We start from the raw sequence: 56367 nt of genomic DNA on the forward strand, positions 1-56367 counted from the left end.
TTGATGGTGGGGGTATTGACACCGTAGGTCAGGTCGGGGAAGGTGGTCTTTTCGGAAGTGGTGTTACCGCCATCCAGATTATACGTCACCGTATACTTGCTTTTCTCCCACTGCGCCGTCAGGGTCACATTTGCGGCGGGCATGGTGAACTTGCCCTCGCTAATTGCAGGAGCATCGACAGCGTCGTTGTTCATGGAAGGTGTCCAGCCGATGAACTTATAGCCTTCGCGCGTAGGCACACTGTTCGTCACAACAACGTCAGCGCCCTGCGGATAGTACAACTTCTCAGGGCCATTACCATTGTTGGGCCAAGAGGCATTGTCACCAATTGCATATTCAACAGAGTAGCCGTTAACGGTAGCCGTCTTGTGCGACGTCACGACCTTGGTCTCGGTTCCGATTCCATCTTCCGACTTCACCTCTACCTCTACTCTGGCAGCATGGGTTTCAGGCGTGTCGGCGTTGGTCGGGATGTTCGCACTGGTGTAACCATCGCCGCTGGGCTTCACCTTGATCTCGATGACCAGAGTTTCTTCGGCATCGCCGATGCCCTTATAGTGCGCAGAGAAATCATAATTCGTGACCGTCACGGTCTTGCCGTTGGGGGTAGCCACCGCTTTGACTGCATCCGCGATCTCCTTCTCACGGCCGTTCGCATCGATCGCGTAGATCTTCACGTCGTCCGCAGTACCGGCAAAGGTGAAGTAGTCGGACAGCGTGTCGGTGATCACGGTATCGCCGTTCAGTTTATCATTGTCCGGCTCGGGGACCGTGGTGGAGATATCCTTGAAGATTTTTTTCAGCGACGAAGCGTTAGACGCTGTCAGGTAGTAGTTAGAAGAAGTCCCAGTGAAATTCTCGGTGATCTTATACGTAATTTTGTAGTGGAGAATGCCGAGACCTCTTGTATCACGATCTAAACCAATCGAATCTGCATTCGGATAATTACTGGAAACCAGATTCAAGAAACGATTACCGGCAGGTCGATCGGTTTCCGAAAATCCGTACCCGGGAACAGACCCCATGTGTCCTTCATCCACTTTGAATCTATCGTACCATCGCTATTTACATCGAAGTCTCTTGCGCCATACATTTCATCCGGATCTGCACCATTGAAGATACCAACGGTATAAATGGTGACGCCGCTGTCCTTCATGCTCTTCGCCGCCGAAATAGCGGTATTGGCAACATCTGTATCGAAAAAGTCGGACGTTGTCGGCACACCGTCGGTAAAGACGATCACGGTTTTCAGGCGGCCTGCACCAGCTTCGGAGTTGTTCATCAGCGTCCGTGCCGTCTCCATACCTTCCCCGACGTTTGTTGCGCCGGAGGGATTTTTCGGCAAATTGCTAATCTTTCTGGTGAGTGCATCTGCACCATCACTGTTCACGGGAGTCCAGTTTACCAGCGTTTTCGCATTATCGTCAAAGGTCACGATCGCCATGTGGTGGTTAGCATCGTCGCTGTACTTGGCTGCCACCTCGCCGATAAAGCTGTTGACCGCTTCCTTCATCGCATACTGGCGGCGAGCTTTATTGTTATTTGTGGAATTGCCATTAAAATCATCTGCCATCGAGCCGGACTGGTCCAGCACCAGCACGATATCCATCGGCACGGCCTCGGTCGTGGTCGTCGTTTTGCCCGTTGCCTGCGCGGTCATCCGAATGGTGTAGTTGCCATTCGCATCCGGCCCGTCTGCGGTCTTGGTAAAGTTCATGCCGGAGCCGCTGTCCGTCGTCGGATCGCCCTCTGCCGCCAGTACGTTCAGCGGCAATAGCGACAGCGTCATCACGAGGACCAGGACCCAGGTGAGAAGGCGCTTGCCAACTTTCTTCTCAGACATAAAAAATCCTCCTTCTTCTGCCTGTACGGCGCGAAGAAGGGGGAGGTAATCTGCATTTGGCAACCGGCTGCCGTGCGGCGCGAGCGCCGTTTAGGTCCGGGGCTTTGCGACACAGGCTTTCGCCTGCTGTGCCTTTTTCTGTACAGTTGCTCTTCTGCGAGCCGCACAGATATTTGTGTTTGCCAATATTTTATGTTCACAGTATACCAGATTTGCCCAAAAATGCAAGGAAATTCTCAAAAAATACATAAGATATTAACAGAACTAATACTGCACAGAAAAAAACGGCGGCAGGAAATACCTGCCGCCGTACTTCGACGAATTGTGATATTTTACGCCACCGTGGACACGGCGAGCGTATCGCTCTGCTGGGAGTAGGTCAGGGGGGAGACGCAGCCGGCGAAGGTGGTCTCGTTGATGACGCGCTTGGTGACGGCATAGGTCATGTCGATCTGGTACCAGTTGCCGCTGACGCTGACCTTGTTCCAGGCGTGGTAGCTGCTGCCGGCGTAGCCCTTGGTGAGGGTGCAGGGGATGTTCTGGCTGCGGCACATGGCGGCGAAGAGGGACGCGAGGTCGTAGCAGATGCCCTTGTTGCTGTTCAGGGTGGCGGCGGTGTCGGGGATGTACTTGCTGACCTTGCCGGAGGTGATGTCGCTCGCGAGCTTGGTGTCGTAGGTGTAGTGACCGGCGATGTAGTTGTAGATCGCGGTGACCTTGTCCATATCGGTCTTGGCGTCCTTGCAGAGCGCGGCGGCCTTCTTGCACACATCGTCACCGGAGGTGAACTGCACGTCGGTCGTGGCGATGAGGTAAGGGGCGTAGGCGTTTTCAATCTTGGCGTTGACGCGCTTGCTGGTCACGACGCGGTAGGTCGTGCCGGAGATGTTCTCGCAGAGGGAGATGGTGTAGGTGCCGTCGCCCTGCTCGGGGGAGAAGACGGCGTCCTTGCCGCTCGGGCAGTTTTTGTAAGACGTCTTTTCGTTACCGTACTGGATGCCGACCTTCAATTTGGCATTGGAGGTGTAGTTGACGGTGACGAAACCATACTTGGCATTCGTGGTGTCAATGGTGGTGCCATTGGCAGCGCTGGCGTTCACAACCGTGAACATGGACATGACAATAAGCACTGCGAGCATAGCGCAGGCATGACGAAACAGCCGTTTCATACGTCGATCTCCTTTCGGTAACTGGCTGCCAGCCCTGTTACTAGGGGTAAGGCCCTATAGCTTTGCGTCGCCGGTTTTCACCGGGTTTGCTATTATCGTTTGAGATGCGGTCGAAGCGGCTGCACCTACTCTTTTTTACGGCTCACACTATATACGCGTTCTTAACGTTTGTTAACAGATAATTTGCGCTTTTTCGACAAAAAACAGGCAAAAAAGAGCGCGAAAATCGCGCTCCTTTTGATGTTTTTGCAATTTTCGGGCAAAATCACACGCTGAGCCAGTCGTCGAGGATAAGACCCTCGTTGTGCTTGGTGAGAAAGCCCACGCTCCACTCGCCGCCGAAGGCGATGAGCTTGCGCCCCTTGAAGTCCTCGAGCACGCGGGAGCCCGAGCAGAGCATCAGGTCCTTCACGTCGCATGGGCACTCGCGGATCAGGCGCAGGTGCTCGTAGGGGAGGCCGCTCATGCGCAGGTCCACGCCGTACTCGTTTTTCATGCGGTACTCGAACACGTCGAACTGCAGCGTGCCGACCACGCCGACGACCACGTCCTCAAAGCCGCTGTCGGGGATTTTGAAGATCTGGATGGCGCCCTCCTGCGCGATCTGCTCCACGCCCTTGACGAACTGCTTGCGCTTCATCGTGTCCTTGGGTGAGACGAGCATGAAGTGCTCGGGCTCGAACGTCGGGATGCCGGAGAAGCGGAACTTTTTGCCGGGCATCGTGATCGTGTCGCCGATCGAGAAGATACCGGGATCAAACACGCCGATGATGTCGCCCGCGTAGGCCTCGTCGACGATCTCGCGCTCGGCGGCCATCATCGTCTGCGGCTGGGAAAGGCGCATCTTGCGGCCGGACTGGACGTGGAAATACTCGGTGTCACGCTCAAACTTGCCCGAGCAGATGCGCATGAAGGCAAGGCGGTCACGGTGGGCCTTGTTCATATTGGCCTGGATCTTGAAGACGAAAGCCGAGAATTCGGGGGAGTAGACGTCCACCTCGCCCGCGTCGCTCACACGCGGCAGCGGCGGCGTGGTCATCTCTAAAAACGCGTTCAAAAACGGCTCGACGCCGAAGTTCGTCAGCGCGCTGCCGAAGAACACGGGGGAGAGCTTACCGTGGCGCACGGCGTCGAGGTCAAAGTCACGGCCTGCGCCGAGCAGCTCGACCTCTTCGGCGAGTGTGTCGCGGCGGGCCTGACCGATCAGGTCGACGAGCGCGGGATCATCGAGCTCGATTTCCGTGATGCCCGCCTTTTTGGCGTGGCCCGCGTCGGTGAAGTGCAGGATGCAGCGCTTATCGCGGTCGTACACACCGGCAAACTCCTTGCCGCAGCCAATCGGCCAGTTGACGGGATAGGTGTCGATGCCCAGCTCGCGCTCGACCTCCTCGCAGAGCTCGAGCGGGTCGCGCGTCTCGCGGTCCATTTTATTGATAAAGGTAAAGATGGGGATATTGCGCAGGGCACAGACCTTGAAGAGCTTGCGCGTCTGCGGCTCGACGCCCTTTGCGCCGTCAATGACCATGACGGCGCTGTCCGCGGCCATCAGCGTGCGGTACGTGTCCTCAGAGAAGTCCTGATGTCCCGGCGTGTCGAGAATGTTGATGCAGTAGCCGCCGTGCTGGAACTGCATGACCGACGACGTGACCGAAATGCCGCGCTGCTTTTCGATTTCCATCCAGTCGGATTTTGCCGCGCGCTCGCGCTTGCCCTTGACCTCGCCCGCCTGGGCGATTGCTCCGCCGTAGAGCAGAAACTTTTCCGTCAGCGTGGTTTTACCGGCGTCCGGGTGCGAAATGATCGCAAACGTCCGGCGGCGGGAGATCTCTTCCTGTAAAGTGGCCATGACTGCCTCCTGAAAAATACGATTTACCGGGCAAGTGTATCACAGCCCCCCGCATTTTGCAACAGAATCCTAAAATCTATGCTTGACAAAGCGAAAAATGTCTGGTATAGTAAATCTTGTTCCGCGGGCGTAGCTCATCTGGTAGAGCGCCACCTTGCCAAGGTGGAGGTAGCGAGTTCGAGCCTCGTCGCCCGCTCCAAAAAATAAAGGCATGATGTAAGTCATGCCTTTATTTTTTGGAAATGAAGCGGGCAGAGGGTCGAACAGGGCGCGAGCGAAGCGAGAAAACGCCCCGGTGGGGCGTTTGTCGCCCGCTGTGCGTGTCGCGGCACGGCAGTGCTGCGAGCGAGCCTCGTCGCCCGCTCTCAAAAAAGAGGTCACAACGTAAGTTGTGACCTCTTTTTTGGGATTCCTGTGAGAAATTAAAATGCTCGGGCGAAGTGAATTCGCCTTCCGCCAAGGTTTTGCTGCGCAAAACGCTTGTACGGCGCAAAAGCGTTGTTTTTTGCTTCGGTAGGCCAAATAGATACGGGACATCCGAACTGGGTGTCCTGTTTTTTATAAGAACGTTCCCTGTCAATGATTGAAAACAGGTTTTTAATTTGCTATGATACCTTCACACTTTCCATAGGGGATAATTTGTGAAAAAAAGATTTGCTATATGCAGCACAATAGTTTTGCTGCTGCTTTTGTCAGCCTGCGGCGCACCGCAGGCGTTGGACTTTTCCTACGCTCCGGAAGGAGAAGAACTTTCTTCTTTGATGGTGGAGACTTCACAAACTCACCGTGCAGAACTGGAGCACGTTCCCTCTGCGGCTGATTTTGCCGATGCGATTTCGGATGACCCCGCCTCGGCAGGGCTGCTGAGCGAGAGCGAGGTGGAGAGCCTTTTACGAGGTCATGCCGCGATGGAGACGGTGTCGAAGGAACAGGCGCAGTCTGATGTTTCCCTGCTGTTCCGCACGCTGCAAAGCGCTTACGGCGCTTACGAATACTTTGGGCAGGAAAAGTTTGACGCAGCGGAGGACGCTGTGACACAATGGCTTTCCTCACAGGATGATGAGATTAAAGTTTCTGCGCTGGGAGAAAAACTGCAGGAATCTCTCGCATTCATGCTTGCGCACGACGCGCATGCCATGATTTATGAACCGGCGACGGAAGAGATCGAAGCGCAGGTGCGATATGAATACTTCTTTGCCGACAACTTCTATTTTTCAAAGGATGTCAACGGCAGCTATTATATGATGAATGACGGGGAGAGGTGGACATTGAGTAGCTTCTCCGATGAACATGTCAGCGTGCAGCCGACGCTTCTGCAAGACGGACGCATTGTTTATCAGCCGACGCTTTTTGCGCTGCGGAAGGACGCCGTGCAGAGCAGTGTCACACTGAAAAATTCTTCTGGAAAAGCGAAAATCTATCGCCTTGACTGGACGGAGAGTCAGCCGCTTGATGTTGACCTCGGCACGCTGGATTACCGCCTGATACAGGAAGACGGTCTTACCTATGTTTCCCTCCGCAGCTTTGTTTCCAGCACATATGATAATATGCTTGCACGCTATGCTCGGGAAGGGGCAAAAGCACGCGGGAGCAAAGCGGTGATCTATGACCTGCGCGGCAATGTTGGCGGCTCGGACAGTTGGCCGAGAAAGTGGATACAGAGTTTCCTTGGAACGCAGAACAGTATTGAGACCTCCATGCTGTATGCGCAGAAAAACAGCGCCCTTTTTGCTGCGGAAAACAGCGAGAGCCTGCTGCCGGAAGATGAGGGAACTTGCTTTGCCCGTGAAGTCCACGGGACCTGGTATGAAAATGATATTCCGATCATCGTGTTGGTTGACGATCATTGCGGCTCGTCCGGCGAGGGCGCGGTACAGCTTTTGAAAACGCTTGACAATGTGCTCGTTGTCGGCAGCAACACGGCGGGATACCAGCTCTGCGGAAATATCAGCACCTTTACATTGCCATATACCGGCATCGGTGTGCGCTTTGGGTCAACGCTTTTCCTCTATGGGGACGGAGAAAATGTCGATCACAGGGGCTATGCTCCGGATGTCTGGTGTGATCCGCAGGATGCGCTTGCTTCAGTGCTGGCACTGCTGAAAGAACAGGGGGTCGTCAGTGCAGATGCTTGCGAAACCGTGAGAGAAAAAATAGTGAAATGATGAATTTTTCGCTCATACAGGCAGAGCGGCAGCGGGTAATAGAAGCAACTCAAATCGTATAGCACCCACACTTGGCAGGTATTCGATTCCGCAGGCTGCGCAGATCTTCAAACTGCAAACTGCCAATGTCGGGGGTCGAGGGGAACTCCCCTCGCGTTCGCTTTGGGGGGTACAAGGGGGCATTCTCTCACGCGAGAGAATGCCCCCTCTTCTGCGCGGCCACAGGGGGAGAACCTCAGCGTCCCCCTTGCGCAGCAAGCCCCTTTCATGCTATGATATTTTCACAGAAAAAGAGAAAGTGAGGAGATCATCATGACTCTCGATGAAGCAATCAAGTCCTTGATGGCTTTGCAGGCTAAGCTCGCGGCCTACGGCCACGCCATGGGCCTGCTCTTTTACGACGGCGCGACCACCGCGCCCAAGGGCACGGCGGCGAACCGCGGCCAGACCATGAGTATTTTGAGCGAGGAGCACTACAAGCTCACGACCGGCGGGGAGACCGTCGCGCTGCTCGAATTCCTCGACGCGCGCAAATCTGAGCTCGACGAAAAGCAGCAGCGCATGGTGTTTTTGCTCATCAAGGACATCCGCAATATGCAGAAGATCCCGATGGACGAGTACGTCGCCTACCAGCAGCTGCTTGTCGAGGCGGACGACGTCTGGCACCGCGCGAAGGAGACGAGCGACTTTGCTCTCTTTGAGCCCGTGCTTGAGAAAATTTTCGAGACCAACATCCGCTTCGCACACTACTGCGCGCCGGAAAAGGATTCCTACGACTACTGGCTCAGCGAGTATGAGGACGGGCTGACGATGGCGCAGTGCGACGAATTTTTCGCGACGCTGCGCGAGCACATCGTGCCGCTTCTCAAGAAGATCAAGGAAAAGCCGCAGGTCGACGACGCGATGCTGCACGGCCATTTTTCCGAGGAGAAGCAGGCGCAGCTTTCCGACTACCTGATGCGCACGATGGGCCTCGATTTGGACCATGTCGGCCTGTCCACGACCGAGCATCCGTTTACGACGTCGCTCGGCTCGCACTTTGACGAGCGTATCACGACGCACTATTTGGAGGAGAATTTTGCCTCCTCGATGTTCTCCGTTATCCACGAGGGCGGCCACGCGCTCTATGACACCGGCAGCGCGGATGATCTCGCCTATACGGTGCTCGACGGCGGTGTCTCCATGGGCATCCACGAGAGCCAGAGCCGCTTCTATGAGAACCTGCTCGGCCGCTCCCGCGCCTTTACGGGTTTTGTTTTCCCGAAGCTCTGCGAGCTCTTCCCCTCGCTCGCGGGCCACACGGCGGAGGAATTCTACCGCGCCATCAATAAGGCGGAGCCGTCCCTCATCCGCACCGAGGCCGACGAGGTCACCTACAGCCTGCACGTCATGGTGCGCTACGAGCTCGAAAAGCGCGTGATGCACGGCGAGCTCAAGGTACACGACCTGCCGGGCGAGTGGAACCGCCTTTATAAGGAATACCTCGGCGTCGACGTGCCGGACGACAAACACGGCGTTTTGCAGGACAGCCATTGGTCGGGCGGCAGCATCGGCTACTTCCCGTCCTACGCGCTCGGCAGCGCCTACGGCGCACAGCTGCTTCGCAAGATGAAAGAGACGGTCGATGTGGACGAGTGCCTCAAGACCGGCAATTTCGCGCCCATCAACGCGTGGAACCGCGAGCACATCTGGCAGTACGGCTGCCTCAAAAAGCCCGGCGCGCTCTTGGAACAGGCGCTTGGCGAAAAGTTCGACCCGACGGTCTACACGCAGTACCTTGAGGAAAAGTACGGCGAAATTTACGGTTTGTAAGAGCGGAATAGCATCAAAAAGGCGGTATCCGACCGGATATCGCCTTTTTGTGCGTGAAACGTGGAAAGTCCATTGCATTGTAACCGCATTTCCGATACAATGGGCGGAGAGAGAAGCGGGTAACGAGCGGAGGAGAGACCGCACGCCCGCAATGAGAGATGGGAGAGCAAAAATGAATACTGCGCTGTATGAGACCTACGTTCAGATTTTGCATGAGGAGCTTGTACCCGCGATGGGCTGCACTGAGCCCATCGCCGTCGCCTACGCGGGTGCGCTTGCGCGCCAAACGCTCGGGACACTTCCCGAGCGCATCGAGCTGACCGTGAGCGGCAATATCATCAAAAACGTCAAGAGCGTTATCGTGCCGCACACCGGCGGGCGAAAGGGCCTTCCCGTCGCGGTCGCGGCGGGCGTACGCGTCGGCGATGCCGGCGCGCAGTTAGAGGTGCTGGCGAATGTGACGGAGGACCAGCTGCCGCTGCTGGACGAGTACCTTTCCGCGGCGGAGATCACGGTGAGCAAATCGCCGCTGCGCTGCCCGTTCGACATTCAGGTGTGCGTGCTTGCGGGCGGGGACACGGCCTTTGTCCAGATCGTCGGCAGCCACACAAACGTCGTGCGCATCGAGAAAAACGGCGAAGTGCTGCTCAGCAAGCCCTTTTCCGAGGAGGCGGCCCAGCCGCCCGAGAGCCGCAGGAGCCTGACGGTCAAGGACATCATCGTCTTTGCCGACGAAGTCGACTTAAACGATGTCCGCGTGCCCATCGCGCGCCAGATCGAATATAACACGGCCATCGCTGAGGCAGGATTGACAGGGCAGTACGGCGCGGCCATCGGGAAAATCCTGCTTGATTCCTATGGCGACAGCGTGCAGAACCGCGCCAAGGCCTGGGCTGCCGCGGGCTCGGACGCGCGCATGAACGGCTGCGAAAAGCCTGTCGTCATCAACTCTGGCAGCGGCAATCAGGGCATGACGGCTTCGCTGCCCGTCATTGTCTACGCGCGCGAGCTGAAAGCGAGCGAGGAGCAGCTCTACCGCGCGCTCGTCGTGTCGAATCTTGTCACCATCCATCTGAAAACGGGCATCGGCAGCCTTTCCGCCTACTGCGGCGCGACCAGCGCGGGCGCAGGAGCCGGGGCCGGCATCTGCTATCTGTACGGCGGGCGCTATGATGAGATTGCCCACACGATCGTCAACGCGCTCGCCATCAACTCCGGCATGCTCTGCGACGGGGCGAAGGCGAGCTGCGCGGCGAAGATCGCTTCAGCGGTCGAGGCGGGGCTGCTCGGCATGCAGATGTACCGGCACGACAGCCAGTTCTACGGCGGCGATGGCATCGTCGTCAAGGGTGTGGAGAACACCATCCGCGCCGTCAGCAGCATCGCGCGCGACGGCATGCGCGAGACCGACAACGAGATCATCCGCCTGATGATCGGGGAGGAAACTGTCAAATGAAGATACTTGTCACAGGCTTCACGCCGTTCGGCGGGGAGCAGATCAACCCCTCGTGGGAGGCGGCACGCCGGCTTCCCAACCGCATCGGGGGAGCAGAGCTCATCAAGCATGAAATTCCGACGGAGTTTGACGCCTCCGGTGCTGCGCTGCACAAACTTTTGACGGAGTTGCGTCCCGACGCGGTGCTCTCCGTCGGCCAGTACGGCGGCGCAAATTGCATACGCGTCGAGCGCGTGGCCATCAACCTGCGCGACGCGCGTATCGCCGACAACGCGGGTAAACAGCCGACGGACGAGCCGGTTGTGGCCGGAGGTCCGGACGCCTATTTTGCGACGATCCCGACGCGCGAGATCGTCGACGCTCTGCGTGAGCAGAATATCCCTGCCCAGCTCTCGTACTCCGCGGGCACATTCGTGTGCAACAATCTCCTTTACTGCGCCCTGCACGAGAGCGCGCAGAGCTATCCCGCCCTGCGCTGCGGCTTTGTCCACGTCCCCTACCTGCCCGAGCAGGCAAAGGACGGCAATGCGCCGAGCATGGGTTTGGAAATGATGGTCAAAGCGCTGCATATTGCGGTGGAAGCGATCGCAGAGGAAGAGAAGCAGTGAACTGAAAATAAGAAAGCCCGCGGCAAATCGCCGCGGGCTTTTGCTATTTATACTGTTGCAGGCTTGGGGAAATCATTCCTACTTGCTCTCTGAAACCGGGACCTAAACGATTTTGTATCCGGCTATCGGGATTACTTAGATTATCCAAGAATTACGGTGTATCATAATTCCTATTGCCATTATATTGTCACGAATGACAGATTGGCGCAAAACCAATCTGTATGGATATTATAGGCGCAGTGCTCTTTGAATTGCGATACTGCTTTTTCAAAATTCACACGCAGTATTTTTAAAAAGCGTCCAAAACATCTTGGATGCAAGGGAGCTGAACCACGGGCATATTGGACACTTGACGAGTTTATACAGTTTAGAAATGTGGTTGCAGATAAACCAGAATACTATTACGCATTTGAGGTCTTGTATTGGACAGGTATGCGGATGGGTGAAATGCTGGCTTTGCGATTGGGCGATATTGATTTCGATAATCTGACTATCAAAGTGGACGAAACCTATACCCGTCTTAAAAAGAAACAGGTGGCGCAGTGTTACGGTTGCTTTCAGAGTTTCACCAGAAGAAGCGTACCGCCTTAACATGGTAGCAAAAACTTCTGGACTCACGAAGCAGGATTACATTTTGAAGCAACTGTTCAAAGAAGAAGTCATTGTTCGCCCCAACTGCCGCATTCAAAAAATCCTCAGTCAGTACCTTATAGAGCTGACTGAGGAAATGAAACGAATGCAGCGAATCGAGCAGGATGATGACATTTTAGAGAATATAACTTACCTTGTCGAGTTGATAGCTCACATGGGAATATCTTGATTGGAGGTCAATAAATGATGTACAGATTTGAAGACGAAAAATATTGTGTGTGGAAGTTACCGCAAGATGAGCGTTACTGCTATAACTGCTCTCTTTGCAACTTTGGTTTGGACTGCTGCAACAATCCGATTCATTACTCAGACACCGAGGGTGATGAAGAATAAAGGAAATGCTCTGACGATTGGTTTCGTCAGAGCATTTCTTGTTTTCTCTGAAAATAAGTTGCGTCAAATTCGCGTCAAAAGGCGATTTTGATAGCATCGAAATCCGCAAAAGCCTTGTATTTCAAGGCTTTTCTGGCTTCTGCAATCATTCCCACTCCACCGTTGCGGGGGGCTTGCTGGTGATGTCGTAGACAATTCTGTTGATGCCCTTGACCTCGTTGACGATGCGGCCGCTGATCTTGTCGAGCAGCTCGTAGGGGATGCGGGCCCAGTCGGCGGTCATGAAGTCCTCGGTCGTCACAGCGCGCAGCGCAAGCACGCGGTCGTAGCTGCGGCCATCGCCCATGACGCCGACGGTGCGCGTGTCGGTCAGGACGGCGAAGTACTGGTTCATCTTCTTGTTTTCGCCGGCCTTTTCCAGCTCCTCGCGGTAGATCGCGTCGGCAAGGCGCAGCGTGTCGGCCTTTTCCTTCGTGATCTCGCCCATGATGCGGATGGCAAGGCCCGGGCCGGGGAACGGCTGGCGGGAGACGAGGTATTCGGGAAGCCCCAGCTCGCGGCCAAGTTGACGCACTTCGTCCTTAAAGAGCAGGCGCAGCGGCTCGATGATCTCCTTGAAGTCGACATAGTCGGGAAGACCGCCGACGTTGTGGTGGCTCTTGATGACTGCGGCATTGCCAAGGCCGGATTCGATGACGTCGGGGTAGATCGTGCCCTGAGCGAGAAAGTCGACCGCGCCGATCTTCTTCGACTCTTCCTCGAACACGCGGATGAACTCTTCGCCGATGATCTTGCGCTTGCGCTCGGGATCGGAGATGCCAGCGAGCTTCGAGAGGAAGCGGCCCTCGGCGTTCACGCGGACAAAGTTGATGTCCCACTTCTTGAACGCCGCCTCGACCTCGTCGCCCTCGTTGAGGCGCATGAGGCCGTGGTCGACAAAAACGCAGGTGAGCTGGGGGCCGACGGCCTCGGCCAGCAGCGCCGCCACGACGGACGAGTCCACGCCGCCGGAGAGCGCCAGCAGCACGCGGCCAGAGCCGACCTTTTCGCGCACGGCGGCGATGGCAGTATTTTTATAGTCGCCCATCGTCCAGTCGCCTGTCGCGCCGCAGACCTCGTAGAGGAAGTTGCGGATCATCGCGGTGCCGAACTCCGTGTGGTTGACCTCAGGATGGTACTGCACGCCGTAGAACCCGCGCGTTTCGTCGCAGATGGCGACGTTCGGGCAGGCGTCGGAGTGCGCGACGAGAGAGAAGCCCTCGGGGACCTTTTCCATGTAGTCGCCGTGACTCATCCACGTCACGCTCTTTTCGGGAAGACCCTTGAAGAGTTTGCAGTTCGTGTCAAAAAACGTCTCGGTCTTGCCGTATTCGCGCGCGGTGGCGTCGTTTGCGGCGACGACCTTGCCGCCGAGGTGGTGCGCGATGAGCTGGCAGCCGTAGCAGATGCCGAGCACGGGCACGCCCGCGTCAAAGAGCGCGGGATCGACGTGCGGCGCGTCCTCGAGATACACGCTGTTCGGGCCGCCGGTGAAGATGAAGCCGATGGGCTTCATTGCGAGAAGGTCCGCAAGCGGCGTCGTGTAGGGCTTGACCTCGCAGTAAACGCCGCATTCGCGCACGCGGCGCGCGATGAGCTGGTTGTACTGGCCGCCAAAGTCCAGTACGATGATGGTCTGATGGTTCATATTGAAATTCTCCTGCCGTATCCAATAATATGGTAAAAGCATCATATCATAGCTTTTCCCATTTTTCCAGCGGTATTGTAAAAATAAAAAGGTCGCGCGGTCAATGGACCGCGCGATCGAGGGAGGCCGCGACAAAGCCGCGGAACAGGGGATGCGGCTTGTTGGGGCGGCTCTTGAATTCGGGGTGGAACTGCGCGCCGACGAACCAGGGATGGCTCTTCGATTCGACGATCTCGACGAGCGTGCCGTCGGGGGAGAGACCGGCGAGGCGCATGCCGGCGTCCGTGAAGTCGTCGCGGAAGTCGTTGTTGAACTCGTAGCGGTGGCGGTGGCGCTCCCAGATCTCCGGCGCGTCGTAGAGCGCGCGGGAGAGCGAGCCCTCTTCGAGCACGCAGGGATACTTGCCAAGGCGCATCGTGCCGCCCTTGGCCGTCACGCCGACCTGCTCGGGCATGAGCGCGATGACGGGATGCGCCGTCGTGGAGGAGAACTCCGCGCTCGTCGCGTCGTCCCATGAGAGCACATGGCGCGCAAATTCGATGACTGCGATCTGCATGCCGAGGCAGATGCCGAGGTACGGGATGCCGCGCTCGCGCGCGTACTGCGCGGCTAAGATCATGCCCTCGATGCCGCGGTCGCCAAAGCCGCCGGGGACTAAGATGCCGCTGCACCCGCAGAGCTTCTGCGCGATGTTGTCACTCGTCAGCGTTTCGGAGTCGACCCATTGAATTTCGACGCTCGCGTCGCAGGCCGTGCCCGCGTGGAAGAGCGACTCAACGACGCTCAAATAGGCGTCGTGCAGGCCGACGTATTTGCCGACGAGCGCGATGCGCACATGACGGTGCACGCCGTGGATCTTGTCGACCAGCGCGCGCCACTCGGTCATGTCAGGTTCACCGCAGTCAAGGTGCAGCTTGCGGCACACCACGCGGCAAAGGCCCTCGTGCTCAAGCAGCAACGGCACCTCGTAGAGCGTGGACGCCGTTGCGTTCTGGATGACGCAGTCGGGCTCCACGTTGCAGAAGAGCGCAATCTTGCGGCGGATGTCGTCTGTGATGGGCTCATCCGTGCGCACGACGAGAACGTCCGGCTGGATGCCCTCGCTCAGGAGTTCCTTGACCGAGTGCTGCGTGGGCTTGCTCTTGAGCTCGCCGCTGCCGGGGATGGTCACGATGAGCGGCACGTGGATGAAGAGCACATTTTCACGCCCGCGCTCGGCTGCGACTTGACGGATGGCCTCCAAAAACGGCTGGCTCTCGATATCGCCGACCGTGCCGCCGATCTCGGAGATGGCAACGTCGGTCTCGCCGTCGTCCATGTCGTAAATGCGGCGCTTGATCTCATCGGTCACATGCGGGATGATCTGCACCGTGCCGCCAAGATAACCGCCCTGGCGCTCGCGGTTGAGAACGCTCCAGAAGATTTTGCCCGAGGACACGGAGGACTTCTCGTCCAGCGCCTCGTCGACAAAGCGCTCGTAGTGGCCGAGGTCAAGGTCGGTCTCCGCGCCGTCGTCCGTGACGAAGACCTCGCCGTGCTGATACGGGCTCATCGTGCCGGGGTCGACGTTGAGATACGGGTCGAACTTCTGGTTTTTGACCTTCAGCCCGCACTGCTTTAAGAGCCGCCCGAGCGACGCCGCGCAGATGCCCTTGCCCAGCCCCGACACCACGCCGCCGGTGACAAAAATGTACTTCATAGATTTTCTTCCTCCCCTGTCAAAGAAAAATGAAACTGCTGCGATAAAGCAAAACTCCACTTCAAAAAGGACGCTCGAAAGAGCGTCCTTTTTGACTTACACGGAGAAGAGTAATTCGCAGAACGTCGGATACGGCCAATACTTGGACGCGGTCAGCACTTCCAGCTTGTCGACGGTCTTGCGCACGTCGTTCGTGCGCTTTTCGACCTCGTCGTGGTAGTAGCGCAGGAGCTTTTCGGGCTCGGCGTCGTCGGAGACGGTCTCAAGCGCTGTCTTGAGGCCGATGGTCTCTTCGAGCAGCTGCTCGTTGAGCGAGCCGATGGCGTTGGCGAGCGAGGATTCGACGTGGCAGGTCAGCTCCGGCGCGGCGGCGCGCTTGGCGGCGATGGTGTTGCACAGCGCGGCTTCGTATTCGGAAGCGGCGTTGAGAATGCCGTGCTGGACCATGTCAACAAGCGTCGCGGCCTCGATGCGGATGACCTTGCAGTACTTCTCGATATGAACTTCGTGGCGGGAGAAAATTTCTTCCTTGCTGTAAACGCCCTGGCGCGTCAGCAGCTCAATGTTCTTGGGCAGGATGTAGGTCGGCAGCGCCTCGGCGGTGTTGTGCAGGTTGGCAAGGCCGCGCTTTTCGGCTTCCTTGATCCAGGCCTCTTCATAGCCGTTGCCGTTGAAGATGATGCGGCGGTGGGCGGAGAACGTGTCGCGGATCAGCTTGTGGAGCGCGGCGGTGAAGTCCGGCGCGTCCTTGAGCTGCGCGTAGAATTCGTCGAGCTCTTCGGCCATGATGGTGTTGAGAATCGTGACCGGGCCCGCGATGGACTGCGAGGAGCCGGGCATGCGGAACTCAAACTTATTGCCGGTGAAGGCGACGGGCGAGGTTCGGTTGCGGTCGGTCGTATCCTGCGGGATGGCGGGGAGCACGTCCACGCCGATGCGCAGGGACTTGTGCTCGGGCGCGGTGTAGTCGTTTTCGTCGACGATGGCATCGATGATGCCCTCAAGCTCGGTGCCGAGGAAGACGGAGATGACAGCCGGGGGCGCTTCCTGCGCGCCGAGACGGTGATCGTTGCCCGCGAAGGCAACGGAGCAGCGCAGAAGCTCCTGATACTCATCCACGCCCTTGATGAACGCGGCGAGCACCAGCAGGAACACGGCGTTCTGGCTCGGCGTCTTGCCGGGGGAGAAGAGGTTTTTGCCAGTGTCGGTCGAGAGCGACCAGTTAACGTGTTTGCCCGAGCCGTTGACGCCCGCGAAGGGCTTTTCGTGCAGCAGGCACACAAGGTTGTGGCGCTCGGCAACCTTTTTCATCGTCTCCATGACGAGCTGGTTCTGGTCGCTCGCGGTGTTGGCGTCGGTGTAGATGGGGGCCATCTCGTGCTGGCCGGGGGCGACCTCGTTGTGCTTGGTCTTGGAGAGCACGCCGAGCTTCCACAGCTCTTCATCGAGCTCTTTCATGTAGGCGGCCACGCGGGGACGGAACGCGCCGAAGTAGTGGTCGTCCAACTCCTGACCTTTCGGGGGCTTTGCGCCGAACAGGGCGCGGCCGCACAGGCGCAGGTCCATGCGCTTTAAGTACAGCTCGCGGTCGATGAGGAAATACTCCTGCTCCGCGCCGATCTGCGGCGTGACCTTTTCCGCGTCGTCGCCAAATAACTTGAGCACGCGCACCGCCGCGCGGTCGACCGCGGCCATGGAGCGCAGCAGCGGCGTCTTCTTGTCGAGCGCGTCGCCGCTGTAGGAGCAGAACACCGTCGGGATGCAAAGGCTGCCATCTTTGATGAAGGCAAACGCCGTGGGGTCCCAAGCGCTGTAGCCGCGGGCTTCAAACGTGGCGCGCAGGCCGCCGTTGGGGAAGGAGGACGCGTCGGGCTCGCCACGCACCAGCTCCTTGCCGGAAAAGTCCATCATCACGCGGCCGCCGCCGGCGTTGTTGATAAAGCTGTCGTGCTTTTCCGCCGTCACGCCGCTCAAGGGCTGGAACCAGTGCGTGAAATGCGTTGCGCCATGCTCCAGCGCCCAGGTCTTCATCGCGTCGGCAATCTCATTTGCCGCGGAAAGGGGAAGAGGCTGCCCGCTCTTTAAGCAGCCGCGCCAAACGTCCATGGCGCTCTGCGGCACATACTGCTCCATTGTGCGTTCATTGAACACCAGAGAGCCAAAAAGCTCGGGAATGCGAGTCGCTTCACTCATGATCCAGACCTCCTGTTTCGAAATAAAAAATTTGATAAGTAATGATACTTCATCGGGGCAAGCAGCGTCAATACTTTGTTTTTCCAACTTTCCCCTCACTTTAGTGAGACGGGATGTGCGGTGTGAACGAAATTATGAAAGTGCGGCAACTTTTTCTTGCATGAAGAAAACGGCTGTGCTATATTTAGCCTGAACCCTCCCTTGCCGGAAACGGCAGGGGAGGGCGTTTTGTTTTTCTGATCTGCTGTGAAAAAATTTTGCGGACAAAAAAGAAAACGGGACGTGAACGCCGGTCACGGCGTTTGCGTCCCGTTTTGCATCACTTGATCGTGGCGCTGTCGTTCAGCACGCTCGTGCTGTAAAGAAACAGCACGTCCTGCGCGGTAAAGTCGATGAATTTTCCGAGCATTGAGGGGGAGAGGTAGCGGATGTCGGCAAGCGTAATCTCGCTGTACCCCTCCGCAAGCAGCGGAAGCAAACTCGCGGCAAACGAATCGCGGAAGACAAGGAGCTTTCGCTCCGCCTGCGCGTTCGGGTTCTCAATGCGCAGCAGCGACTTGGGTCCCGAGAGGAAAATTTCATACGGGTCGCTGCCGTCTGCCTTTTCGAGCGTGTAGACAGGGAGATAGGCACCGCTTTCATAGTCGTACACGCGGCAGCTACCAATGATATCGTTTGTGAGGTAGGCGAGCCTGTCGGGCTCCATCGGCAGTGCCGACTGCCCGCGGTACACACCGTAAAACGGCGTATCGAGCGTGACCTCGGTAAAGTCCACGGTGAGTGAGACGCCCATCGCATCTGCCAGCGCCTTGGCCGTGGGGGCAAGCATTTCCTGCCGCCAGTGGAGGTCGGTGCGGTAATAGGATGAGAGCGACAGCGTGCCCGTCAGGTCGATATAGTCCGCAAAATCGACCTTTTCCCGCATGAGCGCCAAGAACTTCTCGTAATCCATCGCGGGATAGCCGTTTTCGGCGGCCAAAAAGTAATTCTTGTCGGGGATGACGGAGAGGTAGACGTTTACGCCCGTATCTTTGAGATACGTTTCGTACACGTAGCGGAAGCGGTCGGCCGCGTGGTCGAGCGAATCCTCGTGGATCGTGTCGTCGAGCTTCGCGGCGTAGCCGTCCTCAACGTAGATGCCGTTGTTGTCCTTCTCGCCAAATAAATCGCGGACGGACAGCGCCTTGAGCGTGCGGAGCTCGTCGCGCAGCGGGAACTGGTCGAGCGTGTAGCTCTCAAAGTTCGACTGGAAGCGCCCGGAGAGCACTTCTTTCACGCTGAGCGTCGGGAACTGCTTGAGCGGGCGGCGCTCGCTTTCCGACACGGCGTCGTCGCTCTTGCAAATGCTCCACAGCGTGAACATAAGCACGAACGCTGCCGCGATGCCGAGGGTGAGGGTGTCTTTGATTTTTCGATTCATGCGATGCCCTCCTTAAAAGCGGAAGTAGAGGAACGGGTTGAACGACCCATCCACTAAAAATGCCGTGCCGAGCAGCAGAGGAATCAGTACAAACAGCGGTTCGAGCACATCGAGCGCCGTCGCTGCGCCTTTGGATTTGCGCAGCTTTGCGACGATCATCTTCGGCAGCGGTGTTGCGCAGAGGATACCGAGCACGAGCAGCGGGCCATAGCTTTTAAGATAGTAGACCGCCTGTGCGCTCGATAGCGGCAGACCGCCTGCACCAAACATCGCGCCGATGCGCGAGACTGCCTGCGCGGCGCTGTCTGCGTCGAAAAGCACGAAGCCGAGCGTGACGAAAAAGAGCGTGTACACATGGCCGAGCACGCGGTGCTTCTGCAGGACCGGTAGCAGAAGGAGCTTCTCAAGAAGCAACAAAATTGCGAACCACAGTCCCCAGAGAACAAATGTCCACGCGGCGCCATGCCACAGGCCCGTTGCAAGCCAGACAATCAGAATGTTCAACAGCTGACGCGCCTTGCCCTTCCGGCTGCCGCCGAGAGGGATATAGAGGTAGTCGCGGAACCACGAGCCAAGCGACATGTGCCACCTGCGCCAGAACTCCGTGATGCTCGCTGAAATATAGGGGTAGTTGAAGTTTTCAGGGAATTGGAAGCCCAGCATCCGCCCGAGGCCGATGGCCATGTCACTGTAACCCGAAAAGTCGAAGTACACCTGGAGCAGAAACGCGAGCGCGTAGAGCCAGACGAAGAGGACGCTCGCGTCCTGCGTCGACTTGTAGGCGCTCGCGAGCGCGCCGAACTGGTTGGCGAGCAGAATTTTCTTGGCAAAGCCGACCGTGAAGCGGCGCACGCCCTCCGCCGCGGCGGAGACACTGTGCGTGCGGCTTTTGAGCTCCGCGGCGACGTCGGAATAGCGCACGATCGGCCCCGCGATGAGCTGGGGGAAGAGCGAAACATAAGTGGCCAGGTCGATAAAATTTCGCTGCGCCGCCGTCTCGCTGCGGTAGACGTCGATGACGTAGCTCAATACCTGAAAGGTGTAGAAGCTGATGCCGATGGGCAGGCTCAGCTTCAAAAGCGGCAGGGAGAGCCCTGTGACGGCGTTGACGCTGGAGAGAAAAAAGTCCGCGTACTTAAAATAGCCGAGAAGCCCAAGGCTCACAAGGATCGAGAGCGTCAGAAAGACCTTCGACGCCTTTTGCCCGCGGTGCTTTTCAATCAGCAGGCCGAAACCATAGCCCTGCACGATGGAGACGAGCATAAGCAGCATATATTTCGGCTCGCCCCAGGCATAGAAAAAGAGGCTTGCGAGCAGCAGCACCGCGTTTTTCAGCTGCCGCGGCGCTGCAAAGTAGATCAGCAGCGCCGCAGGCAGAAAGTAAAAGAGAAAGGGAACGCTGGAAAAGAGCATAAACTTCTCCGCCTTTCAGAAGATCAAATCAGGCGATGGCCTCGTCGCAGGCGACGGCAGCATCGGCAAAGGCCTCGGTGACCTTTTCGCTGAACTGGTCGACAAGGTCCTCCGCGCCGTAGCAGGAGATGACATAGTCGCCGAGCGTCAGGATGACGAGTTTGTCGGGGAAGCCGCACATCCACTGGCGGGACATGACGTTGTCCTTGAGGTCGGAGACGACACTGTCAACGTCGGAAGAGCTCGCAACATGGAACGCGCCCGCGGTGAAGGTGTTGGCGTTCATCATGTGAGTGAGGGACGCGGCGTCGGAGAGCTTGCCTGCGTCCGCGGCGGGGAAGGAGAGAGAGTAGTCAAGTGCGTCGCCGTCTTCGACGGAGAAGTTGCCGGGCGCGTCCTCGGTCATATTCGCCTCATCATAGTCGCCGCCGGCAGCAGGGAACTTGTCGTCGTCGCTGTAGTTGGCCCATACGGCGTTCAGCAGCTCGAGAGCGCTCGCGGGCTGGCTGTTATTGCCACTATTGTCGTCCGTCTTGCTGCCGCAGGCGGCGAGGGAGAGAGTCATCGCTGCGGCCAGCAGCAGGGTGAGAAACTTTTTCATGGGAATTTACCTCCAAAATGTTGTGTGTTGTCAATAGTAATGTGGAATGGGATGCTTACGCCCGCGCGGCGGCCCAATAGCCGTTGGCCTCGTCGTAGCGCAGCGTGACGGCGGGCGCGCCGTCGAGAGAGAGCGTGTAAACCATACCCGTGTCCGGCTCTTCGATGGTCCAGCAAAGCTGCACCTTGCCGGAGACGGTGTAGGAGGTGAACTCCTCCTGCAGCGAGTAAAGAGGCTGGGTCAGCACGCCATCCGACACCGTAACGGTCACGGCCTCGCCCGATTTGCTCTCGATGGTGAGCATCGGACTGAGCGGGCCGCTCAGACTGCCGCGCGCGTCGAGCGCCATCGCTGCGGGCTGACTGATGGGAATGGGGATTGAGGAGAGCGCTGCGCCTTCGACCTTGATCTCAGCCGGTAAGGTGTCGCGCGTCATCGCCAGGGCGGCGGCCAGCACGAGCGCAAGGCACGCCGCAGCGGCAAGAAAACGCGGGAGGGCGTACCGTTTGCGCGGCTTGTAGGCGTAGGCGTCCGCGATGAGCTCATCGTCGAGCTCGCCTATGGCGCGGGTCAGAACTTCATGCTTCACAGTATCCCTCCTTGATGAGATGCTCCTTGAGCTTTCTGCGCGTGCGCAGGAGCGTGGTTTTGATGCGGCTCTCGCCGCAGTGAAAGCGCGCGGCCAGCGCTTCGACCGGTTCGCAGTAGAAATAGCGCAGGATGAACATGCTGCGCACCTCTTCGCTCTGCGTGCGCAGAAACGCGCTGATGCTGCGGCCGAGCTCTGCTGCCATGGCCCCGTCGTCGGGCGAGGACAGGGCGGGTGCGCAGTCGTCCAGCTCGTCGAGCGAGAGCGCGAAGACGTCGCCCTGCCGCTTCTGCGCCGACCTCGCCTTATAGCGGTTCAGCGCCAGATTGCGCGCGATCTTGCCGAGAAAGGCAGACAGGATCGCAGGCCTTTGCGGCGGCATGGCCTGCCAGGCGTGTAAGTACGTGTCGTTGACGTTTTCTTCACTGTCGGCGCGGTCGGATAAAATGTTTTGCGAAATTTTCATGCAATAGCTTTCGTATTTGGCGGCGGTGGCTTCGATGGCGTGCTCGTCCCGCTGCCAGTAGAGGTCGACGATCTCATGGTCGTCCATAGGCTCGCTCCTTTCTGTTGTCTGCCATCATGGGGAAAAGACAACTTTTTTGCCGTTTGCGTTACACAAAAGAGAAAATATTTTTGAAAGTATACCACATTCGCCCGTTTCGTAAAAGGGCGGCATGCTATTTTTGACAAAACGGGAACTTTTTTCCATCCGCGCCGTCTAATATAACAAATCCCGAAACGGAGGTACATCCGACATGAAACGATTCTTAACGCTGCTGCTCGCCGCGGCGATGGTCCTGTCCTTCGCCGCCTGCGGAGACAACGGAACGACGATCCGAAATGAAAAAGAGGAGGACAATGTGAAAAAAGACCCCATTGCCGCGCAGTATTTGCAGGACCTCGCCGTGAAGACGGCGGACTATCCCGTGCTGCCCGCCATGCCGAACGAGAGTGAGCTTGACGAGGCATTCAGCACCATCGACTATGACAAGATGGGCGCGGACGCCTATGAAAAGGCGCAGGAGAAGATCTGGGAGGACTGGGACGCGCGCAGCAATGCCTATTACGATGCGCTCAAGGCGCTGCGCAGCAAGGGCACGAGCTACCCCGCGGCATTCCTGCACTTCACACAGGAGACGGGCACGCTGCTTTCGGCGGAGGAGAACACCGTTCTCTCGTCCGCAAACCTGTATCTCGCCTTTGCGATGCTCAGCGAGACGACGGACGGCGACAGCCGCGCGCAGCTTTTATCGCTCTTAGGCCTTGAAAATACCGACGCGTCGCGCGCTGCGGGCAACTATGTCTGGCGCAATCTCTACGGCGAGACCTCGACGGGAAAGACGCTGCTCGGCAGCTCCGTGTGGCTGAATGAGAACGTCCCTTATAATGAAGAGACGCTGCAGGTGCTCGCCGAGCAGTACCTTGCTTCGACGTTCTCCGCCCCGATGGGAGATGAGAAGACGGACAAGGCCATCGGCGAATGGATCAATGAGAACACGGGCAATCTCTTGCAGGACGCGGCGGGTGAGATCCAGACGAAGCCCGAGACCGTGATGCTCCTTTTGACGACGCTCTATTTTAAGGACCAGTGGCGCGACGAATTCTGGAAGGATGCGACGAAGAAGGACACGTTCACCGCGGCAGGCGGCGAAAAGCAGAACGCCCAGTTCATGCATCGCACGGACGACCGCGCCGCGTACTATCGCGGCGAGAACTACACCGTGGCGGAGCTCGGCTTCCGCGGCGGGCAGTCGATGCGCTTTTTGCTGCCGGATGAGGGGACGACGCTCGAGAGCCTGCTTGCCAATGGTGAGGTCGTGGGCGGACTGATGGCCTACGACATGGACGCTGCGCTGCCGAGTGCGGAGATCCACTGGAGCGTGCCGAAGTTCGACGTGGATTCCAACCTGGAGCTGACCGACGCGCTCAAGGCGATGGGCGTCACGGATGTGTTCGACTTCAACAAGGCGGACTTCTCGCCCCTCGTCGACAAAGAGAAGTTTGACGAGAGCGTCGCTGTGACGCAGGTGCAGCACGCCGCGCGCGTCAAGGTGGACGAAAAGGGCTGCGAGGCCGCGGCGTTCACGACTATCACGGCGGACGCCGCATCTGCCATGCCCGAGGAACTTCCGGTGGTGGAGATGAATTTGAACCGGCCGTTTGCTTTCATGATCACCGGCGTGGACGGTCTGCCGCTCTTCCTCGGCACGGTGAATACATTGAAGTGATTTCCCACGCCGCGGGGAAATGTCCCATTGTCATGGGACTGCGCGGGGCAAAGGGGGCCTTCTCTCACGTGAGAGAAGGCCCCCTTTTGATCCCCCAAGAGAACGGCAGGGGCGTTTCGATCTCGCCCCTGCACCCCTAACGACCAAAAAGGAGGGGCAAGGCCCCTCCTTTTTGGATTATCCACCCTATGGCACTTCTGGTAAGCATTGCGCCTACTTCGGATGATTCTGTTTCGATGGTGCCTGCCGAGGCGGCATTGCTGCGCTCGCCGCATTTCTAATAGGAAAAAAACGACCGCATCAGCGGTCGTTTTCGTTCTTTTTATCAGTTCGTTCCAGAAGATAGTCGACGCTGACGCCATAAAAATCAGCGAGCGCGCACAAAACGTGCGGCGGCAGCATTCTTTCGCCACTCTCGTAATATGCGTATGTGCGCTGCGGAACATTGATTGCTTCGCCGACCTGACGCTGTGTCAAATCGGCGTCTTCCCGCAAATCGCGGATGCGCCGGTATCTTTTCACGTTTATCACCAAATACAGTATATGTAGAACAAAGTGTTCTATTACATTTTTGAATATTCTGTTCTAAATGAGAGATGAGCAAAACGGACGGAAAAAACTGCCCGCAAACAAGGCAACTGGGAATCAAAAGAGCTTGGGGCATCTCAAGGGCGCAAAAACCATAGCGCAGTAACTCCCGCGCCTAAAAAAGGTATGGAAAAGACAGATCAGGCGGAACGCCGAAGCTGTTTGGCAGAACGGTAGGAGTGAGAGCCGTGCAGAACGGCGGCCAGCGCAACCGCTAAAGCGGAGATATGAGCCAGCGTATTGAGGTTTGCCACATTGTTTCCGTTACGCACCCATAATCGTTCCTGCCCAGACGCCTTAAAGCGGGAGTTGTATCTTTCACACTCTGTACGCAAGGCATAGATACGCTTAAAACGCAGGCATTCCCTGTCAATGGAAAGTCTGTAGTCTGTTGGAATGGTCTTATACTTGGTACAACCCTGGTTTTTCTTCCCATTGTTCCAGTTTTTGTGGTTGCAGGGGCAAACGCTGGTTTTGGACTGGCGGAAGGGGCAGCAGTATTTCTGCCGAATCCCCCCTCTGCCATCGGTGGTCTTGCCATCTTTGTGCATGGCCAGTCCGGCCTCGCAGATTGGATTACCGGCAGAAATTGCTTCAGAGGTTTTCGTACTGCGTGGATTGAGGGGGATAAAAGTTTCCCCATCATAGACCGTTTTCACGGTGTTGTAGATGCTTTTCACATCGTAGCCCTTGTCGGCAAGGAAGGTGTATTCTTTCAAAGAAACCGTCTGATTCGCAGCTGCGAGGATATCAGCGGCGACGGAGGAATCGGCGACATTGCCCGGTGTGGTCAGCTCGTAGAGCGGCAGGCCGGAGATGCAGTCCACCAGCACATGACTTTTGTAGCCCCAGTAGAACTCATACCGGCGCTCATTGTGCTGGTTGGAGGCCGAGTGGACGCCGAGGGCGCAGTCCGGATCGCTTTTCGGGTGGTTTTCCTTGGAGAACTTGTTCTTTGCAAAGGATTTTGGATTGTTCTGCTTCGTGTTTGCCATGACGGGCGTGGAATCCAGGCCAATAAATGAGGCGTCCACGATCCCCATCTCATAGAGTTTCTTCACCTGTGCCGCCATGATTTCTTTCAATGCAGCGTTATCCATTTTTTGAGGAAACGGTCATACGTCCAGTAGGACGGCAGCGGCTCCATGATATTGAACCCGCAGTAGTGGGCAATGAGCCGGTTGTTGTCTAGATAATCCGCCAAATCTGTGATTTGTGAGAAGCCCTCGCATTTCATAACGATAAAAGCACAGACCATGGCTTCTTTGGGGAAGCCCCGCCGCCCGGTTGCCGCCCTGGGCAGCGTGAAGTAAAGACTGCTGAAAAGCTTGTCGTAGAACGCAGCGGCGCTTTGGGATGTAAACAATGTCACATCCTGAATGATTTCCTGTCGGTAGATAGCGGCCAGCCCCTTTCTGGTTGGTTTTCTCTCAAGTCAATTTTACCAAAAAGGGGCTCCGCTTTCTATACCATTTGAGTGATTTTCGGCTTCAGCCATGGCCGGGAAGCATTGCAATTACTGCGTTTCTTGCGTTTTGCTCATGGCTGGTTCTAAATTGTAAACGAGGTGATGAAAATGACGACGTATAAGGCTCTATATCATTTGATGGTCCAAAATATGAGTGAGGCCATCGACCTTTACGATGCGGGCAAAGGTATCCTTGCCCGTGAAGTCCTAAAAAAAGCCCTGTTAGATGCAGAAGAGCAAGTCATTTCGCAAGACATCATCCCCGATGAGCCTATTGGCAGTACCGATCCAGCAGAAAGCTAAAAAAGCAGCACCCCAAAGCGGCGAGCGAAGCAATGCCACACCGTCAGAAGCACGGGGTGGATAATCCAAAAAGGAGGGGCTACGCCCCTCCCTTTTGGTCGTTAGGGGGTGCAGGGGGCGAAATCGAAACGCCCCCTGCTTTTCTCTTGGGGGTCCAAGGGGGATATTCTCTCACGCGAGAGAATATCCCCCTTATTTCGTAGCAGCGCCATCGGCGCTGCCACCCCTCCCGCGCAGAGCACGGGATATTTTTCCTCAATTTTTCTAAAAAAGTGAAAGAAAACAAAAAATGACTGACCCTTGATCGCGATTACTGAACTACGATCAAGGGTCAGCCATGATGAATATTTGGATCTCTCATATTCTGTTTTCTTTCCTTCCTTTCTTCAATGATCTGGTGCCGAATATCGCTTACTCCGGTTTCCACTCCTGCTATCTCAAACACCGCGGTTGCGGCGGTTTTACCTGAATGACGGTACACATCAGAGAGTGCTGCGCGATGGATATGATCGGAACCATTTGGAATCGGGTTTGTGAAGATCACTTATACATTGGTCTCACCCTTTCTGTGTTTAAAGAATAGCAAGAATGAGCACAAAAATCAAGCGGCGGAATGGATAAAGATGCGATCGATATTTTGTGCGCAGGGCTGATTATTCGAAAATCGGCAGAAAATGCTTGCGGTTTATCCTGCGCTTTAGTATAATAAAGCTGTTAGGCCGCCTGAAAAGGGCGGCTTTTTTCATTTTCGGAAGTACACGGCGTCCCACTCCTCGCCGTTGGGGACGAGCGGCGGCTCGATGACAAGGCCGCTTTTGCCGCCGCGCTTTCCCTCGACGAAGAGGAGCGAGGGCGCGGCGTCCGGCGATTTTGCGAGAAAGCGCAGACGCTTGGGCTCGATGCCGTGACTCCGCATGGCGCAGAGCACGTCGGCGAGGCGCTTGGCGCGGTGAACGAGGGTGAAGCGCCCGCCATAGCGCAGCACACGCTGCGCCGCGGCGCAGACGTCGTCCAGCGAGCAGGAGGTTTCCTCGCGCGCGATTTGGCGCGCTTCGCCTTTGGCGCTCTCGCCGCTGCCGGCGGGAAAGTACGGCGGGTTCGAGATCACATAGTCGACGCTGCCGGCCTTTGGCAGGACGGAGACATCGCGAAGGTCGCCTTCGTGGAAAGCGGCTCTGTCCGCCCAGGCGTTTTCGGCGAACGTCTTTCGCGCAAGCGCTGCCGCGGGCGCGGAGAGCTCAACATTTTCGATAAAAAGCGATTCCTGGCGCGCGAGCAGGAGCGTTCCGAGAAGACCAATCCCGCTGCCGAGGTCGCAGACCGTGTCGCCGCGGGACGGGCGGGCAAAGTAGGCGAGGCAAAAGCTGTCCGTCCCCGGCGGGAAGAGGGCGGTGTCGTAATAAAAGCAGGGGCCGTGCGGCCAGAGCTCGTCGCGTTTTTCCATGTGATGACCCTTTCTGATGATAAAAATAAGGACGCGCTTTTGCGCGTCCTTATTTTTTAAGTACCCTTAGACCTTAGGCCTGGGAGATGGCGCCGTTGGGGCAGGTATCAGCGCAGGAGCCGCAATCCAAGCAGGCATTTGCGTCGATCTGATACTGGGAATCGCCCTGGGAAATAGCACCGACGGGGCAGGCGTCTGCGCAAGCACCGCAGCTGACGCAGGCAGAGCTAATCTGATAAGCCATAATTAGTACCTCCATAAGTTGATGTCGCTATTATAGCATGTCAAAGCGAAAATGCAAGAGTCAGAATGCAGGAAAATATTGAATTTTCTGTGTCATTTACGGTGTTTATTTTTGAATAAACCGGTCAAAAATGAAAGGACGAAAAGGAAGCGGAGGGTAGAGCGATGAATGACCGGAAATTCAGCCTGAAGGCAGAACATGTGCTGCGCTGTGCGCAGGCAGCGGCGGGCGAGTTGGGGCACGGCTATGTGGGCTGCGAGCACCTGCTGCTCGCGATGCTGCGCGAGGAGGACGACGCGGCCTGCCGCGCGCTGAGTGCCTCGGGCATCTACGAGTCGGCAGTGCGCGAGAGGATGATCGAAAAGCTGGGGCGCGGCACGGCGGAGAGATCGACCGTGCAGGGGCTCACCCCGCACGCGCGCTGCGCGGTCGAGCTGGCTGTGGGCGAGGCGCTGCGCGCGGGCAGCGGAGAGATCGAGGCGGGACACCTGCTGCTTGGCATCCTGCGCGACAGCGGCAATATGGCCGTGCGGCTGCTGCGATCGCTGGGTGTGGATACCAAAAAGCTGTACAGCGACACGCTGCGCGCGATGAGCCTGTCACCGCGCAAGCTCCCGCTGCCCGAGGTGCGTGCAAGCCGCGCGGAGGCGAAAAACGGCAAGACGCTCTTGGAATTCTCGCGCGATCTGACGGCGATGGCACGCGAGGGGCGGCTCGACCCAGTGATCGGGCGGGAAAAGGAGATCGCCCGCGCGCTGCGCATCCTGACGCGGCGGACGAAAAATAACCCCGTGCTCATCGGCGAGCCGGGTGTTGGCAAGACGGCCATCGCCGAGGGCCTCGCCGAAAAGATCGCCGCGGGCGACGTGCCGGAGGAGCTTATCGACAAGCGCATCCTGCTGCTCGACCTCTCCGGCATGGTGGCGGGGACAAAGTACCGCGGCGAGTTTGAAGAGCGCATCCGCGCCGTGCTCGACGAGGTGCGGCGCGACGGCAATGTCATTTTGTTCATCGACGAAGTGCACACCATCGTCGGCGCGGGCAGCGCCGAGGGGGCGGTGGACGCGGCGAATATCTTAAAGCCCGCGCTCGGGCGCGGGGAGATCCGCGTCATCGGCGCGACGACGCTCGAGGAGTACCGAAAATTCATCGAAAAGGACGCCGCGCTCGAGCGGCGGTTCCAGAGCGTGCAGGTCGGCGAGCCGGACGAGAAGCAGGCGCTGCAGATCTTACAAGGCCTGCGGCCAAAGTACGAGGCGTATCACGGCCTTTCCATCGAGGACGAGGCCCTGCGCACGGCGGTGACGCTCTCAAAGCGGTATCTGCCCGACCGTTTTTTGCCGGATAAGGCTATCGACCTTATTGACGAGGCGGCGGCAAGCGTGAAACTGTCCGCGCGCAGCGCCTCGCCCGAACTGAAAGCACTCGAAGAGAAGGCGAGCGCCGCCGCGCGGGACAAGGAGACTGCCATCCGCGCGCAGGACTATGAAAAAGCGGCGCGGCTGCGCGACGCGGAGGAGAGCTTCCGCACGCAGGCGGCAGCTGAGCGGAAAAAACAGGCGCGCGAGGCGAAAAAGACCGCTGTGCGTGTGACGGCGGAGGACATCGCCGCCGTGGTGTCGAACTGGACGGGCATTCCGGTGACAAGGCTCAACGAGAGCGAAAGCGCGCGGCTTTTGACGCTTGAAGAAACGCTGCACGCGCGCGTCGTCGGGCAGGAGGACGCGGTGCGCGCCGTGGCGCGCGCCATCCGCCGCGGGCGCGTCGGCGTCAAGGATCCGAAACGGCCTGTCGGGTCGTTCCTCTTCCTCGGTCCCACGGGCGTGGGCAAGACGGAGCTCAGTAAAGCGCTCGCCGAGGCGGTATTTGGCAGCGAGGACGCGATGATCCGCATCGACATGAGCGAGTATATGGAAAAACACACCGTCTCGCGCCTGATCGGCTCGCCGCCGGGCTACGTTGGCTACGACGAGGGCGGGCAGCTGACGGAAAAGGTGCGGCGCAAGCCATACTCCGTCGTGCTTTTCGATGAGATCGAAAAAGCGCATGAGGACGTGTGGAACATCCTGCTGCAAATTTTAGAGGACGGCGTCGTGACGGATGCGCAGGGCCACAAGGTGGACTTTCGCAACACGGCGGTCATCATGACGTCGAACATCGGGGCGAAGAGCATCACGGCGGCGGGCGCGCCGCTCGGCTTTGCGCCGGAGGAGCAGAAAAGCGCCGACGCGCAGTTCGCTGCCGTGAAGGCGGCGGTAATCGCGGAGCTGCGGCGGACGTTCCGGCCGGAATTTTTGAACCGCGTGGACGAGACGATCGTCTTCCGCCGCTTATCGCGCGAGGACTGCGCCGAGATCGCGCGGCGGCTGCTTGCGCAGACCGTTTCCCGCGCCGCGGCGCTCGGCATCACGCTTGAGGCGGACGAGGAGTGCGCGGTCTCCCTCGCCGAGCGGGGCTACGATGTTTCCTACGGCGCGCGTCCCCTGCGGCGGCTCATCCGCGGCGAGGTGGAGGACGCGCTCGCGACCTGCCTTTTGGACGGCACGCTCGCAAGCGGCGACACGGCGGTGTTGGCGGCGGAAAACGGCACGCTCTGCGTGCGCCGGCGGGAGAAAGCGGCGGCCGCCGCCCTCGGCGACGTCGGCGCGCAGAAGGCGTGAAAAAAGGGACGCATCAGACAGAAGACCCGACCGATGGATGCTCATCGGTCGGGTCTTCATGCTTGTGTACGGATTTTTTGCGGTCCGAATGATGCAGGGGAACTTCGTTCTTGAAGGGATGAAACCGGTTCGGCAAACCACAATTAGTTGCTGCTGTCCCCTGCGATTAGAGTTGTTTCTAATTGCACTTGATAAGTATTTTCTTCTCCGCTTAGATTGGTCGTTTTTAATTCAAACCACAGATTATCAGCCAGCTTATCGGCATCGCCGTCTCTCAAAACATCACCGGAAATTTTCTCGATATTACCGGAAACGTCTATTGTCCCGCCTGTTTGATCGGCAACTGCATGGGAAAGTAAAATGGAGTCTTCCTCGCCATCAACATAAATGGTGGTGGAATATGCGGTAATATCAGCAAAATCATCTGACATTACTTTCAAATTGCCGCCATAGCAGATTTCATCTTTCCCCGATAGAACAATTACGCCATTTGATACCGAAATCGACTCGCTATTTCCGCTGAATGAATAGACCTTCAAGGACTGCACCTGACTGCTTTTAGAAGAATTTCCGCATCCGGTAAATAACATCGTACAGACCAGCAGCGACAGGATGATGGTTGCAATTTTTTTCATCATCTTTTACCTTTTTGCTTTATCTGCGCGTTGCGGCGTTCCAAACGCCTGCCCGAGGGGATGCGCTTCTCCTCATTCAAAGCGCTCAACGGTCGTTGCGAGGTCGTAGCTTGCCTTGAGCGCCTTGAGCTTTGCCATCGGCTCGCCCGCGGAGTGCTTGTCGAGCGCGGCGCGGTCGCGCCAGTGCTCCACGAGCAGCACGCAGTTTTCCTCGGCAAGAGGCCGGTAGTAGTCGTACTGCATGCAGCCCTCTTCCGCGAGGACGGCGGCGCGCAGGCCACTTCGCTCCATCTCTGATGCAAAGTCATTAGCCTTTTCGCCGCGATAGAGAACGTGAAGTAAAATGCCTTCCATAAAGTAAGGCTCCTTTCCTGCTTGTTCGTATTACGATACGTCGATCATTTCGAGGTATTTGTAGCCGTTTTCGGCAATGTGGTCCTTGCGGCCCTGCAAATTGTCGCCGAGCAGCAGATCAAACGAGTGTGCCGTCGCCTCCGCGTCCTCGGGCATGACCTTGATGAGACGGCGTGTCTCGGGGTTCATGGTCGTGAGCCACATCATTTCGGGGTCGTTCTCGCCGAGACCTTTCGAGCGGTCGACCTTGTAGCGCTTGCCCTCAAGGGTCTTGACGATGTCGTTTTTTTCCTTGTCCGTGTAGGCGAACCACGTCTTTTCGCCGCAGGTGATCTCAAAAAGCGGGGTCTCGGCGATGTAGACATAGCCCTCGCGAATCAGCGTCGGGCAGAGGCGGTAGATCATCGTCAGGATGAGCGTCCGGATTTGGAAGCCGTCGACATCGGCATCGGTGCAGAGGATGACCTTGTTCCAGCGAAGATTGTTGATATCAAAGGCGTTCAGGTCCTTGACAAACTTGCCCGGCACCTCGACGCCGCAGCCGAGGACCTTCAAAAGGTCGGTGATGATCTCACTCTTGAAAATACGCGGATAGTCGGCCTTGAGACAGTTTAAGATCTTGCCGCGCACGGGCATGATGCCCTGAAACTCGCCGTCGCGCGAGAGCTTGACGCTGCCGAGGGCGCTGTCGCCCTCGACGATGTAGATCTCGCGGCGCGAGACGTCGCGCGTGCGGCAGTCGACAAACTTTTCGACGCGGTTTGAGATGTCGATGCTGCCGGAGAGCTTTTTCTTGATGTTCAGGCGCTGCTTTTCCGCGCTCTCGCGGCTTCTTTTGTTGATGAGTACCTGCTCGGCGATCTTGAGCGCGTCGACGCGGTTTTCGATGAAATAGGTTTCGAGGCGGGACTTCAGAAAGTCCGTCATCGCCTCCTGCACGAACTTGTTCGTGATGGCCTTTTTCGTCTGGTTCTCGTAGCTCGTCTGCGTGGAGAAGTTGTTCGAGACGAGAATGATGCAATCCTCAATGTCCTGCCAGGCGATGCGCGCCTCGCCCTTCTGATATTTGTTGTTGTCCTTCAAATACTTGTCGATGGCGTAGACAAAGGCGGTCTTCGACGCCTTTTCGGGGCTGCCGCCGTGCTCGAGCCACGAGGAGTTGTGGTAGTGTTCGATGCGCTGCACCTTATTCGAGAAGCAGCACGCGCAGGAGAGCTTGACCTTGTATTCGGGCTTGTCCTCGCGGTCGCGGCCGCGGCGCTCGGTCTCCCAGAAGACGGGGGTGGTCAGGGCGTCTTCACCCGCGATCTCGGCGACATAGTCGATGATGCCGTTTTCGTAGACGAAGTCCTGCGTCTCAAAGTGGCCGGGGAGAACTTCGTTTTTGAAGCGGAACGTGATGCCAGCGTTGACGACGGCCTGACGGCGCAGGGTATCGACGTAGTAGTCGGCGGGAATGTCGATATCGGTGAACACGTCGAGGTCGGGCAGCCAGCGCGTGCGCGTGCCGGTCTTGCGGCCGCGGTCGGTCGGCTCGATCTTGAGCTCGTCGCCCTTTTTGCCCACGGGCTCGCCGCGCTCAAAGTGCAGGGAGTATTTGTTCCCGTCGCGCCAGACGGTCACGTTCATATAGCGCGAGGAATACTGCGTCGCGCACGCGCCGAGGCCGTTGAGGCCGAGGGAGTATTCATAGTTGTCGCCGTCCAAGTTGTTGTATTTGCCGCCGGCGTAGAGCTCGCAGTACACGAGCTCCCAGTTGAAGCGCTTTTCCTTGGGGTTATAGTCCACAGGGCAGCCGCGGCCCATGTCCTCTACTTCGATGCTGTGGTCTAAGTAGCGGGTGATGGTGATGAGCTTGCCATGGCCCTCGCGCGCTTCGTCGATGGAGTTCGAAAGGATCTCGAACACGGCGTGCTCGCAGCCGTCCAGTCCGTCCGAGCCAAAGATGACGCCCGGACGCTTGCGCACGCGGTCCGCTCCCTTGAGCGACGAGATGCTCTCATTGCCGTAATTCGTTTTTTTTGCTTCTGCCATTGGGGTTTCTCCATTTCGCCGAAATTTACGATTCTGATCTTCAAACACAAAACTTGGTACATTATACGATTTTTTGACCACAATGGCAAGTGGCCGCGGCAGATTTTTCCTTTTGTGGGAGAAATGCACGCAGGCGCGGGAATTCCACCGCTGATTTTGCCGAAACGCGTCGAGCATAACCAATTGTCAACCGGCGGGAACGCACTGGAACAACAAAGTTATTCACAGTTTCCACAGAGTTTTCCACATCGTTATGTCAACAGAATAACCGCGGATAAACCATGAATGGACACGCTTCCGCCTCCTCCGCGCGGTGAAAGAGGGAGAAAGCAAATTTCGTCAATTTGCCCCCTTGACGAAATGGCGCGGACGTGTGCGAAAAAAGAGAGCGCCGCGGGTAGCAGCGCATAAGACAGGTTTATAAGGTTTAGAGAGAACAGCGTGGCGGAAGTCACGCTGTTCTGCTTTTTGATGCGTGAGTGAGTATTTCGGCAATGATGCTCTCCGGCAGGAAACCAATGCAGGCAAGGCTGATATGCACATCCTGCACTCGCTGCCCGCTGCTCTTATCCGGCGCGGAAACATAGACCATGTTCACAAGATCATGCAGCACAGCGGGCGTCAGTTTCTGCAAGTTGGGATATTTCTTCGCCCTGAGGATGAACTGCTCAATGCTGTCGGCTTCTTCCTCCTGCTGGGCAATCTCCTGTTCCAAAAGCTGCATTTTCTCCGTCAGCTCTGTTTGCTCATTTTCATAGTCGGCGGACAGCTTTTCAAATCGGCTATCATTGATTTTGCCGGAGATATTGTCCTCATAGAGCCGTTTGAACAGACGGTCAAGCTCTTCCATCCTGCGCTGTGCCTGCGTGAGCTGTCTGCGCTTTGCGGCGAGTTCTTTCTTGAAGTCCTCCTTGCGTTTTGCTCCCAGCTTATCACGGAACAGGTCTTCACAATCGGAGATATACCAAAGCAGGATTTGCAGAAATCTTAGCACGCCCTTTTCCAGAACAACCGCACGGATGAAGTGCGTTCCGCACACGTCTTTTCCCTTCTTGCGAGAGGTAGAGCAGACGAAATGATCCTGTCGTTCTTCAAAGTTCCGCGAGGTGCAGTAGTACATTTTTTCTCCGCAATCGGCGCAGTAGGCAACGCCGGAAAAGAGGTTGCTCTTGCCCGTTCTTGCCGGTCTGCGTTTGTTGCGGCGCAGCTCCTGTACCCGCTGAAAGGTGTCCTCATCCACAATGGCTTCGTGGGTGTTGCGGAATATCTTCCATTGCTCCGGTGGATTCTCGATAGTCTTCTTGATTTTGTAGGACTGCCGGTGCGTTTTGAAGTTCACGGTATGCCCGCAATACTCCATCCGTTCCAGAATTGCGGCAACGGTGCTGCCGTTCCAGTTGTAAGGATTGTCAGGCAAAGCGCAGCGGACTTTTCGTTTTTGCCTGTCCTGATAAACGGTGGGCGTCAACACATGATCCTCTTTCAGCATCCGGGCAATCTGCGTCGGACCGTTCCCGTCCATGCAAAGGGAAAAGATGCGCTTGACCACCTGTGCCGCTTCCGGATCGACGAGCCAATGCTCTGAATTATCCGGGTCTTTGACATAGCCATACGGCGGAATTGTCGTCAGGTGTTCGCCGGATTCTCCCTTGATCCGGAGTGAGGTACGCACTTTCTTGCTGCCGTCCCGAACGTAGTATTCGTTGATAATATTGACGAACGGGACGAACTCATTGTCTTGCTGGTTAGCGCTGTCCACACCGCTGTTGACGGCAATGAACCGCACGTTATTCTGTGGGAATGTGATCTCGGTATACATCCCAACTTCCAGATAATTTCGACCGATGCGGCTCATGTCTTCTTGTGTCAAGTAGGGACTAAAAAAATTTTGAGAATTTACAAGCCGTTCATAGGTGGACAACCACCCGTGAACGGCTTGCGTTTTCTCTATGCTCTTGTGCCGTTCTTTGTGCGACGCTTCTTATACGCCGCCGCAAATGCCTCCATCATCGGAGTGACCGGAAGCTCGTTGTCAGGCTTGGACAGATACTCGAACCGGATGCCGTTCTCCTTGAATTTTCGCTCAAACCTCATGAAAGAGGAAGCGTCCCGGCTGATCCGCGAAGCGTCACGGGTAAGGATTGTACCGATGCCCTGACGCTTGGTTTCGTTCATCAAGAAGTTCATGATGCCTTCCGTATGGACGCCGGAGATGCCGTCTGCGGCAACCGCAGCAGCTACCTCATAGCCCTTGTCCTTCGCATAGCGTTCCAGCTCTTCCCGCTGATTTGCCGCCGCAAGCTGATCCGCACAGGCAACACGGATATAAAGAAATACTTTCATTTGGCTTCTCCTTCTGATGTATTGAGGAAGTCCTTGAACTTCCAGACGATTTCTATGTTGTCAAGATCGTAAATGTAGACCGCAGAAATGAATGCGTGGGTCAGCTCATAGGTCAGAGCTTTGCAGTCGGCGTACTGTTCGCAGACCGCATCCAGCTTTTCATCTGAACAGGCGGTCTCGGAGTCAAGCTCCTTCATCCGCTCGTGACTGCGCTGGATTACTCCATCGTTTTCAGCAATCTTCACATCCGCTGCCGCCTTCTGCTGAATGTACGCCTCCTTCGTGATGCTCCCGGCTGCATACTTCTCGTAGAGCCTCAGCTTGGACGCCTTGTGCTGCTCGTTCTGCTTTTGCAGAGTGCGGATTTTATCAGCACATTCCTTGATGGCAGATTTCCGCAGATCACCGACTTCGCGGTTCTGTATTGCTTCCTTCTGTGCCAAAGCAAGAAACTGAGTAAGGGCATGGAAGACAACCTTCTCAATATCCATTTCCGGAAAGCTCCTGCCAACCGGACAGTCTGTGTTTCCGTTGTTGACCGAGTGAATGCACTGGAAGTATCGAATGCCAGCCTTGTTCTTTCTGCGTGTCATAGCACGTTTACAGTTACCGCAGCGGACGAGTCCCTTGAGCGGATAGTCATGCTGCTTGCGCGTGGGATTCCGTCCTCCGCCTCGAATGACCTTCTGAGCAAGCTCAAAGTCTTCCTTGCTGATAATAGCTTCATGCGTTCCTTCTACGATAATCGGCTCATTGACAACACGCTTTTTTGAGCCGACACCGCAGGACTTCATTTTGCGGCTGACCAGTGTTCCGGTGTAAACAAGGTTTTTGAGGATGTTATAGACCATCACGGTTTCCCAACTGATTTTCTCGCTCATGTTACTGAACTTCTTCTTGTCGGGATGCTTGCTCTTGAAGTATTGCCCCGGCGTCGGGATACCGTCATCATTCAGGCTGCGGGCGATCTGAGAGGTGTTGCTGCCTTCCAGCGCCTCGCGGAAAATACGACGGATCACATCAGCCGCCTCCGGGTCTACGGCAAGTTTGTTCCGAATGGTGGGATGCAGGACGTAGCCGTATGGGGCGTAGCCACCGACATACTTGCCCTGCTTCATCATCTGGATTTTTGCCGATGTGGTCTTTACGGAAAGGTCTTTGCTGTATGCGGCGTAGATGATGCTGCGCATAACCACTTCCAGACCGCCCGTTGTGCCTTTGTAATCGTCACTGTCATAGCCGTCGTTGATAGAAATGAATCGGATGCCCATGAACGGAAAGGTGCATTCCAGATAGTTTCCCGTTTCGATGTAGTCACGAGAAAAGCGGGAAAAGTCCTTGACGCAGATCAGATTGATTTCGCCGCGCTTGACCTTCTCCATCATCTGCGTGAACTGAGGACGGTGAAAGTTCGTGCCGGTATAACCGTCATCCGCAAACTCAGACCGCTGACAGTGAGACAGCTCCGGATGATTGTCAAGAAAGCGGTTGATGAGCATACGCTGGTTGCCGATGCTGTCACTTTCCGCCTTGCTGCCATAGCCGGTATCTTCATCAGCCATTGAGAGGCGGATGTAGATGCCGATGTTGTATTCCTTGCTCATTTACATCGCCTCCTGTACATCCTTGATACTCTGAACGGTCAGAGCGTAAATATCGCCGTATTTCATGACCAGCTCGATTGAGCCGTCCTTATGGACTTTTACAAGCTCTACGGACTCGTCAATCAACTCCTGAGAGAGTTTTGCTGCGCCGCTGACAGATTTCATCAGCGTGAGCCACTTATTGTCCTCGGACATTGCCTCGGCAAACTTTACCTTCCGCTGAACCGCTTCATCCAACCGCCGTGAAAGATCGACATACTGCTCATCGTAGGCTTTCTTGGCAAAGGCGTATTCCTCTTCATCGAGAACGCCTTCCGTGAAGTCCTCATAGAGACGGGTACGCTTCTTGGAAATACCGCTGAGTTTCAGATTCAGGCTTGTAATGAGCGCATTCTGCTGATCTCGGATGCTGCGTTCACCTTCGCTGTTTCTCAGTTTGGCAAGCAGCTTGTCGTAATTGAGAGCCGCCTTGACTTGAAGCTGAATCGCCGCAAGCACATCGGCTTCGAGTTTGTCCTGCCGCGTATAGTGCGGCGTACAGAGATTGCCGCGCTTGACGGATGAGCTGCACTCATAGAAGGCGTACCATGCGCCGTCCTTACGCTTGTCAACGCGCTTTCGATGGAAATAGAGTTTCCTGCCGCAATCTGCACAGATGATTTTGTCTTCAAAGAGATTGATCAGCGTAGCGCGGATTTTCTCCGTGCGCTCCATCTTCTCAACTCTTGTCCTTGCAGCGGCGTTCCGCATTTCTCGTACCTTCTGGAAGTCCTCACGGGAGATAATCGCCTCGTGAGTATTGGGAAAAACAATCCATTCCTCGCGGTCGATATGCTGATTTTTGACGCCCTTGTAGATAGCGTTCAGCGTCCGTCCAAGAACGGTATCTCCGACGTAATGGGGATTATCCAGAATGGTAGTGAGTGAAGACTTGTTCCAAATTTTCTTTGCCGTAGCATTGCCTGTGCGGACGCCGACCTGATACTTTTGAAACTCCGGATTGGGCGCATTCATTGCATCAAGCCGGTCTGCAATCGCCGGAAGAGACAGCCCCTCAATCTTCCACTGGAAAATCTTCCGGACAATCGGTGCGGTTTCTTCATCAAAGACCATATTGCTGCGTTCCTCATCCCAGCGATAACCATACGGGAGATTGCGCTTCTTGAACTCTCCACTTTCCATCTGTGCCTTGAGCGCGGTAGAAACCTTGCGGGAGATGTCCTTTGAGTAGAGTGTGTTGATCATGTTTTGCAGAGGGATAATGAGGCTTTCGCCGGAGCCGTCCGTATCAAAGTTGTCGTAGTTCTCTTTGATGGCGATAAACCTAAGCCCGATCTGCGGAAAGACCCGTTCCAGATAGGTTCCTGCCTCGATGTAGTCACGCCCGAACCGGCTGAGATCACGAACCACAAGGCACTTGATCCTGCCGGTGCGGATGTCGTTCATCAGACGGTTGAACTCCGGTCTGTCAAAAACCGTACCCGTTCGTCCGTTGTCCACATAGGTATCTATCAGATTCAGGTAGGGACGCTCTGCAATGTACGACTTGCAAATCTCAATCTGATTTGCGATGACATCCACCTTTTCGGACTTGCCGCTGTTTTCAACGGAAAGACGGGCATAGATGGCTGTTGAGAAGACCTCGGAAGAGACAGATTCAATAACCGGCTCTTCGACTGCAACTTGCTTTCTGCTTTTTCTTGCCATTTGCTCATCCCTCCTTTATACGGCAATATCCAGTTCATCGGCATAGCCGAGAACGTATTCAAGCGTCTGCTGGTATTCGTCCCTGTATTTGAAGACGATTTCGATTGCATGGTTTTCGTGAATCAGAATGCGGTCAACAAGGGACATCAGCACACGGCGGTTCAGCTCTTCGACGTTTTCATACTGCTTGAAAAGCGTTACCCAGTTCCGTTCGGTCGTGCCGGTTGTCACCGTCTGCTTCATTTCTTTTTTGATCCGCAGAAGTGCCTCCTGTTTGTCCTCAATGATTTTGGTGTAGCTGCTGCGGAACTCGAAGTATTCCGATTTATCAATGACGCCGCCGATGAAGTTCTCGTAAAGCCCCAGCTTGAGCTTTTGGTACCGTTCAATCTCTTCCTCGATTTTGGCGATCTGAGCTTCGTAATTGAAAGCCTTACGGCTCTGAGACGGAAGCCGTTCTATCATCGCAAGCGCGTGTTCCAGATTGATGACAAGCTCGATCTGGTCATGAATGGCACGGAAGACCTTCTCTTCAACCTCTTTTGCGGCGATGCTGTGCGGGCTGCACGTCCGGGTGTGCTTATTGGTGGAGCAGACGTAGTAGATATACTTTTTCGTCTTCGACGGGACGGTCTTGCGGATCATTGGCTGCTGACAGTCTCCGCAGAACAGGAAACCGGAAAACAGGTGTGCTTCATCCTGATCGGGTGAACAGCGCATATCCCGCTGCATCATGACCTTGACTGCCATGAAGTCCTCGTAGGACACAAGAGCTTCATGCGCGTTTTCAACCTTGACCCACTCGGATTCATCCTTGCTCTTCACAACGCGGACTTTGTAGTTGGGAGTGCCGCGTTTGCCCTGAGCCAGAACGCCGATATAAACTTCGTTGGTGAGAATGCGCTGGACGGCTTTGTATGTCCATTTTGCGGTATCGCCGGTCTTGAAGACGGTATCGAACTTCACACCGGCGGAATGCTTGTATTCCATTGGGGACAGGACGCCCATCTGGTTCAGACGCTTTGCAATACGTCCGATGGAGAAGCCGTCCTTGTACATGGAAAAGATCATCTGCACATATTCGCTGACCGCTTCATCCACGATGAGCTGGTTTTTGTTCTCCGGCGATTTCATGTAGCCGTAAGGCGCGAACGAACCGACGAACTCACCGCTCTTCTGCTTGACTTCCAGACTGCTTCGGATTTTCATGGAGATGTCCTTGCAGTAAGAATCGTTAATCAGGTTTTTGAACGGGATAACAAAGGAGTCGGACTGCGGATCACCGGTCAGACTGTCATACGCATCATTGATTGCGATGAAGCGTATGCCGAGCTGCGGGAATATCTTCTCAATGTAACGTCCGCCGTCGATGTAGTTTCTTGAGAAGCGGCTGAGATCCTTGACTACAATGCAGTCAAGCGCACCCTTGCGGATTGCCTCTTCCAGCTTTTTGAACTGAGGACGATTGAAGGAAACGCCGCTGTAACCGTCATCCACAAACGGCTCACAGACAAGCTCCAAATCATCGTGCCTTGCGATATAGTCCTCGCAGATGGCTCTCTGGCTGGCGATGGAGTTGCTTTCTACTTTGTCTCCATCCTCACGGGACAGACGGCAGTAGATCGCCGTGCGGTAAACCTTGTCTGGCATAAAAATAACCTCCGTTTTTCTGTTTGGTGTGGTACATCAAATCAGAAAGACGAAGGCTTGCTTCAACTCTTATGAAGAGGAACACGAAAACGCCACATGACCATCAAGGCAAGCGGCTTAATCCGTATTCTTCTTTTTTTGACCGATTAAATTATACCACAGGCTCAATCGCTTGTCCATAGAACCGGGCGAAAAGATTCAGACTGTTCATAAATCAAAGACCTCTCAGATAGTGTTCCAGACAATCTTCCATTGTCGTATCCGTCTCGGTGAAGCTGATCTTCACCACAGTTTTTCCGTCCAGATAACAATAGGGATTTCTGATCTGCTTAATGAACTCCCTCAGCCTGTCCTCTCGCGGTGCCGCAGGATCAAGCCGGATGCTGCTTCTCTGAACGAGTGTGCTTCGGTCAACCGTTTTCGGGCTGACATTTTTCATTGTTTCAATGCCCATCATATTCTAAGCACCTCCTGTTTCGTGAAAATATTCAGGACAAAAGGATATGGCAGAGCATCTTGTGAAGATACCCTGCCACATAGTTTTCATCCTGAAACTATATAGTAAGTTTCTTTTGGGTTTGTTTCATTGTCCGGCATATTTGCAGCTCGCGCCCCTGCCAGAAGAACTATGCAGTTCCGGGAATGCTGCGGACTACCAATGGTCAATCGGTATCATGGGACTCTCACCCCTCCGAGGATCGCTCCGAGCCGCCCATTCAAAGAAAAGACGGAAGTATCATTATACCCGGCATCTGCATCGTCGCAAGCAGCCGCACCACACGACTGTTATAGCTCTCCGGAGGTCGCTCACTCCCTTTCGGGAGGTCTTGGCGTCGGAAGCTGTGTTGCTTCGCAGAAGCGGAAAGATCCGCAGCACTGAACTATTCAGTTTTCAAGGAGCAGTGAAGTGGTCTGATTGACCCTTTCACTTTACAACGGACATCTTTTTGCCGTTTGTTGAGTACCGCTCAAAAAATTCTTTGAAATTTTTTCTGCACCGCTGCTTTGAGGTCAAATGCAGCTCTGATGCCGATGCCTTTCCTTCGGGCAAACTCTCGAAGAGTCAGTCCTTCACGGGTCATCGCAAGATACAATTCGCGCTGCTTCTCGGTCAGAATGGAAAGAAGCTCCTTCTCTTTGAGGGCGGTAATCAGTTCCTCCATGCAGTCGCGGGAGTCTGCCAGCCATGCAGCGGACTTCACATCGTCCTCCGGCATAGCGTCAAGGGACAGCACGGTATCAGAAATTTTCTCTGCGCCGTCCTCATCCTCAGAGGTGTTGTCAGAGCCATACGAGCGTCTGATCCGCTTTTCCTCTGCGCGAAGGATTCTCATAACCTTGCGGTCAACCTCGGAAACTTCGCCGGTTCGTTTCACGCGCACCATGCACTTGCCGTCCTCCGTAGTCCAGAGGTCGTAATCGAACGCGATAGGGGTCTTAGGGATTTTCATTGTTCATCCTTTCCGCTGCGCGGGAGCAGCGGGAAGGGTGAAGACAGAAAAAGAGCCGCATGACGGTGAGGTTTGAATCCCATGCCGATAAAACAGAGCAATTAAACTCTGTCTCATGCGGCATTAGGATGACTTCACCTATCAGGCGGCTCCACAGCTCAGCTATGACATATATTTTATTTTAGAACAGAGGCTTGTCCTCCGGTTTTTACTTGGTACGCGGTCGCAGTCTTCTCATATTCAGCACATCAAAGACTGTGATCCGCCCGCATTTCTTGCACTTGGATTCTACATGACCTCTCGTGTCCTCGTAGACAGCAATGGCATTATGCTGACAATAGGGACATTTCAGGTATCGGGGCTTTTGCTGGGAAATGGCAACTCTTGCCCTGCGGATTTTTTCGATCAGCTCCGGCGTCGGTTCCTGAACCCGAATGGATGCTCTCTTCATTACCACACCTCCAATGGGTCAACATACTCACTGAATGGACGATCTACCATGTAGCCGAGCTGACGAAGGCGGATAGACGCCGTTGTTTTGGAGACACCGAACAACCGGCAGAAAAGGCGCAGCGTTAAGTGATCACCATACGAATACCTCCCCTCGTAATTGATCAGCGGCGTTTCTGCAAACCGACGCATTGCCAGGTCAACCTCTTTTTGAGGAAGCAGGATCGCCGCGCCCAAGACATTTGCTTGCCACTCGTTCCAGTCCTCGCGGGTTTTCAGCTCTCGCGGCGTATAGGCTGTCCGTGCGGAATATTTCATTTCGCAGGAAGCCTTTACCTCTTCCGATTCCAGTTGGAAGAGAATCTGATGGGCGCACTCGTGGGCAAGGGTAAATCTGCGCTTGGCGCAGAGCCGCTGCACGTTGCCGGATCGAATGAAGCTCTCGTCCAAGATGACCTGATTACGCTTCAAAGCCAGTGTGCGCGTAATACCAAGTTCCGTGATCTTGTACTCAGTGTCGGCATAGGCAGTGACACCGCAGATGCTTCCATCCGGCGAGAGACGGGCGAATGATACGCGAAGACCGAGATAATTCTTTGCAAACTGATCAATGGGTGTTGGCAAAGCTGATCGGTCGGGCTTGTCCGCCTCATCCCCGAAAAAGAACCGATTGAAGTCCTTTGTTGTTGAGGCTGCAATTTCTTCAAGTTGGCGCTGGGATAAAATCATGAGCAGTTGTCCTCCTTTGCTTCGACAAACCACTTGTCTCCTTCGTGAAAAAGAAATGACTCCTTTCCGCGAATCTGAACTGTGTAACGGATGCCTCCGCCCCCAACCTTCTTGGATGTGGCGCGGCATTTGTAAAGAATCTGGTCGATTTGAAAGATTACACCGTTGTCCCACCAGATAAGGCGAGGGAGGATTGCCCCCTCCTTGTCCACATCCAGCGTAACCGAGACGTATGCTTTTCTGTACTGTGTAGCCATTTCTGTTTTTCTCACTCCTGTTCCCTCATACCGGTGTATGCCGGTACGGATGATCTTCGGCAGCATAAATGCCTGTCCATTTGAACTGCTCAAAAGATGTAACTTTTTCGTGTACAACTACTCATGCCCCTTGACAGGATGAGCAATTCAGGATATACTATGAGTAGTTGGATTGCTCAGTCATTATTATACGCACTTCAAGTGCCTTTGTCAATAGACTTGCGCAATTTGATGTCGCAAACTTTTTGTGAACAGGAGTGATTACCAAAATGACGTTTGGAGAGAAATTCAAGGCTGAACGGGAGAAGCGGAAGCTGACCCAGCAGGAAGTAGCCGATGCACTAGGGATCAACAGGCGTATGATTACCCGGTACGAGAACGGCATTTCCTTTCCCCGTACCAAGGACGCTTACAGAAAAATCGCGGAATACTTCAAGGTGGATGTGAACTATCTGCTGACCGAGGACGAAGAGTTTGTGGTTCAGGCATCCGAGCAGTACGGCTCCCGTGGCATGAAACAGGCAAAGGACCTGATTGAAGGGATGTCCGGTTTGTTTGCGGGCGGTACGCTGTCCGAGCAGGACAAGGATGCGGTGATGAAGGCGTTGCAGGATATATATTGGGAATCCAAAGCCCGGAATGTTGAGAAATACACGCCGAAGAAATACAAGAAGACCGGTACGGACGCAGAGGAATAACTGTCTACGTCTCGGTTTCTTGACGGATTTACTTTGACTGTTTTCAACATGAAAGGGGTGAAGGTCCCGTGATAATTCGCTCCGAGGAAATATACAAAAAGGCGAACAGCATTGTCAAAAGCTGTGGAACAAGAGATACCTTGAAGATTGCCCGTGAGCTGGGCATTCATCTCCATTTTCTTGACAATCTGAACGATCTGCTCGGAATGTACACCTACCGCCATAAAGAGCGGCATATTCTTCTGAACTCCAACATGGAGTATCTGATCATGCAAATGGTTTGCGGTCACGAGATCGGGCATGATACCTTTCACCGTGATCTTGCCAAAGGAAACGAACCGCTCCCGGAGTTCGTGCTGTTCGATATGCGCACAAAACACGAATATGAGGCGAATGCGTTTGCCTCACACCTGATCATTGACGATGATGAGCTGATTGACCTGATGAAGCAGGACTACGATGTGGTGCAGCTCTCGGCTGCAATGGGAACAAACATCAACCTGATGCTGATCAAGCTCAACGAACTGAACCGCATGGGCTGGCAGCTCAACTTGCCTTATGTACCGCACTCTGACTTCCTGAAAAATGTCAGACCGGAGGGCTGAATGAGGATGAAGGATAGCAATTAGATGAACAACAACGACTATAAAGAAGCCCTTTTCTATGCCGCTTCCATCTTTAACGAACGCTTGGGAACGGAGTTCGGAGTGGACAATCTTGTGCTGCGCTGCTTTCAGACGGAAAACCAGCAGGAAGTCTTTGAGCAGTTCTGCAAGCAGTATTTCCCGGATCGCCTGACAGATCAATATAAAGAGGACGGCTATTTTGACTTTCACGCTTCCGCTTTCGTTGGCAAAGAAGATGGCGTGGACGGGATCCTGCTGCGGACAGACATAGCGCGTCATCCGGCAGAGTTGAAGCACATTCTTCTGCATGAGCTGGCGCATATCTTCTGCACCCGCAACGAGCTTGGCGGAGACAACTTCTATGAACGATATTGCATGGACGATACCATCAGCCGCGAAGAGGACGGAACCATTAACGCCGGATATGCGGTCTGGCGGGAACTCGCGGCGGAGCTGATTGCATTTGAGCTGGATGACAACTGCGACGTAGTTCCGCTCCGACGCAAGAAAGACCTTCTCAGCTATTACGAAGGAGAACTCCTGACCGGCAACGGGAAAATGGGCGTCAGCATGATTCTCTGCGAGGCGATGACCAGTGCTGAGGGCGAGGCGTCTATGACATGGGACGCTGCCAAAAGCAAGTTTACGCGGTTCAAGCCCTTTGATGATCCACTGTACAAGGACTTGCTGGAACTGGTTTTTACACACGTTAGAGAATACTTTATCGTGATCGACCGCGACTTTATCTATGAAATTGGAGTTTTGTATCTAAGCATTGCCGCACAAGCGATGATTGCGTCCCTAAAGAACAGATTTCAGGAAGAATAGACAGAACGATAGAAAGAAAGGACGGGCAATGATATGAAATATAAGCTGTTTCGCTCCCCCGGTGATCTGGACAAGGCGGTCCGGAAGCACGAACTGGTTGCCGTGGAGACCGGCAAAAGCATTGATGATGTGGCAGATGCGCTTATCCGTGCCGTTCGGGATGATCTTGCGGAAATGCCGGAGTATGCGCACTGCGAGACTGCCGCCTATGTACCGGAACCGGTTAAGTCGTTTCGCAGGGTGAGGCGTTACCGGTATGAGATGATGGGTATTGTCTACCCGAAGTACGCCGAAGAGAACGTCCTGATTGACTACGGAATTATCGAGGAAGAAGAGGTATGAGCAATGAGTAATATCATTGAGACCCGCAGGAATCTAAAGAACGTATCCTAAAACATCTGCAATCACGTCTGCCTAACGCGACCAAAATGCAGCTTGAGAAAATCATAAAGGGGTAACGCAATGGACGATATTATCTTTGAGAAGGATTACCGGGAAACCGAGTCTGCCGAATACGATAAATGGTGCGATGAGGTGTTTGACCGCGCAGTTAATTGTGGTATGCTGAAAGCGTACTCCGAAGCAATGGACAAGATACCAAAGATCATTGTACCGGAGGACAAGAAGAACTACGAGTATCTTCTGGAACGCTGTGATGCGTTTGTCAAGCAACACCGCGGGTATATCAAGGGAATCGTGGACTATCATCGTTGGCACGCGGAAATCAATATGTTTCTTCCGTTTGCGGAGTTCGATGACTCAGAAGACCTTGCATTTTTGAAAGAAATTGCAGAAAAATCGCAAACCGTCTGCTTCTCCCCGGACGAAGAAGGTGGCATTCGCGTTCATATTTTTATCAACTACTTTGAAGAATTGATGTCAGCCGAACACAAGTCATACATCGAATACGATGCTATTATGCAGGACAAGAAACTATCTGAGTTACTTGGCATACCGGAGCTTTCTGACGAGGAAAAAGAACTCGCCCTGAAAATGAAGGGCATACTTGACCGCATTGATGAGGAAACAAGGATTGACCGTACCACGGCTTTTCGAGCCGTGCTTGATAAGATGACAAAAGAGCCGGAAGAAAACTGGTCGCTTCATTATATGGCAACATTGCTGGAAGCTCTGCTATACTTCATGCTGAATGAAGGAAATGAAAAGATTGATGAGGAAGAACACAATGAGTAATAAACTTGTAGCATATTTTTCTGCGTCCGGCGTGACTGCAAAGGTAGCCGAGACGCTGGCTGAGGCAATCGGCGCGGACATCTTTGAGATTGAGCCGAAGGTGCCTTACACGGAAGCTGATCTGAACTGGATGCAAAAGAACGCCCGCAGCACGATTGAAATGAACGATCCCGCTTCACGACCGGAAATTGCCGTGAAGAGGGACAACATGAAGGACTACGATACAATCTTTGTGGGCTTCCCAATCTGGTGGTACGTTGCGCCGACGATTATCAATACGTTCCTTGAGAGTTATGACCTGAGCGGCAAAACGATCATCCCGTTTGCAACCTCCGGCGGAAGCGGCATTGGCAAGACGAACGAACGCCTTGCGCCGAGCTGCAAAGGCGCAAAGCTGATGGACGGCAAAGTTTTCAAGGGCAACGTCGGGCATCAGGAGCTTGCGGCGTGGGTTGAAGGACTTGGACTTTAAGGGGCAGACAAATCGGAAGTTGTGGAGGTGCTTTATGAACGAGAGAGAAAAAATTATCCGATTATGGTTTGATATGTGGATTAAGAAAGCAGATTTAGGAATTGACAATATTTTTACAGATGATGTTGTATATACTGAGAGTTGGAGTCCTAAATATGAAAACCGCAAAACGGTAAAGCACTGGTTTGACGAATGGAATACACGCGGAAGTGTTCTTGTCTGGGAGATTAAGCAATTTTTTCATCAAGGCAATCAAACAATCGTGGAGTGGTATTTTAAAAACAAAATGAATAATGGAAATGTTGAAGAATTTGACGGAATATCTTTAATTGTATGGACACAGGATAACAAAATAAAATCATTAAAAGAGTTTGGTTGCAATCTTCATAATTACAATCCATATCGAGATAGTGATATTCCCGTATTTCGAGAAGAAAAAGCAAGTTGGTTTTGAGAGGACTATAAATTCCAGTTTAACGAACAGGAGATGATGATCGCATGAAAATCCTACATGAACTTTCTTGGCTATGGGAAACGCTGGGCATTGCGCTTGTTGCTGCGGCTGTCTGCATGGCTTGCGCTGCGCTGATTGGCAAGGCAGCGAAGAAGAAGCTCGACAAAAAGGTGTTGGCGGTCGTAGGAGCAGCGGCATTTGTGGGCGCGATTCTGGCGGTCATTCTGATCGCCCGGACACCGATGCCGCTTTGATAGGACGGAGGATAGAATCATGCCGCTTCAAATCGTCAGAAATGACATCACGAAAATGAAAGTGGACGCCATCGTCAACGCTGCCAACGAGTCGCTGCTGGGTGGCGGCGGTGTGGACGGCTGCATTCATCGTGCTGCAGGACCGGAGCTGCTGACGGAATGTGAAACGCTCCACGGCTGCAAAACCGGGAGCGCAAAAATCACGAAGGGCTACAAGCTGCCCTGCAAATATGTCATTCATGCTGTCGGTCCGCGCTGGTATGACGGACGGCATGGTGAGCGCGAACTACTGACATCCTGTTATCGGACATCGCTCATGCTGGCGAAGGAATACGGCTGCGAATCGGCTGCGTTCCCTCTGATTTCCTCCGGCATTTTCGGCTATCCGAAGGATCAGGCTCTCAAAGTGGCGATTGACACTATCAGCAGTTTCCTTCTTGAAAACGAAATGACGGTGTACATCGTTATTTTCGACCGCAAAGCCTATCAGATCAGCGGCAAGCTGTTTGCCGACATTGCTTCATACATAGATGACCGCTATGTGGACGAACATACCGATAATCGTTCCGAGCGGCTGCGCAGAATGAGTGCCTTCCGAATGGAAGAGCCGATGCCTTGCGAGTCACCCGTCTGCGATGAAGCTATTGAAAAGCTCACAGCTCCTATGGCAGTCAGCTCCGAAAAAGCAGCTACTCTTGACGATGCGCTGGGACAGATTGACGAGAGTTTTTCCGAGATGCTTCTGCGAAAGATTGATGAGCGCGGCATGACGGACGCGCAGTGCTATAAGAAGGCGAATATTGACCGGAAGCTCTTCTCGAAGATCCGCTCGGACAAGTCCTATAAGCCTTCTAAGCCCACGGTCATTGCATTTGCCATCGCCCTTGAGCTGCCGCTTGTGGAAATGAAGGATATGCTCATGAAGGCTGGCTTTGCGCTCTCCCATTCCAATAAGTTTGACATCATCGTGGAGTATTTCGTGGAGCGCGGGAACTATAACGTCTTTGAGATCAACGAGGCTCTGTTTGCATTTGACCAGAGTTTAATAGGAGCATAAGGTCTATGGATAAAGTATTTCAGAAATTTTTGCGAAGTGGTATTGAACTCTCTGTCGTAGGAGTGGAGTGTCGTGAAGATAACAACCCTTACTTTTGCACGCCCAAAGGTGCATCTATTTTTGGCTGGGCTGGCGTGGATGGCATTCACTTCTGCTTTGTTCGAGGCTTCGGCAGTATGGTATTTTCCGTCAGCCCCATGAACTCGGCTCCGGATTTCGTTCATCCGCTGGCAAACAATTTTGCAGACTTTCTGAGGCTGCTCCTTGCTTGCGGTGATTCGGCAGCGTTGGAACAGGCGTGGATGTGGGATAAAGCCCAATTTGAAGCCTTTTTGCGGGACAACCCTCCGACGCATGAACAGAAAAAAGCGCTATCAGAGCTTGCCGAGAAAATGAAATTGACGCCTATGGAACAGCCGTGGGTATACATCAAAAAGCTGCAAGCATCCTTTGATTATAGCAAGATCAAGTACACCGAGGACTATTATGATGTTGATATGAACCCGGAAGCAGAACCGACCATACCTGAATGGAAGGTCTACTTTGATGGAGACTTCTGGGGACATTCAGGAAAAGACCGTTCCGGAACGGAACTCCGGTTGAATAAGCAATTTGACTGGGCAGGACATCATTGGGTTATTCCTGCGGCGTATTCTTGCAGCAAGGGACTCGTCATGGACTTTTGTATGCGCACCCCAGAGGATGACATCCGCAAGTTCATGACGAAATGGGATTTGCACCCCGAAAACGACTCCTGCGAATACTTCACGCAGGAGCAGCAAATGCAAATTGATTTAGACAATCCGCTTTGCCTTGACTTTATTCCTCGTTTGGAATTGAACGGGAAAACAATGCGAATCTCCCACGGCTGCTCGGTGGTTTATAATCCGTGTTTGCCGGATGGGATGATCAATGAATTGGAAGCAAAGTGGGCGTTGGAACACTATGACTTGGATATATCCTATGGATGGATGATTTTTCGGGCAGCTTTTCCGTGGGCAAGCAAACGCCGTACTGAAATAAAATCTCTCTCCTTTACGATGGAGCAGCGGTCATGCCGTGTCCCAGGACCACATTTCAAGACACACGCTCCCGGCGATTCGTTTTCTTTCACCCATCCGGTCAGCGGCACAAAATACACATTAACCGTACAGGAATTGGAGCGGCAGACAATTTCCGAAAAGCGTTTCGGCTCTGACCGCTGGTTTTATCCGACGCATTTTACCGCCATGAGCTATACGCTTTCTCCTGAACCGGACAGCGATATTTCGATCTGTGATTGTGCTGAGGGGGACAAGCCTTTGGAAATTGCGCCATGCTCTGACCGCTATGCACCGGAGGCACGAAACGATATGGCTTGTATCGGCATTATCGGCGGCGCGGACGGTCCAACCGCAATCGTATGTGGAGGCAGCTCGAAAGAAAAACTCCATGCAGCTTGTTCCGCTCTACACTTTGAGCCGGTGGAGGGTGATATTGAATGGCGTATCGTATTCAACATCAAAAACTCCAATGAAATGTCATTAGAGCTAATCTGAGAAGAAATCGGAGGCGCAGAAGATGAAGCAGCGCATATACATTGCAATCGACCTGAAATCTTTCTATGCCTCCGTGGAATGCCGGGAGCGTGGCTTAGATCCTCTGGACACAAACCTCGTTGTCGCAGACGAAAGCCGGACGGATAAGACCATCTGCCTTGCCGTCACGCCCTCCCTCAAGAACTATGGCATCTCCGGGCGTGGACGGCTGTTTGAAGTCAAGCAGCGTGTGAAGGAAGCGAATGCCGGACGGCAGCACGACGCGCCGGGACACAGATTAGATGGCTCATCGCACTTCTTCTCGGAGCTGCAAGCAGACCCTTCTCTGGCGATTGACTTCATCATTGCGCCGCCTCGAATGGCGTACTACATGGAGTACAGCACCCGCATCTATCAGATTTATCTCAAGTATATTGCCCCGGAAGATATTGTAGTCTACTCCATCGACGAAGTGTTCATGGATGTGACGGACTACCTGAATACTTACAAGCTCTCGGCACATGACCTCGCCATGAAGATCATCCTCGATGTGCTTGAAACAACCGGCATCACAGCAACCGCAGGAATCGGCACGAATCTTTTCCTCTGCAAAGTGGCAATGGACATTGTGGCGAAGCACATCCCCGCCGACAAGAACGGCGTCCGAATAGCCGAACTGGATGAAATGAAATTCCGGCGTGAGCTTTGGGTGCATCAACCCCTCACGGACTTCTGGCGCGTGGGTCGGGGCATTGCGAAGAAACTTGAGCAGAATGGGATGTTCACAATGGGCGATGTCGCCCTCTGTTCAGAGCGGAACGAGGACTTGCTTTACAAGCTGTTCGGCAAGAATGCGGAACTACTCATCGACCATGCGTGGGGTTGGGAACCTACGACCATTGAAGCGATCAAGGCGTACCGTCCCAGCTCCAACAGCATCAGTTCCGGTCAGGTATTGCACTGCCCATACGAGACGGATAAAGCAAAGCTGGTTGTCCGGGAAATGACGGACTTGCTTGTGCTGGACTTGGTGGACAAGGGGCTTGTCACCGACCAGATGGTTCTCACAGTTGGCTACGACATCGAGAACCTAACCGATCCGGCACGACGGGCAAAGTATCACGGCGCGGTTGAGACAGATCATTATGGAAGGCAGATTCCGAAACAGGCGCACGGCTCTATCAACCTCGACGGTCACACATCATCTACGCGCAAAATAATGTGTGCTGTGTCAGAACTCTTCGACCGGATCGTGGACAAGAATCTGCTTGTCCGCCGTATGTATGTTGTGGCAAATCATGTCCTGCCGGAAGCGGACGCGCCGAAGAAAAATAACGGTGCTGTCCAGCTTGACCTCTTCACCGACTATGCCGCAGAAGAGGAAAAACAGAAAGCCGAAGACGCCGCTTTGGAGCGTGAGCGGAAGATACAAGCCGCCACGCTTGCCATCAAGAAGAAGTATGGAAAGAACGCCATCCTCAAGGCAATGAATCTTGAAGAAGGTGCAACCGCGAAAGACCGCAATGCGCAGATTGGAGGGCATAAGGCGTGAACGGAAAATACGACGAGATCATGGGACTTCCTCACCACGTCTCCAAGACCCGACCGCAGATGCCAATGTCAGATCGTGCAGCGCAGTTTGCTCCCTTCGCTGCCCTCACCGGCTACGATGCTGCAATCAAAGAAACCGGACGTCTGACTGACGAAAGGATTGAGCTTGATGAGGGAGCCTTGACCGCTTTGAACATGAGGTATCAGCTTCTCATGGATGCCCTTGATGAAGAGCCGGAGGTTGAAATAACCTACTTCAAACCTGATGAGCGCAAAGCTGGCGGTGCGTATGTAACTGCAACCGGCGCAGTCATAAAGGTTGATGACTTTGAGCGCCTAATTACCATGCAGGACGGCACGAAGATTCCGATGGATGACATCCTAAGCATTGACGGAGAGCTGTTCTTGTCCTTAGAATAATGTCGCTTGCCATGCGACCAAATGAAGTGAATACCGAAGTACAATATGACTGTAAGGTGAGACGCCAAGCAGTCATATTTTTATATGCGGAGGTACTGAACATGAGAAAGAACTTGACGGAGATCGTATTCATCCTTGATCGCAGCGGCTCTATGAGCGGACTGGAAACAGACACCATCGGAGGATTCAACTCCATGATTGAAAAGCAGAAAAAAGAGAATGGCGAGGCATTGATCTCTACCGTTCTCTTTGACAACGTGAGCGAGGTTATCCATGACCGTGTGCCGGTTCAGAAGGTGGAGCCGATGACCGACGGGGACTATTCCGTTCGCGGATGTACTGCCCTTCTGGATGCTATCGGCGGAGCAATTCATCACATTGGGAATGTCCACAAGTACGCAAGAAATGAGGATGTCCCTGAACATACGCTGTTCGTCATCACAACGGACGGCATGGAGAATGCAAGCCGCCGTTATGACAGCGAGACAGTTAAGAAAATGATCGAGCGGCAGAAGGAAAAGTACGGCTGGGAGTTTCTATTCCTCGGCGCAAATATTGACGCAGTTGAAACGGCAAAGCACTTCGGTATTGGAGCAGACCGAGCGGTCAATTACCACTCTGACCGCGAGGGAACGCAACTCAACTACGAAGTTCTGAGCGAAGCGGTTTCCGCTGTCCGATGCAGCGTACCGCTGGGTACGAATTGGAAAAAACGTATTGATGAGGACTTCAATTCCAGAAAGGACGGGAGAAAGTAATGAGAACAATCACCGTAAAAGGGACAGGCAATGTCTCCGCAAGACCGGATTACATCATCCTATCCCTGAACATTGAAGTCTTATCTGAAACCTATGACCGCGCAATGTCGGAAGCTGCCGAGAGAATCGAAAGACTGCAAGGTGCCGCAGTCCGCGTTGGGTATCGCAAGGAAGACCTGAAGACCACGAGCTTTGATGTCCAGACAAGGTACGAGAATGTCAAGGATCGGCAAGGAAATTACAAGCGAGAGTTTGCCGGATATGCTTGCAGCTATCGCTTGAAACTTGCCTTTGACTTTGACAGCAAGCAGCTTGCAAAGGTCATTTCTGCGATTGCGGATTGTGGGGCGCAACCAGAACTCAGCATTGCGTTCACCGTGAAAAACCCGGCAAGAGTCAGCGAAGAGCTGCTGATCAATGCGACGGAGAACGCCAGGGCAAAGGCGGAGATTCTTTGCAAAGCATCAGGCAGTACGCTTGGGCAGCTACTCAATATCGACTACAACTGGGGCGAACTCAATGTGTATTCCAGAACAAGCTATGAGGTCGAAGACTGCATTCAGCCTCTTATGGCGATGAGTAAATGCGCTGCGCCAGAGATCGAGCCGGACGATATTGACGTGTCGGACACCGTGGCTTTCACATGGGAAATCCAATGATTTTTTGACTTTTTTGAAATCCGGTACTCAACAAACGCTCTTATTGTGTCCGTTGTAAAGTGAAGGGACATTTCACGGAGGAATCTTCGGGGAATACGATTTTGGGAGATTAGCAAGCAAATCCGGTGAGTACCCACCGGAGAAAAATCAGTTAAGGGGACCCTGCCCTTAACATTAGATTTTTGCTTGTTGGGATAGTCCCAAACCCTTCTAATCTTTACGACGGAGGGCGCAGCATGGTACGAAGAACACGAGACATTCAGAAGAAGATTTGGCTGACACCACAGGAAGAACGAACGATTGCAAAGAAGATGGAAATGATCGGCACGGAGAACTTCGGTGCGTATGCAAGGAAGATGCTGATCGACGGCTACATCATCGTCGTGGACTACACGGAGCAGAAAAAGCTCGCCGCCGAAATCAACAAGATCGGCGTGAACATCAATACCGTCTGCCGCAGGATCAACTCGACGGGACGATTCTATCAGGACGATATTGACGAGCTGAAAGAAAAGATGGACGCGGTATGGCAGTTACTAAAATCAAAGCAATCCGAGGAACTTTGAGCAAGGCAATCGCGTACATTCTGAATCCCGAAAAGACAGACGAGAAGCTGCTGGTCTCGTCCTACGGCTGTGCCAGCGAGACCGCAGCGCGGGAATTTGAATGGACGCGGAAATTAGCCGAGCAAAAAGGGATGAATCCGGTCAGGATCATAGCCCGTCATGTGATCCAGTCCTTTGAAATCGGAGAGGTCACACCGGAGCTTGCCCACGAGATTGGCAAGCAGTTTGCAGATGAAATCCTCGGAGGAAAATATGAGTATGTGCTGACCACTCACATTGACAAAGACCATGTTCACAACCATTTGATTTTCAATGCGGTTGACTTTGTGAACTACCACGCATACAAGAGCTACAAGCGGATTTACTATGATATGCGTGAGGTCAGCGACCGGCTCTGTAAGGAAAACGGTCTCTCTGTTATCCCGCCCTCTCAGAACAAAGGCATGGGCTACAAGGAGTACACCGAAGCCAAGCGCGGCACGAGCTGGAAGCAAAAGCTCAAGCAGACCATTGACCGACTCGTCATCACAGCGAAGGATTACGATGATTTTCTGCGGCTCATGCAGGAAGCCGGTTATGAAATCAAGACCGGCAAATATATCTCCTTTCGCGCTGAAGCTCAGGAGCGGTTTACTCGTTCTAAGACCATCGGAGAGAACTACACCGAGGAACGCATCAAGGAGCGGATTGCCGGACGGACGCCGCGCAGAAACCGGAGGCAGACCGTGCCGAAGGGCATCTCTCTCATCGGAGATATTCAGGAGCGGATCAGACTTATCGACAGCAAGGGCTATGAGTATAAAGCCAAGCTCACGATCCTCAAGGAAGCGGCGCGGACACTCAACTATCTCACGGAAAACAACTTGCTCCAATACGCCGATCTTGAAAAGAAGGTCGAGGACGTTCACAGCTCCTATGACCGCACCGGCAAGGAACTGAAAGGCGTCGAAGCGCGACTGCGGGAAGTCCAACCGCTTATCAAAAACATCTCCAACTACCAGCGGCTCAAGCCCGTATATGACGCATTCCAGAAGGCAAAAGATAAGCCGGGTTTCAAAGCAAAGCACGAAGCCGAGCTTGTGATCTTTGAGGCGGCGCGGAGTACGCTGCTTGCCATGCAGGGCGATGAAAAACTGCCGAGCTTGAAGACACTGCAAGCGGAACAGCAGCGACTTCTTGATGAGCAACAGCGGCTCTATGATGAACGTGCGAAGCTCAAAAAAGAAGTAAGGCAAATAGAGACGATCAAGTCTAATGTTGATACGTTTCTCGCTCCTTCTGCTGACCATGACCGTGATCATTTGCGCAGCACACAGCGCGAATAGTCCTTTCAAAAGCAGGGCATCTCCTGTTGACCGGAGATGCCCTGCATCCTTGAGAGAAGGTTCGAGAAGTTGAAACTTTTTCTTTAATTTCTGCATCAACGGATTGCTTTTGAGAATGAAATCCGGTATAATATTATAAGCGATGTTGAATGCAAGCAAGCGAAAGGATGGTTGCCGTGCGCATAAGCTATAAGAAACTATGGATGCTTCTTCTGGAACGCGACATAAAGAAGGCTTCTCTACGACATGAAGTAGGGCTGTCTGCCGGAACATGGACAAAACTGAATAAGGGGGAAGAAGTGTCCCTCTCTATTTTGCTGCGCATTTGTGATTACTTGAACTGTGACATCG

The 56367-nt window shown here is 54.5% G+C and carries 56 protein-coding genes, 1 tRNA gene, 1 pseudogene and 2 riboswitches (1 of these 60 only partly in view); of the genes and pseudogenes, 27 read left to right on the plus strand and 31 right to left on the minus strand.

The features are described from left to right. From NI20_RS0101330 to NI20_RS0101345, 4 genes and pseudogenes are all read right to left on the minus strand, one after another. Positions 1-1025: pseudogene (locus NI20_RS0101330) on the minus strand (InlB B-repeat-containing protein); the annotation flags it as partial. Further along, positions 962-1843, minus strand: a complete 882-nt coding sequence (locus NI20_RS0101335) for a vWA domain-containing protein (protein WP_033119668.1) — start codon at positions 1841-1843, stop codon at positions 962-964. The pseudogene NI20_RS0101330 and the gene NI20_RS0101335, both read right to left, overlap by 64 nt. Before the next feature lie 55 nt (positions 1844-1898). Beyond that, positions 1899-1986: riboswitch (cyclic di-GMP riboswitch) on the minus strand. 189 nt (positions 1987-2175) lie between these two features. Continuing rightward, a complete protein-coding gene (locus tag NI20_RS13945) occupies positions 2176-3012 on the minus strand; it encodes a transglutaminase family protein (RefSeq protein ID WP_052084342.1) in 837 nt (278 codons plus the stop codon). 13 nt (positions 3013-3025) lie between these two features. Further along, positions 3026-3113: riboswitch (cyclic di-GMP riboswitch) on the minus strand. 164 nt (positions 3114-3277) lie between these two features. After that, positions 3278-4858 carry a peptide chain release factor 3 gene (locus NI20_RS0101345; protein ID WP_033119669.1) on the minus strand — a complete coding sequence of 527 codons (1581 nt, stop codon included), beginning with the start codon at positions 4856-4858 and terminating at the stop codon, positions 3278-3280. A 123-nt stretch (positions 4859-4981) separates the two neighbouring features. On the opposite strand from NI20_RS0101345, the gene NI20_RS0101350 reads away from it, so the two are divergent. From NI20_RS0101350 to NI20_RS0101380, 7 genes are all read left to right on the plus strand, one after another. Continuing rightward, positions 4982-5057: transfer RNA gene (locus NI20_RS0101350), tRNA-Gly, on the plus strand. 562 nt (positions 5058-5619) lie between these two features. Further along, positions 5620-7023, plus strand: coding sequence for a S41 family peptidase (locus tag NI20_RS0101355; protein WP_033119670.1), 1404 nt, complete (start codon positions 5620-5622; stop codon positions 7021-7023). A gap of 312 nt (positions 7024-7335) precedes the next feature. Further along, positions 7336-8835: a carboxypeptidase M32 gene (locus tag NI20_RS0101360; protein WP_052084343.1), complete on the plus strand. Its 1500-nt coding sequence runs from the start codon at positions 7336-7338 to the stop codon at positions 8833-8835. Between the two features lie 172 nt (positions 8836-9007). Then, positions 9008-10291: a serine dehydratase subunit alpha family protein gene (locus tag NI20_RS0101365; RefSeq protein WP_033119671.1), complete on the plus strand. Its 1284-nt coding sequence runs from the start codon at positions 9008-9010 to the stop codon at positions 10289-10291. Next, a complete protein-coding gene (gene pcp, locus NI20_RS0101370) occupies positions 10288-10899 on the plus strand; it encodes a pyroglutamyl-peptidase I (RefSeq protein ID WP_033119672.1) in 612 nt (203 codons plus the stop codon). Before NI20_RS0101365 ends, pcp begins: the two co-directional genes overlap by 4 nt. A 246-nt stretch (positions 10900-11145) precedes the next feature. Then, on the plus strand, positions 11146-11490 hold the full coding sequence (locus NI20_RS0101375) for a tyrosine-type recombinase/integrase (protein WP_033119673.1): 345 nt from the start codon (positions 11146-11148) through the stop codon (positions 11488-11490). 43 nt (positions 11491-11533) lie between these two features. Then, a complete protein-coding gene (locus NI20_RS0101380; protein ID WP_156108527.1) occupies positions 11534-11719 on the plus strand; it encodes a hypothetical protein in 186 nt (61 codons plus the stop codon). Between the two features lie 309 nt (positions 11720-12028). Here the strand turns inward: NI20_RS0101380 and guaA are convergent, their stop codons facing one another. From guaA to NI20_RS0101420, 8 genes are all read right to left on the minus strand, one after another. After that, positions 12029-13570: a glutamine-hydrolyzing GMP synthase gene (gene guaA / locus NI20_RS0101385; protein WP_033119675.1), complete on the minus strand. Its 1542-nt coding sequence runs from the start codon at positions 13568-13570 to the stop codon at positions 12029-12031. A gap of 100 nt (positions 13571-13670) precedes the next feature. Beyond that, a complete protein-coding gene (locus tag NI20_RS0101390) occupies positions 13671-15269 on the minus strand; it encodes a CTP synthase (RefSeq protein ID WP_033119676.1) in 1599 nt (532 codons plus the stop codon). Between the two features lie 96 nt (positions 15270-15365). After that, on the minus strand, positions 15366-17462 hold the full coding sequence (locus NI20_RS0101395; protein ID WP_033119677.1) for a glutamine synthetase III: 2097 nt from the start codon (positions 17460-17462) through the stop codon (positions 15366-15368). 319 nt (positions 17463-17781) lie between these two features. Next, positions 17782-18882 (minus strand): DHHW family protein, encoded by a 1101-nt coding sequence (locus NI20_RS0101400; RefSeq protein ID WP_033119678.1) that lies wholly within the window; start codon positions 18880-18882, stop codon positions 17782-17784. 12 nt (positions 18883-18894) lie between these two features. Next, positions 18895-20295 (minus strand): MBOAT family protein, encoded by a 1401-nt coding sequence (locus NI20_RS0101405; protein WP_033119679.1) that lies wholly within the window; start codon positions 20293-20295, stop codon positions 18895-18897. Between the two features lie 28 nt (positions 20296-20323). Further along, positions 20324-20896 (minus strand): lipoprotein, encoded by a 573-nt coding sequence (locus NI20_RS0101410; RefSeq protein WP_033119680.1) that lies wholly within the window; start codon positions 20894-20896, stop codon positions 20324-20326. 55 nt (positions 20897-20951) lie between these two features. Continuing rightward, positions 20952-21485, minus strand: a complete 534-nt coding sequence (locus tag NI20_RS0101415; protein ID WP_033119681.1) for a hypothetical protein — start codon at positions 21483-21485, stop codon at positions 20952-20954. After that, positions 21475-22038: an RNA polymerase sigma factor gene (locus tag NI20_RS0101420; protein WP_033119682.1), complete on the minus strand. Its 564-nt coding sequence runs from the start codon at positions 22036-22038 to the stop codon at positions 21475-21477. Before NI20_RS0101420 ends, NI20_RS0101415 begins: the two co-directional genes overlap by 11 nt. A 205-nt stretch (positions 22039-22243) precedes the next feature. On the opposite strand from NI20_RS0101420, the gene NI20_RS0101425 reads away from it, so the two are divergent. Further along, on the plus strand, positions 22244-23716 hold the full coding sequence (locus NI20_RS0101425; RefSeq protein WP_033119683.1) for a serpin family protein: 1473 nt from the start codon (positions 22244-22246) through the stop codon (positions 23714-23716). 300 nt (positions 23717-24016) lie between these two features. Here NI20_RS0101425 and NI20_RS0101430 read toward each other — a convergent pair whose 3' ends face one another. From NI20_RS0101430 to NI20_RS15565, 3 genes are all read right to left on the minus strand, one after another. Further along, on the minus strand, positions 24017-24238 hold the full coding sequence (locus NI20_RS0101430; RefSeq protein WP_033119684.1) for a helix-turn-helix domain-containing protein: 222 nt from the start codon (positions 24236-24238) through the stop codon (positions 24017-24019). 206 nt (positions 24239-24444) lie between these two features. Further along, positions 24445-25389: a transposase gene (locus tag NI20_RS13730; RefSeq protein ID WP_242842891.1), complete on the minus strand. Its 945-nt coding sequence runs from the start codon at positions 25387-25389 to the stop codon at positions 24445-24447. Further along, complete coding sequence (locus NI20_RS15565; protein ID WP_242842892.1) at positions 25386-25670, minus strand: transposase; 285 nt, start codon at positions 25668-25670, stop codon at positions 25386-25388. The genes NI20_RS13730 and NI20_RS15565 overlap by 4 nt, the downstream gene beginning before the upstream one ends. Positions 25671-25880: 210 nt before the next feature. Between NI20_RS15565 and NI20_RS0101440 the strand changes: the two genes are divergently transcribed. Further along, positions 25881-26075 (plus strand): hypothetical protein, encoded by a 195-nt coding sequence (locus NI20_RS0101440; RefSeq protein ID WP_033119685.1) that lies wholly within the window; start codon positions 25881-25883, stop codon positions 26073-26075. A gap of 331 nt (positions 26076-26406) precedes the next feature. On the opposite strand, the gene NI20_RS14895 is transcribed toward NI20_RS0101440, so the two are convergent. From NI20_RS14895 to NI20_RS0101450, 3 genes are all read right to left on the minus strand, one after another. Then, complete coding sequence (locus NI20_RS14895) at positions 26407-26619, minus strand: hypothetical protein (RefSeq protein WP_156108528.1); 213 nt, start codon at positions 26617-26619, stop codon at positions 26407-26409. A 198-nt stretch (positions 26620-26817) separates the two neighbouring features. Next, the gene (locus NI20_RS0101445; protein ID WP_033119686.1) at positions 26818-27519 is read right to left on the minus strand and encodes a tRNA1(Val) (adenine(37)-N6)-methyltransferase; all 702 of its coding nucleotides are present in this window, start codon (positions 27517-27519) and stop codon (positions 26818-26820) included. A 73-nt stretch (positions 27520-27592) separates the two neighbouring features. Further along, complete coding sequence (locus NI20_RS0101450; RefSeq protein WP_033119687.1) at positions 27593-27763, minus strand: DUF362 domain-containing protein; 171 nt, start codon at positions 27761-27763, stop codon at positions 27593-27595. A gap of 164 nt (positions 27764-27927) precedes the next feature. Here NI20_RS0101450 and NI20_RS0101455 point away from each other — a divergent pair, with 164 nt between their 5' ends. Next, positions 27928-30423 carry an ATP-dependent Clp protease ATP-binding subunit gene (locus NI20_RS0101455; protein WP_052084344.1) on the plus strand — a complete coding sequence of 832 codons (2496 nt, stop codon included), beginning with the start codon at positions 27928-27930 and terminating at the stop codon, positions 30421-30423. A gap of 143 nt (positions 30424-30566) precedes the next feature. On the opposite strand, the gene NI20_RS0101460 is transcribed toward NI20_RS0101455, so the two are convergent. The 13 genes from NI20_RS0101460 to NI20_RS0101520 form a co-directional block, all read right to left on the minus strand. Beyond that, entirely contained in the window at positions 30567-31061 is a 495-nt protein-coding gene (locus NI20_RS0101460) for a hypothetical protein (protein ID WP_242842893.1), read from the minus strand. A gap of 69 nt (positions 31062-31130) precedes the next feature. After that, entirely contained in the window at positions 31131-31412 is a 282-nt protein-coding gene (locus NI20_RS0101465) for a putative quinol monooxygenase (RefSeq protein ID WP_052084345.1), read from the minus strand. Positions 31413-31442: 30 nt separating this feature from the next. Continuing rightward, positions 31443-33446 carry a type IIA DNA topoisomerase subunit B gene (locus NI20_RS0101470; RefSeq protein WP_033119688.1) on the minus strand — a complete coding sequence of 668 codons (2004 nt, stop codon included), beginning with the start codon at positions 33444-33446 and terminating at the stop codon, positions 31443-31445. Positions 33447-33897: 451 nt separating this feature from the next. Next, the gene (locus tag NI20_RS0101475; protein ID WP_052084346.1) at positions 33898-35265 is read right to left on the minus strand and encodes a recombinase family protein; all 1368 of its coding nucleotides are present in this window, start codon (positions 35263-35265) and stop codon (positions 33898-33900) included. Between the two features lie 128 nt (positions 35266-35393). Beyond that, complete coding sequence (locus tag NI20_RS0101480; protein WP_033119689.1) at positions 35394-35789, minus strand: recombinase family protein; 396 nt, start codon at positions 35787-35789, stop codon at positions 35394-35396. Further along, positions 35786-37393, minus strand: a complete 1608-nt coding sequence (locus tag NI20_RS0101485; RefSeq protein ID WP_033119690.1) for a recombinase family protein — start codon at positions 37391-37393, stop codon at positions 35786-35788. The genes NI20_RS0101480 and NI20_RS0101485 overlap by 4 nt, the downstream gene beginning before the upstream one ends. Then, a complete protein-coding gene (locus NI20_RS0101490) occupies positions 37394-39100 on the minus strand; it encodes a recombinase family protein (RefSeq protein WP_033119691.1) in 1707 nt (568 codons plus the stop codon). A gap of 15 nt (positions 39101-39115) precedes the next feature. Further along, entirely contained in the window at positions 39116-40750 is a 1635-nt protein-coding gene (locus NI20_RS0101495; protein ID WP_033119692.1) for a recombinase family protein, read from the minus strand. A 214-nt stretch (positions 40751-40964) separates the two neighbouring features. After that, positions 40965-41207 carry a DUF6870 family protein gene (locus NI20_RS0101500; RefSeq protein ID WP_006573495.1) on the minus strand — a complete coding sequence of 81 codons (243 nt, stop codon included), beginning with the start codon at positions 41205-41207 and terminating at the stop codon, positions 40965-40967. Between the two features lie 511 nt (positions 41208-41718). After that, positions 41719-42201, minus strand: a complete 483-nt coding sequence (locus NI20_RS0101505) for a hypothetical protein (protein WP_005934739.1) — start codon at positions 42199-42201, stop codon at positions 41719-41721. Between the two features lie 208 nt (positions 42202-42409). After that, positions 42410-42652, minus strand: a complete 243-nt coding sequence (locus NI20_RS0101510; protein WP_005934741.1) for a hypothetical protein — start codon at positions 42650-42652, stop codon at positions 42410-42412. After that, a complete protein-coding gene (locus NI20_RS0101515; protein ID WP_008816141.1) occupies positions 42652-43380 on the minus strand; it encodes an ImmA/IrrE family metallo-endopeptidase in 729 nt (242 codons plus the stop codon). The genes NI20_RS0101510 and NI20_RS0101515 overlap by 1 nt, the downstream gene beginning before the upstream one ends. Next, a complete protein-coding gene (locus tag NI20_RS0101520) occupies positions 43377-43703 on the minus strand; it encodes a hypothetical protein (protein ID WP_033119693.1) in 327 nt (108 codons plus the stop codon). Before NI20_RS0101520 ends, NI20_RS0101515 begins: the two co-directional genes overlap by 4 nt. Positions 43704-43906: 203 nt before the next feature. Between NI20_RS0101520 and NI20_RS0101525 the strand changes: the two genes are divergently transcribed. From NI20_RS0101525 to NI20_RS0101605, 17 genes are all read left to right on the plus strand, one after another. After that, positions 43907-44335 carry a helix-turn-helix domain-containing protein gene (locus tag NI20_RS0101525; protein ID WP_005934745.1) on the plus strand — a complete coding sequence of 143 codons (429 nt, stop codon included), beginning with the start codon at positions 43907-43909 and terminating at the stop codon, positions 44333-44335. Between the two features lie 140 nt (positions 44336-44475). Continuing rightward, positions 44476-44940 (plus strand): ImmA/IrrE family metallo-endopeptidase, encoded by a 465-nt coding sequence (locus NI20_RS0101530; protein ID WP_223385148.1) that lies wholly within the window; start codon positions 44476-44478, stop codon positions 44938-44940. Between the two features lie 24 nt (positions 44941-44964). Beyond that, positions 44965-45789 (plus strand): hypothetical protein, encoded by an 825-nt coding sequence (locus tag NI20_RS0101535; RefSeq protein ID WP_033119694.1) that lies wholly within the window; start codon positions 44965-44967, stop codon positions 45787-45789. A gap of 33 nt (positions 45790-45822) precedes the next feature. Then, positions 45823-46131, plus strand: coding sequence for a hypothetical protein (locus tag NI20_RS0101540; protein WP_006573501.1), 309 nt, complete (start codon positions 45823-45825; stop codon positions 46129-46131). Between the two features lie 120 nt (positions 46132-46251). Continuing rightward, positions 46252-46983, plus strand: coding sequence for a hypothetical protein (locus NI20_RS0101545; protein ID WP_006573502.1), 732 nt, complete (start codon positions 46252-46254; stop codon positions 46981-46983). After that, positions 46976-47455 (plus strand): flavodoxin, encoded by a 480-nt coding sequence (locus NI20_RS0101550; RefSeq protein ID WP_033119695.1) that lies wholly within the window; start codon positions 46976-46978, stop codon positions 47453-47455. Before NI20_RS0101545 ends, NI20_RS0101550 begins: the two co-directional genes overlap by 8 nt. A gap of 34 nt (positions 47456-47489) precedes the next feature. Next, positions 47490-47909 (plus strand): nuclear transport factor 2 family protein, encoded by a 420-nt coding sequence (locus NI20_RS0101555; protein WP_033119696.1) that lies wholly within the window; start codon positions 47490-47492, stop codon positions 47907-47909. Positions 47910-47953: 44 nt separating this feature from the next. Continuing rightward, a complete protein-coding gene (locus tag NI20_RS0101560; protein ID WP_006573505.1) occupies positions 47954-48163 on the plus strand; it encodes a hypothetical protein in 210 nt (69 codons plus the stop codon). Between the two features lie 19 nt (positions 48164-48182). Further along, entirely contained in the window at positions 48183-49220 is a 1038-nt protein-coding gene (locus tag NI20_RS0101565; protein ID WP_033119697.1) for an O-acetyl-ADP-ribose deacetylase, read from the plus strand. A gap of 5 nt (positions 49221-49225) precedes the next feature. Then, positions 49226-50758, plus strand: coding sequence for a hypothetical protein (locus tag NI20_RS0101570; RefSeq protein ID WP_033119698.1), 1533 nt, complete (start codon positions 49226-49228; stop codon positions 50756-50758). 22 nt (positions 50759-50780) lie between these two features. Then, positions 50781-52289, plus strand: a complete 1509-nt coding sequence (locus tag NI20_RS0101575; RefSeq protein WP_015564525.1) for a Nucleotidyltransferase/DNA polymerase involved in DNA repair — start codon at positions 50781-50783, stop codon at positions 52287-52289. After that, positions 52286-52708, plus strand: coding sequence for a hypothetical protein (locus NI20_RS0101580; RefSeq protein WP_008982947.1), 423 nt, complete (start codon positions 52286-52288; stop codon positions 52706-52708). The genes NI20_RS0101575 and NI20_RS0101580 overlap by 4 nt, the downstream gene beginning before the upstream one ends. Before the next feature lie 101 nt (positions 52709-52809). Then, positions 52810-53466 (plus strand): VWA domain-containing protein, encoded by a 657-nt coding sequence (locus NI20_RS0101585; protein ID WP_033119707.1) that lies wholly within the window; start codon positions 52810-52812, stop codon positions 53464-53466. Further along, positions 53466-54125, plus strand: coding sequence for an SIMPL domain-containing protein (locus NI20_RS0101590; protein ID WP_020989435.1), 660 nt, complete (start codon positions 53466-53468; stop codon positions 54123-54125). The genes NI20_RS0101585 and NI20_RS0101590 overlap by 1 nt, the downstream gene beginning before the upstream one ends. Positions 54126-54361: 236 nt before the next feature. After that, positions 54362-54691 carry a plasmid mobilization relaxosome protein MobC gene (mobC, locus tag NI20_RS0101595; protein ID WP_005934759.1) on the plus strand — a complete coding sequence of 110 codons (330 nt, stop codon included), beginning with the start codon at positions 54362-54364 and terminating at the stop codon, positions 54689-54691. Further along, positions 54652-56016 (plus strand): relaxase/mobilization nuclease domain-containing protein, encoded by a 1365-nt coding sequence (locus NI20_RS0101600; RefSeq protein WP_033119699.1) that lies wholly within the window; start codon positions 54652-54654, stop codon positions 56014-56016. Before mobC ends, NI20_RS0101600 begins: the two co-directional genes overlap by 40 nt. A gap of 149 nt (positions 56017-56165) precedes the next feature. Then, positions 56166-56367, plus strand: partial view of a helix-turn-helix transcriptional regulator gene (locus NI20_RS0101605; RefSeq protein WP_006573514.1) — the 5' portion only. The gene runs 38 nt beyond the window's last position; the window shows 202 of its 240 coding nt (coding positions 1-202); the start codon lies at positions 56166-56168; its stop codon lies off the right edge, out of view.

It is taken from the genome of Oscillibacter sp. ER4, from assembly GCF_000765235.1.
Classification (GTDB): Bacteria; Bacillota; Clostridia; order Oscillospirales; family Oscillospiraceae; genus Hominicoprocola; species Hominicoprocola fusiformis.

What these genes read in the sequence shown, in the direction of transcription:
- NI20_RS0101335 (WP_033119668.1), bottom strand. Translation starts at nt 1,843, where the DNA reads ATGTCTGAGAAGAAAGTTGGCAAGCGCCTTCTCACCTGGGTCCTGGTC.
- NI20_RS13945 (WP_052084342.1), bottom strand. Translation starts at nt 3,012, where the DNA reads ATGAAACGGCTGTTTCGTCATGCCTGCGCTATGCTCGCAGTGCTTATT.
- NI20_RS0101345 (WP_033119669.1), bottom strand. Translation starts at nt 4,858, where the DNA reads ATGGCCACTTTACAGGAAGAGATCTCCCGCCGCCGGACGTTTGCGATC.
- NI20_RS0101355 (WP_033119670.1), top strand. Translation starts at nt 5,620, where the DNA reads ATGGTGGAGACTTCACAAACTCACCGTGCAGAACTGGAGCACGTTCCC.
- NI20_RS0101360 (WP_052084343.1), top strand. Translation starts at nt 7,336, where the DNA reads ATGACTCTCGATGAAGCAATCAAGTCCTTGATGGCTTTGCAGGCTAAG.
- NI20_RS0101365 (WP_033119671.1), top strand. Translation starts at nt 9,008, where the DNA reads ATGAATACTGCGCTGTATGAGACCTACGTTCAGATTTTGCATGAGGAG.
- pcp (WP_033119672.1), top strand. Translation starts at nt 10,288, where the DNA reads ATGAAGATACTTGTCACAGGCTTCACGCCGTTCGGCGGGGAGCAGATC.
- guaA (WP_033119675.1), bottom strand. Translation starts at nt 13,570, where the DNA reads ATGAACCATCAGACCATCATCGTACTGGACTTTGGCGGCCAGTACAAC.
- NI20_RS0101390 (WP_033119676.1), bottom strand. Translation starts at nt 15,269, where the DNA reads ATGAAGTACATTTTTGTCACCGGCGGCGTGGTGTCGGGGCTGGGCAAG.
- NI20_RS0101395 (WP_033119677.1), bottom strand. Translation starts at nt 17,462, where the DNA reads ATGAGTGAAGCGACTCGCATTCCCGAGCTTTTTGGCTCTCTGGTGTTC.
- NI20_RS0101400 (WP_033119678.1), bottom strand. Translation starts at nt 18,882, where the DNA reads ATGAATCGAAAAATCAAAGACACCCTCACCCTCGGCATCGCGGCAGCG.
- NI20_RS0101405 (WP_033119679.1), bottom strand. Translation starts at nt 20,295, where the DNA reads ATGCTCTTTTCCAGCGTTCCCTTTCTCTTTTACTTTCTGCCTGCGGCG.
- NI20_RS0101410 (WP_033119680.1), bottom strand. Translation starts at nt 20,896, where the DNA reads ATGAAAAAGTTTCTCACCCTGCTGCTGGCCGCAGCGATGACTCTCTCC.
- NI20_RS0101420 (WP_033119682.1), bottom strand. Translation starts at nt 22,038, where the DNA reads ATGGACGACCATGAGATCGTCGACCTCTACTGGCAGCGGGACGAGCAC.
- NI20_RS0101425 (WP_033119683.1), top strand. Translation starts at nt 22,244, where the DNA reads ATGAAACGATTCTTAACGCTGCTGCTCGCCGCGGCGATGGTCCTGTCC.
- NI20_RS0101440 (WP_033119685.1), top strand. Translation starts at nt 25,881, where the DNA reads ATGACGACGTATAAGGCTCTATATCATTTGATGGTCCAAAATATGAGT.
- NI20_RS0101445 (WP_033119686.1), bottom strand. Translation starts at nt 27,519, where the DNA reads ATGGAAAAACGCGACGAGCTCTGGCCGCACGGCCCCTGCTTTTATTAC.
- NI20_RS0101450 (WP_033119687.1), bottom strand. Translation starts at nt 27,763, where the DNA reads ATGGCTTATCAGATTAGCTCTGCCTGCGTCAGCTGCGGTGCTTGCGCA.
- NI20_RS0101455 (WP_052084344.1), top strand. Translation starts at nt 27,928, where the DNA reads ATGAATGACCGGAAATTCAGCCTGAAGGCAGAACATGTGCTGCGCTGT.
- NI20_RS0101460 (WP_242842893.1), bottom strand. Translation starts at nt 31,061, where the DNA reads ATGATGAAAAAAATTGCAACCATCATCCTGTCGCTGCTGGTCTGTACG.
- NI20_RS0101465 (WP_052084345.1), bottom strand. Translation starts at nt 31,412, where the DNA reads ATGGAAGGCATTTTACTTCACGTTCTCTATCGCGGCGAAAAGGCTAAT.
- NI20_RS0101470 (WP_033119688.1), bottom strand. Translation starts at nt 33,446, where the DNA reads ATGGCAGAAGCAAAAAAAACGAATTACGGCAATGAGAGCATCTCGTCG.
- NI20_RS0101475 (WP_052084346.1), bottom strand. Translation starts at nt 35,265, where the DNA reads ATGTATACCGAGATCACATTCCCACAGAATAACGTGCGGTTCATTGCC.
- NI20_RS0101480 (WP_033119689.1), bottom strand. Translation starts at nt 35,789, where the DNA reads ATGAAAGTATTTCTTTATATCCGTGTTGCCTGTGCGGATCAGCTTGCG.
- NI20_RS0101485 (WP_033119690.1), bottom strand. Translation starts at nt 37,393, where the DNA reads ATGAGCAAGGAATACAACATCGGCATCTACATCCGCCTCTCAATGGCT.
- NI20_RS0101490 (WP_033119691.1), bottom strand. Translation starts at nt 39,100, where the DNA reads ATGGCAAGAAAAAGCAGAAAGCAAGTTGCAGTCGAAGAGCCGGTTATT.
- NI20_RS0101495 (WP_033119692.1), bottom strand. Translation starts at nt 40,750, where the DNA reads ATGCCAGACAAGGTTTACCGCACGGCGATCTACTGCCGTCTGTCCCGT.
- NI20_RS0101500 (WP_006573495.1), bottom strand. Translation starts at nt 41,207, where the DNA reads ATGATGGGCATTGAAACAATGAAAAATGTCAGCCCGAAAACGGTTGAC.
- NI20_RS0101505 (WP_005934739.1), bottom strand. Translation starts at nt 42,201, where the DNA reads ATGAAAATCCCTAAGACCCCTATCGCGTTCGATTACGACCTCTGGACT.
- NI20_RS0101510 (WP_005934741.1), bottom strand. Translation starts at nt 42,652, where the DNA reads ATGAAGAGAGCATCCATTCGGGTTCAGGAACCGACGCCGGAGCTGATC.
- NI20_RS0101515 (WP_008816141.1), bottom strand. Translation starts at nt 43,380, where the DNA reads ATGATTTTATCCCAGCGCCAACTTGAAGAAATTGCAGCCTCAACAACA.
- NI20_RS0101520 (WP_033119693.1), bottom strand. Translation starts at nt 43,703, where the DNA reads ATGCTGCCGAAGATCATCCGTACCGGCATACACCGGTATGAGGGAACA.
- NI20_RS0101525 (WP_005934745.1), top strand. Translation starts at nt 43,907, where the DNA reads ATGACGTTTGGAGAGAAATTCAAGGCTGAACGGGAGAAGCGGAAGCTG.
- NI20_RS0101535 (WP_033119694.1), top strand. Translation starts at nt 44,965, where the DNA reads ATGAACAACAACGACTATAAAGAAGCCCTTTTCTATGCCGCTTCCATC.
- NI20_RS0101540 (WP_006573501.1), top strand. Translation starts at nt 45,823, where the DNA reads ATGAAATATAAGCTGTTTCGCTCCCCCGGTGATCTGGACAAGGCGGTC.
- NI20_RS0101545 (WP_006573502.1), top strand. Translation starts at nt 46,252, where the DNA reads ATGGACGATATTATCTTTGAGAAGGATTACCGGGAAACCGAGTCTGCC.
- NI20_RS0101550 (WP_033119695.1), top strand. Translation starts at nt 46,976, where the DNA reads ATGAGTAATAAACTTGTAGCATATTTTTCTGCGTCCGGCGTGACTGCA.
- NI20_RS0101555 (WP_033119696.1), top strand. Translation starts at nt 47,490, where the DNA reads ATGAACGAGAGAGAAAAAATTATCCGATTATGGTTTGATATGTGGATT.
- NI20_RS0101560 (WP_006573505.1), top strand. Translation starts at nt 47,954, where the DNA reads ATGAAAATCCTACATGAACTTTCTTGGCTATGGGAAACGCTGGGCATT.
- NI20_RS0101565 (WP_033119697.1), top strand. Translation starts at nt 48,183, where the DNA reads ATGCCGCTTCAAATCGTCAGAAATGACATCACGAAAATGAAAGTGGAC.
- NI20_RS0101570 (WP_033119698.1), top strand. Translation starts at nt 49,226, where the DNA reads ATGGATAAAGTATTTCAGAAATTTTTGCGAAGTGGTATTGAACTCTCT.
- NI20_RS0101575 (WP_015564525.1), top strand. Translation starts at nt 50,781, where the DNA reads ATGAAGCAGCGCATATACATTGCAATCGACCTGAAATCTTTCTATGCC.
- NI20_RS0101585 (WP_033119707.1), top strand. Translation starts at nt 52,810, where the DNA reads ATGAGAAAGAACTTGACGGAGATCGTATTCATCCTTGATCGCAGCGGC.
- NI20_RS0101590 (WP_020989435.1), top strand. Translation starts at nt 53,466, where the DNA reads ATGAGAACAATCACCGTAAAAGGGACAGGCAATGTCTCCGCAAGACCG.
- mobC (WP_005934759.1), top strand. Translation starts at nt 54,362, where the DNA reads ATGGTACGAAGAACACGAGACATTCAGAAGAAGATTTGGCTGACACCA.
- NI20_RS0101600 (WP_033119699.1), top strand. Translation starts at nt 54,652, where the DNA reads ATGGCAGTTACTAAAATCAAAGCAATCCGAGGAACTTTGAGCAAGGCA.